This window comes from Pseudomonas sp. PS01301, from assembly GCF_029960215.1.
GTDB lineage: Bacteria > Pseudomonadota > Gammaproteobacteria > Pseudomonadales > Pseudomonadaceae > Aquipseudomonas > Aquipseudomonas coleopterorum.
In genome coordinates, this window is record NZ_JASCPM010000013.1 from 57,457 (window position 1) to 113,499 (window position 56,043).

55 protein-coding genes and 2 tRNA genes (1 of these 57 only partly in view) are annotated in these 56,043 nt (G+C 62.7%); 21 read left to right on the forward strand and 36 right to left on the reverse strand.

Translation table 11 applies throughout. The features are described 5' to 3' along the window. Positions 1-107 precede the first annotated feature (107 nt). The 3 genes from htpX (at position 108) to QMX89_RS09255 (ending at position 6,844) form a co-directional block, all read left to right on the forward strand. Positions 108-995 carry a protease HtpX gene (gene htpX, locus QMX89_RS09245; RefSeq protein WP_049861507.1) on the forward strand — a complete coding sequence of 296 codons (888 nt, stop codon included), beginning with the start codon at positions 108-110 and terminating at the stop codon, positions 993-995. A 126-nt stretch (positions 996-1,121) separates the two neighbouring features. Further along, a complete protein-coding gene (locus QMX89_RS09250; protein WP_282347901.1) occupies positions 1,122-5,414 on the forward strand; it encodes a DEAD/DEAH box helicase in 4,293 nt (1,430 codons plus the stop codon). A gap of 254 nt (positions 5,415-5,668) precedes the next feature. Next, positions 5,669-6,844 carry an OpgC domain-containing protein gene (locus QMX89_RS09255; protein ID WP_282347903.1) on the forward strand — a complete coding sequence of 392 codons (1,176 nt, stop codon included), beginning with the start codon at positions 5,669-5,671 and terminating at the stop codon, positions 6,842-6,844. Here QMX89_RS09255 and nadA read toward each other — a convergent pair whose 3' ends face one another. From nadA to QMX89_RS09350, 19 genes are all read right to left on the reverse strand, one after another. Beyond that, positions 6,845-7,903: a quinolinate synthase NadA gene (gene nadA / locus QMX89_RS09260; RefSeq protein ID WP_134721608.1), complete on the reverse strand. Its 1,059-nt coding sequence runs from the start codon at positions 7,901-7,903 to the stop codon at positions 6,845-6,847. A 214-nt stretch (positions 7,904-8,117) separates the two neighbouring features. Continuing rightward, a tRNA-Lys gene (locus tag QMX89_RS09265) sits at positions 8,118-8,193 on the reverse strand. Between the two features lie 60 nt (positions 8,194-8,253). Beyond that, complete coding sequence (gene queC, locus QMX89_RS09270; protein ID WP_049861511.1) at positions 8,254-8,943, reverse strand: 7-cyano-7-deazaguanine synthase QueC; 690 nt, start codon at positions 8,941-8,943, stop codon at positions 8,254-8,256. A 1-nt stretch (position 8,944) separates the two neighbouring features. Continuing rightward, complete coding sequence (queE, locus tag QMX89_RS09275) at positions 8,945-9,592, reverse strand: 7-carboxy-7-deazaguanine synthase QueE (RefSeq protein WP_282347907.1); 648 nt, start codon at positions 9,590-9,592, stop codon at positions 8,945-8,947. Between the two features lie 161 nt (positions 9,593-9,753). Then, complete coding sequence (gene ybgF / locus QMX89_RS09280) at positions 9,754-10,590, reverse strand: tol-pal system protein YbgF (protein WP_282347908.1); 837 nt, start codon at positions 10,588-10,590, stop codon at positions 9,754-9,756. 6 nt (positions 10,591-10,596) lie between these two features. Then, positions 10,597-11,100, reverse strand: coding sequence for a peptidoglycan-associated lipoprotein Pal (gene pal, locus QMX89_RS09285; RefSeq protein WP_043187198.1), 504 nt, complete (start codon positions 11,098-11,100; stop codon positions 10,597-10,599). Positions 11,101-11,152: 52 nt separating this feature from the next. Continuing rightward, the gene (gene tolB, locus QMX89_RS09290) at positions 11,153-12,406 is read right to left on the reverse strand and encodes a Tol-Pal system beta propeller repeat protein TolB (protein WP_197979106.1); all 1,254 of its coding nucleotides are present in this window, start codon (positions 12,404-12,406) and stop codon (positions 11,153-11,155) included. Between the two features lie 47 nt (positions 12,407-12,453). After that, positions 12,454-13,563 carry a cell envelope integrity protein TolA gene (tolA, locus tag QMX89_RS09295; protein WP_049861514.1) on the reverse strand — a complete coding sequence of 370 codons (1,110 nt, stop codon included), beginning with the start codon at positions 13,561-13,563 and terminating at the stop codon, positions 12,454-12,456. Further along, the gene (gene tolR, locus QMX89_RS09300) at positions 13,560-14,015 is read right to left on the reverse strand and encodes a protein TolR (protein WP_049861515.1); all 456 of its coding nucleotides are present in this window, start codon (positions 14,013-14,015) and stop codon (positions 13,560-13,562) included. Before tolR ends, tolA begins: the two co-directional genes overlap by 4 nt. A 14-nt stretch (positions 14,016-14,029) precedes the next feature. Then, positions 14,030-14,725 (reverse strand): protein TolQ, encoded by a 696-nt coding sequence (tolQ, locus tag QMX89_RS09305; protein WP_043187191.1) that lies wholly within the window; start codon positions 14,723-14,725, stop codon positions 14,030-14,032. Between the two features lie 20 nt (positions 14,726-14,745). Then, positions 14,746-15,183: a tol-pal system-associated acyl-CoA thioesterase gene (gene ybgC, locus QMX89_RS09310; RefSeq protein WP_049861516.1), complete on the reverse strand. Its 438-nt coding sequence runs from the start codon at positions 15,181-15,183 to the stop codon at positions 14,746-14,748. Positions 15,184-15,323: 140 nt separating this feature from the next. Next, entirely contained in the window at positions 15,324-16,379 is a 1,056-nt protein-coding gene (ruvB, locus tag QMX89_RS09315; RefSeq protein ID WP_049861517.1) for a Holliday junction branch migration DNA helicase RuvB, read from the reverse strand. Further along, on the reverse strand, positions 16,380-16,988 hold the full coding sequence (gene ruvA / locus QMX89_RS09320; protein WP_049861518.1) for a Holliday junction branch migration protein RuvA: 609 nt from the start codon (positions 16,986-16,988) through the stop codon (positions 16,380-16,382). Between the two features lie 125 nt (positions 16,989-17,113). Then, the gene (gene ruvC, locus QMX89_RS09325) at positions 17,114-17,638 is read right to left on the reverse strand and encodes a crossover junction endodeoxyribonuclease RuvC (protein ID WP_043193311.1); all 525 of its coding nucleotides are present in this window, start codon (positions 17,636-17,638) and stop codon (positions 17,114-17,116) included. Positions 17,639-17,742: 104 nt separating this feature from the next. Next, positions 17,743-18,489, reverse strand: a complete 747-nt coding sequence (locus QMX89_RS09330) for a YebC/PmpR family DNA-binding transcriptional regulator (protein ID WP_049861519.1) — start codon at positions 18,487-18,489, stop codon at positions 17,743-17,745. 102 nt (positions 18,490-18,591) lie between these two features. Next, entirely contained in the window at positions 18,592-20,367 is a 1,776-nt protein-coding gene (aspS, locus tag QMX89_RS09335) for an aspartate--tRNA ligase (protein WP_282347909.1), read from the reverse strand. A 101-nt stretch (positions 20,368-20,468) separates the two neighbouring features. After that, entirely contained in the window at positions 20,469-20,690 is a 222-nt protein-coding gene (locus QMX89_RS09340) for a zinc ribbon domain-containing protein (protein WP_049861560.1), read from the reverse strand. 60 nt (positions 20,691-20,750) lie between these two features. After that, complete coding sequence (locus QMX89_RS09345; RefSeq protein ID WP_056843361.1) at positions 20,751-21,122, reverse strand: ribbon-helix-helix domain-containing protein; 372 nt, start codon at positions 21,120-21,122, stop codon at positions 20,751-20,753. A 223-nt stretch (positions 21,123-21,345) separates the two neighbouring features. Then, positions 21,346-21,816, reverse strand: coding sequence for a Dps family protein (locus QMX89_RS09350; protein ID WP_090356750.1), 471 nt, complete (start codon positions 21,814-21,816; stop codon positions 21,346-21,348). A gap of 312 nt (positions 21,817-22,128) precedes the next feature. Here QMX89_RS09350 and QMX89_RS09355 point away from each other — a divergent pair, with 312 nt between their 5' ends. Beyond that, the gene (locus tag QMX89_RS09355; RefSeq protein ID WP_282347911.1) at positions 22,129-22,719 is read left to right on the forward strand and encodes a cold-shock protein; all 591 of its coding nucleotides are present in this window, start codon (positions 22,129-22,131) and stop codon (positions 22,717-22,719) included. Positions 22,720-22,780: 61 nt separating this feature from the next. On the opposite strand, the gene QMX89_RS09360 is transcribed toward QMX89_RS09355, so the two are convergent. After that, positions 22,781-22,987, reverse strand: coding sequence for a SlyX family protein (locus tag QMX89_RS09360; RefSeq protein WP_049861523.1), 207 nt, complete (start codon positions 22,985-22,987; stop codon positions 22,781-22,783). Beyond that, the gene (locus QMX89_RS09365; RefSeq protein ID WP_282347912.1) at positions 22,984-23,415 is read right to left on the reverse strand and encodes an HIT domain-containing protein; all 432 of its coding nucleotides are present in this window, start codon (positions 23,413-23,415) and stop codon (positions 22,984-22,986) included. Before QMX89_RS09365 ends, QMX89_RS09360 begins: the two co-directional genes overlap by 4 nt. Before the next feature lie 901 nt (positions 23,416-24,316). Between QMX89_RS09365 and QMX89_RS09370 the strand changes: the two genes are divergently transcribed. The 3 genes from QMX89_RS09370 (at position 24,317) to QMX89_RS09380 (ending at position 28,431) form a co-directional block, all read left to right on the forward strand. Next, on the forward strand, positions 24,317-25,588 hold the full coding sequence (locus QMX89_RS09370; RefSeq protein ID WP_049861525.1) for an OprD family porin: 1,272 nt from the start codon (positions 24,317-24,319) through the stop codon (positions 25,586-25,588). Between the two features lie 161 nt (positions 25,589-25,749). After that, a complete protein-coding gene (locus QMX89_RS09375; protein ID WP_282347913.1) occupies positions 25,750-27,465 on the forward strand; it encodes a proline--tRNA ligase in 1,716 nt (571 codons plus the stop codon). A 15-nt stretch (positions 27,466-27,480) separates the two neighbouring features. Beyond that, positions 27,481-28,431, forward strand: coding sequence for a hypothetical protein (locus QMX89_RS09380; protein ID WP_282347914.1), 951 nt, complete (start codon positions 27,481-27,483; stop codon positions 28,429-28,431). A 9-nt stretch (positions 28,432-28,440) separates the two neighbouring features. Here the strand turns inward: QMX89_RS09380 and dinB are convergent, their stop codons facing one another. Continuing rightward, on the reverse strand, positions 28,441-29,505 hold the full coding sequence (dinB, locus tag QMX89_RS09385) for a DNA polymerase IV (protein ID WP_049861528.1): 1,065 nt from the start codon (positions 29,503-29,505) through the stop codon (positions 28,441-28,443). A gap of 255 nt (positions 29,506-29,760) precedes the next feature. Here dinB and QMX89_RS09390 point away from each other — a divergent pair. Then, a tRNA-Met gene (locus tag QMX89_RS09390) sits at positions 29,761-29,837 on the forward strand. 65 nt (positions 29,838-29,902) lie between these two features. Here the strand turns inward: QMX89_RS09390 and QMX89_RS09395 are convergent. The 8 genes from QMX89_RS09395 to QMX89_RS09430 all read right to left on the reverse strand — a co-directional run bounded on the left by QMX89_RS09395 (position 29,903) and on the right by QMX89_RS09430 (position 36,907). Next, positions 29,903-30,496 (reverse strand): nucleotidyltransferase family protein, encoded by a 594-nt coding sequence (locus QMX89_RS09395; protein WP_282347916.1) that lies wholly within the window; start codon positions 30,494-30,496, stop codon positions 29,903-29,905. 53 nt (positions 30,497-30,549) lie between these two features. Further along, positions 30,550-31,572 carry a UDP-N-acetylmuramate dehydrogenase gene (murB, locus tag QMX89_RS09400; protein ID WP_282347917.1) on the reverse strand — a complete coding sequence of 341 codons (1,023 nt, stop codon included), beginning with the start codon at positions 31,570-31,572 and terminating at the stop codon, positions 30,550-30,552. Next, positions 31,569-32,333, reverse strand: a complete 765-nt coding sequence (kdsB, locus tag QMX89_RS09405) for a 3-deoxy-manno-octulosonate cytidylyltransferase (RefSeq protein WP_282347919.1) — start codon at positions 32,331-32,333, stop codon at positions 31,569-31,571. Before kdsB ends, murB begins: the two co-directional genes overlap by 4 nt. Further along, positions 32,330-32,515: a Trm112 family protein gene (locus tag QMX89_RS09410; protein ID WP_049861532.1), complete on the reverse strand. Its 186-nt coding sequence runs from the start codon at positions 32,513-32,515 to the stop codon at positions 32,330-32,332. Before QMX89_RS09410 ends, kdsB begins: the two co-directional genes overlap by 4 nt. Positions 32,516-32,539: 24 nt before the next feature. Next, positions 32,540-33,535, reverse strand: a complete 996-nt coding sequence (gene lpxK, locus QMX89_RS09415) for a tetraacyldisaccharide 4'-kinase (protein WP_282347920.1) — start codon at positions 33,533-33,535, stop codon at positions 32,540-32,542. After that, on the reverse strand, positions 33,535-33,963 hold the full coding sequence (locus QMX89_RS09420) for a biopolymer transporter ExbD (RefSeq protein WP_056843368.1): 429 nt from the start codon (positions 33,961-33,963) through the stop codon (positions 33,535-33,537). The genes lpxK and QMX89_RS09420 overlap by 1 nt, the downstream gene beginning before the upstream one ends. Beyond that, positions 33,960-34,595 (reverse strand): MotA/TolQ/ExbB proton channel family protein, encoded by a 636-nt coding sequence (locus QMX89_RS09425; protein ID WP_043193308.1) that lies wholly within the window; start codon positions 34,593-34,595, stop codon positions 33,960-33,962. The genes QMX89_RS09420 and QMX89_RS09425 overlap by 4 nt, the downstream gene beginning before the upstream one ends. Before the next feature lie 80 nt (positions 34,596-34,675). Then, positions 34,676-36,907 (reverse strand): DNA internalization-related competence protein ComEC/Rec2, encoded by a 2,232-nt coding sequence (locus tag QMX89_RS09430; RefSeq protein ID WP_282347921.1) that lies wholly within the window; start codon positions 36,905-36,907, stop codon positions 34,676-34,678. 147 nt (positions 36,908-37,054) lie between these two features. Between QMX89_RS09430 and QMX89_RS09435 the strand changes: the two genes are divergently transcribed. The 3 genes from QMX89_RS09435 to QMX89_RS09445 all read left to right on the forward strand — a co-directional run bounded on the left by QMX89_RS09435 (position 37,055) and on the right by QMX89_RS09445 (position 39,815). Beyond that, entirely contained in the window at positions 37,055-37,567 is a 513-nt protein-coding gene (locus QMX89_RS09435; protein ID WP_122741577.1) for a DUF2062 domain-containing protein, read from the forward strand. Between the two features lie 177 nt (positions 37,568-37,744). Then, complete coding sequence (locus QMX89_RS09440; protein ID WP_049861537.1) at positions 37,745-39,043, forward strand: serine/threonine protein kinase; 1,299 nt, start codon at positions 37,745-37,747, stop codon at positions 39,041-39,043. Then, positions 39,036-39,815, forward strand: a complete 780-nt coding sequence (locus QMX89_RS09445; protein WP_282347926.1) for a VacJ family lipoprotein — start codon at positions 39,036-39,038, stop codon at positions 39,813-39,815. The genes QMX89_RS09440 and QMX89_RS09445 overlap by 8 nt, the downstream gene beginning before the upstream one ends. Before the next feature lie 76 nt (positions 39,816-39,891). Here QMX89_RS09445 and QMX89_RS09450 read toward each other — a convergent pair whose 3' ends face one another. Next, entirely contained in the window at positions 39,892-40,824 is a 933-nt protein-coding gene (locus tag QMX89_RS09450) for a lipid A biosynthesis lauroyl acyltransferase (RefSeq protein WP_282347927.1), read from the reverse strand. Positions 40,825-40,962: 138 nt separating this feature from the next. On the opposite strand from QMX89_RS09450, the gene minC reads away from it, so the two are divergent. From minC to QMX89_RS09480, 6 genes are all read left to right on the forward strand, one after another. Then, positions 40,963-41,688 (forward strand): septum site-determining protein MinC, encoded by a 726-nt coding sequence (gene minC, locus QMX89_RS09455; RefSeq protein ID WP_049861540.1) that lies wholly within the window; start codon positions 40,963-40,965, stop codon positions 41,686-41,688. A 153-nt stretch (positions 41,689-41,841) separates the two neighbouring features. Further along, a complete protein-coding gene (gene minD, locus QMX89_RS09460; RefSeq protein WP_049861541.1) occupies positions 41,842-42,654 on the forward strand; it encodes a septum site-determining protein MinD in 813 nt (270 codons plus the stop codon). Further along, complete coding sequence (minE, locus tag QMX89_RS09465) at positions 42,654-42,908, forward strand: cell division topological specificity factor MinE (protein WP_049861542.1); 255 nt, start codon at positions 42,654-42,656, stop codon at positions 42,906-42,908. The genes minD and minE overlap by 1 nt, the downstream gene beginning before the upstream one ends. A gap of 89 nt (positions 42,909-42,997) precedes the next feature. Then, positions 42,998-43,633, forward strand: coding sequence for an RluA family pseudouridine synthase (locus QMX89_RS09470; protein ID WP_049861543.1), 636 nt, complete (start codon positions 42,998-43,000; stop codon positions 43,631-43,633). 194 nt (positions 43,634-43,827) lie between these two features. Continuing rightward, on the forward strand, positions 43,828-45,117 hold the full coding sequence (locus QMX89_RS09475) for a M18 family aminopeptidase (RefSeq protein ID WP_056843373.1): 1,290 nt from the start codon (positions 43,828-43,830) through the stop codon (positions 45,115-45,117). A 112-nt stretch (positions 45,118-45,229) separates the two neighbouring features. After that, positions 45,230-47,368, forward strand: a complete 2,139-nt coding sequence (locus QMX89_RS09480) for a mechanosensitive ion channel domain-containing protein (protein WP_049861545.1) — start codon at positions 45,230-45,232, stop codon at positions 47,366-47,368. Positions 47,369-47,547: 179 nt separating this feature from the next. On the opposite strand, the gene ttcA is transcribed toward QMX89_RS09480, so the two are convergent. After that, positions 47,548-48,372 carry a tRNA 2-thiocytidine(32) synthetase TtcA gene (ttcA, locus tag QMX89_RS09485; protein ID WP_049861546.1) on the reverse strand — a complete coding sequence of 275 codons (825 nt, stop codon included), beginning with the start codon at positions 48,370-48,372 and terminating at the stop codon, positions 47,548-47,550. A gap of 164 nt (positions 48,373-48,536) precedes the next feature. On the opposite strand from ttcA, the gene QMX89_RS09490 reads away from it, so the two are divergent. From QMX89_RS09490 to QMX89_RS09500, 3 genes are read left to right on the forward strand one after another with little or no spacing between them, the layout of a single operon-like run. Beyond that, entirely contained in the window at positions 48,537-49,031 is a 495-nt protein-coding gene (locus tag QMX89_RS09490) for a SprT family zinc-dependent metalloprotease (protein WP_049861547.1), read from the forward strand. A gap of 41 nt (positions 49,032-49,072) precedes the next feature. Further along, a complete protein-coding gene (locus QMX89_RS09495; protein WP_282347929.1) occupies positions 49,073-49,780 on the forward strand; it encodes a 4'-phosphopantetheinyl transferase superfamily protein in 708 nt (235 codons plus the stop codon). Positions 49,781-49,818: 38 nt separating this feature from the next. Beyond that, on the forward strand, positions 49,819-51,636 hold the full coding sequence (locus QMX89_RS09500; RefSeq protein ID WP_282347930.1) for a DUF4350 domain-containing protein: 1,818 nt from the start codon (positions 49,819-49,821) through the stop codon (positions 51,634-51,636). Between the two features lie 15 nt (positions 51,637-51,651). Here QMX89_RS09500 and QMX89_RS09505 read toward each other — a convergent pair whose 3' ends face one another. Together QMX89_RS09505 and QMX89_RS09510 are read right to left on the reverse strand one after the other, a co-directional pair. Continuing rightward, positions 51,652-52,014 carry a PilZ domain-containing protein gene (locus QMX89_RS09505; protein ID WP_049861562.1) on the reverse strand — a complete coding sequence of 121 codons (363 nt, stop codon included), beginning with the start codon at positions 52,012-52,014 and terminating at the stop codon, positions 51,652-51,654. Between the two features lie 120 nt (positions 52,015-52,134). Then, positions 52,135-52,509: a hypothetical protein gene (locus tag QMX89_RS09510; RefSeq protein ID WP_049861549.1), complete on the reverse strand. Its 375-nt coding sequence runs from the start codon at positions 52,507-52,509 to the stop codon at positions 52,135-52,137. 190 nt (positions 52,510-52,699) lie between these two features. Here QMX89_RS09510 and pyk point away from each other — a divergent pair, with 190 nt between their 5' ends. After that, on the forward strand, positions 52,700-54,154 hold the full coding sequence (pyk, locus tag QMX89_RS09515) for a pyruvate kinase (RefSeq protein WP_056843378.1): 1,455 nt from the start codon (positions 52,700-52,702) through the stop codon (positions 54,152-54,154). A 165-nt stretch (positions 54,155-54,319) separates the two neighbouring features. On the opposite strand, the gene QMX89_RS09520 is transcribed toward pyk, so the two are convergent. Together QMX89_RS09520 and QMX89_RS09525 are read right to left on the reverse strand one after the other, a co-directional pair. Next, positions 54,320-55,249 carry an iron-sulfur-binding ferredoxin reductase gene (locus QMX89_RS09520; protein WP_282347931.1) on the reverse strand — a complete coding sequence of 310 codons (930 nt, stop codon included), beginning with the start codon at positions 55,247-55,249 and terminating at the stop codon, positions 54,320-54,322. Further along, positions 55,242-56,043, reverse strand: partial view of a GGDEF domain-containing protein gene (locus tag QMX89_RS09525; RefSeq protein ID WP_282347932.1) — the 3' portion only. Its footprint extends 305 nt past the window's final position; 802 of the gene's 1,107 nt are visible here — the last part of the coding sequence; the start codon falls outside the window, past its right edge — the gene reads right to left on this strand; the stop codon is at positions 55,242-55,244. The genes QMX89_RS09520 and QMX89_RS09525 overlap by 8 nt, the downstream gene beginning before the upstream one ends.

A 56,043-nucleotide genomic window follows, 5' to 3' on the forward strand; every position in this document is an offset into this window, starting at 1 on the left:
CGTCTGCATATACACAGTTTGAAATAGTCCCCCGGTTGAATCGACCGGGCGCGCACCTTATATAGCGCATACGCAACACTTTTATCCGTCAGGAGAACGTTACAACCATGATGCGCATCTTGCTGTTTCTGGCCACTAACCTTGCGGTGGTGCTGATTGCCAGCATTACCCTGAGCCTGTTTGGCTTCAATGGGTTCATGGCGGCCAACGGGGTGGATCTGAACCTCAATCAGCTGCTGATCTTCTGCGCCGTGTTCGGCTTCGCCGGTTCGCTGTTTTCGCTGTTCATCTCCAAGTGGATGGCGAAGATGAGCACCGGTACGCAGATCATCACCCAACCGCGCACCCGTCACGAACAATGGTTGCTGCAGACCGTCGAGGAGCTGTCGCGCGAAGCGGGCATCAAGATGCCCGAGGTCGGCATCTTCCCGGCGTACGAGGCCAACGCCTTCGCCACCGGCTGGAACAAGAACGACGCGCTGGTGGCGGTCAGCCAGGGCCTGCTCGAGCGGTTCTCGCCCGATGAGGTCAAGGCGGTCCTGGCCCACGAGATCGGCCACGTAGCCAACGGCGACATGGTCACCCTTGCGCTGGTGCAGGGCGTGGTGAACACCTTCGTGATGTTCTTCGCGCGAATCATCGGCAACTTCGTCGACAAGGTCATCTTCAAGAACGAACAAGGTCAAGGGATCGCCTACTACATCGCGACCATCGTGGCCGAACTGGTGCTGGGTATCCTGGCCAGCATCATCGTCATGTGGTTCTCGCGTCGCCGCGAGTTCCGCGCCGACGAAGCCGGTGCACGCTTGGCCGGCACCAACGCGATGATCGGCGCGCTGCAACGCCTGCGCTCCGAGCAAGGCGTTCCGGTGCAGATGCCCGATTCGCTCAATGCGTTCGGCATCAACGGTGGTCTCAAGCACGGCCTGGCCGGCCTGCTCATGACTCACCCGCCTCTGGAAGACCGTATCGAGGCGCTGCGCCGTCGGGGTTGAAGCAACAGGCTGGACAGAGGGCGACGAAAGTCGCCCTTTTTCTTGGGCGTCGAAAATACGGGAGGGTTGTGCGCCGTTTGCATCGTTCAGCTTGCAACTTCGCCGCCCTCCCCCCATCAATAGATCATGAACCTACCTGAACAGCCTGATTCGCCACTGGCCCACTTCCACCCGGCAGTAAGCGCCTGGTTCAGCCAGCACTTTGCGGCCGTTACCCCTGCCCAGGCCCGGGCCTGGCCGTTGATCCAGCAGGGCCTCTCGACCTTGATTGCGGCACCCACCGGGTCGGGCAAGACACTGACGGCGTTCCTGGCCGTGCTCGACGAACTGGTAAAACGGGGACTGGAGCACCAGGGTCGGTTGCCGCAGCGCACGACCGTGCTGTACGTCTCGCCCCTCAAGGCGCTGTCCAACGACATCCAGCTGAATCTGCAACGCCCGCTGCGCGGCATCGCCGAGCACTTGACGACCATGAACCTGCCCGCGGTGACCATCGTCGCCGGTGTACGTACGGGCGACACGCCGCAGAAGGAGCGCGCCGCCATGCGTCGGCAGCCTCCGCACATTCTGGTGACCACACCCGAATCGCTCTACGTGCTGCTCGGTTCGGATTCGGGCCGAGGCATGCTGGCGGATGTGCACACGGTGATCGTCGATGAGATCCACGCGGTGGCCGGCAGCAAGCGCGGCAGTCATCTGGCCTTGAGCCTGGAGCGTCTTCAGGCGCTGTGCAGCCAACCTTTGCGACGCATCGGCCTGTCCGCCACGCAGAAGCCCATCGCCCAGGTGGCGCAATTCCTGGTGGGGACGCAACGCGCATGTTCGATCGTCGACATCGGTCACGCGCGGCCTCGGGACCTGGCGATCGAAGTGCCCGCGGTGCCGCTTGCCGCAGTCATGCCCAACGATGTCTGGGAGCTGCTCTACGACCGTCTGGCAGCCCTCGCGCAGTCCCATCGCACCACGCTGGTGTTCGTCAATACACGGCGCCTGGCCGAACGCGTGGCGCGGCATATGAGCGAGCGCCTGGGCCGTGAGCACGTCGCGGCCCACCATGGCAGCCTGGCCAAGGAACACCGGCTGGATGCGGAGCAGCGCCTCAAGCGCGGCGACTTGCAAGTATTGGTGGCCACCGCTTCGCTGGAGCTGGGCATCGATATCGGTGACGTCGACCTGGTGTGCCAGATCGCTTCGCCAGGCTCCATCTCCGCGTTCCTGCAACGGGTGGGGCGGTCCGGGCACCATGTCGGTGGCGTTCCCAAGGGTCGCCTGTTTCCCATTTCCCGAGATGATCTGATCGAATGCGTGGCTTTGCTGGACTGCGTGCGCCGCGGCGAACTGGACACCTTGCAGATTCCTCAGGCGCCGCTGGACGTGCTGGCCCAACAGATCATCGCCGAGGTCAGTTGCCAGGAATGGCCGGAGCAGGCGCTGCTGCAGATGTTCCGCCAGGCAACGCCTTACGCCGGGCTCGACGACACGCGCTTCGAGGGCTTGCTGCGCATGCTCGCCGAGGGCTACAGCGGACGTCAGGGCGTGCGCGCAGCCTATGTGCATCGCGATGCCATGACCCGCACTCTGCGCGGTCGACGCGGCAGCAAGTTGACCGCAGTCACCAGCGGTGGGGCGATTGCCGATAACGCCGACTACGCGGTGCTACTGGAACCCCAAGCGTTGAGCATCGGCAGCGTCAACGAGGATTTCGCCGTGGAAAGCCTCGCCGGCGACATCTTCCAACTGGGCAACCGGTCCTACCGCATCCTGCGCATCGAAGGCGGCAAAGTCAGGGTCGAAGACGCCCACGGCCAGGCGCCGAACATCCCCTTCTGGCTCGGCGAAATGCCGGGGCGCAGCGCCGAGCTGTCGGCCAGCGTGGCGCGATTGCAGGCATCGATCGACCAGCGCCTGGCGCTCAGCGAAGGTCAAGTCGAGTCGTTGCTGCCCTGGTTGCAGGACGAACTGGGCCTGGGCCGGGACAGCGCCGAGCAACTGCTCGATTATCTGGCGCGCACACGTCAGGCGCTGGGCGCCCTGCCCTCGCAGGACACTCTGATCATGGAGCGCTTCTTCGACGCCTCCGGCGCCACGCAACTGGTCATCCATACGCCCTTCGGCAGCCGTATCAACCGCGCCTGGGGTCTGGCCCTGCGCAAGCGCTTCTGCCGCACCTTCAATTTCGAGTTGCAAGCGGCCGCCAGCGAAGATGCAATTGTACTGTCGCTGTCGACCAGCCACAGCTTCGAGCTGGAGGAGGTGTGGCATTACCTGCACAGCAACAGCGCTGAACCGATACTGATCCAGGCGCTGCTCGATGCGCCGCTGTTCGGCGTGCGCTGGCGCTGGAACGCAGCGACGGCCCTGGCCCTGCCCCGCTACAGCGGCGGACGCAAGGTGGCCCCGCAACTGCAGCGCATGAAAGGCGAGGATTTGATCGCCACGGTATTCCCGGACCAGATCGCCTGCCTGGAAAATATCGTCGGCGAGCGGGAGATTCCTGATCACCCGCTGGTCCAGCAGACTCTCGACGATTGCCTGCACGAGGCCATGGACAGCGCGGGCTGGCTGACCCTGCTGCGGCGCATCGAGAGCGGTCAGATCACCCTCATCCAGCGCGACCTGCCCAGCCCTTCGCCATTGGCGGCGGCTATCCTCAATGCCCGGCCCTACGCGTTCCTCGACGACGCTCCGCTGGAAGAGCGACGCACCCAGGCAGTCCTCAACCGACGCTGGGACGAACCCCGCTCGGCAGACGACATGGGTGAACTGGACACGGATGCCATCGCTGCGGTGGCCGCCGAAGCATGGCCCGCCCCCATCAACGGCGACGAGATGCACGAAGCCTTGATGAGCCTGGGCGCCTTGGCCGAACACGAAGCCCAGCCCGGCGAGCTGGCGCTGTTGAAGACGCTGGCGCGCACCGGCCGTGCTGCGCGCCTGACGCTGGGCGATGGCAATCACCTGTGGCTGGCCCTGGAGCGCATGGCCTGCCTGCAAACCCTCTACCCCAACGCCCAGCTATCCCCCGCACTGCAGGTGCCGGCGCACCTGGCCCAGACGTGGACCCAGGAGAGTGCGACGCTGGAGCTGATCCGCGCCCGCTTGAGCGGATTCGGCCCGCAGCGACTGGGGGACATTGCCGCCCCGCTCAACCTGCATCCTGCCGTGGTTGAACTGGCGCTGCTGGAACTGGAATCCCAGGGTTATGTGATGCGCGGCCAGTTTCTCACCCACATCGAGGAAACCCAGTGGTGCGAGCGGCACCTGCTGGCGCGTATCCATCGCTATACGGTGAAGCGCCTGCGGCGGGAGATCGAACCGGTCAGCCTGCAAGTGTTCATGCGTTTTCTGCTCGACTGGCAGTGCCTGGCGCCCGGCACCCGCCTGCAAGGCGAGGAGGCTCTGCCCAAAATCCTGGAACAGTTCGAAGGGTACAGCGCCCCGGCTGGCGCCTGGGAGAGCGATCTGCTGCCCGTACGGCTGCGTGGCTACGACCCATCGTGGCTGGACCGCGCCTGCCGCAGCGGCAAGACGGTCTGGGCGCGGTTGGCCAGCAGCGGCAAAGGAACCACCCTGCGCGGTACGCCCATCGTGCTGCTGCCCCGCGCGCGCCTGCCCCTGTGGCGCAGCCAGGCTCCTACAGTCCAGCCGCAGGAATTGTCCATGCGCGCGCAGAAGGTCGAACAAACCCTGGCCGCGCAGGGCGCGATGTTCTTCGACGATCTCGTCCACGATGTGCGCCTGCTGCGCACCGAAGTGGAGAACGCGCTGCAGGAACTGGTCGCCGCAGGCCGCGTGAACGCCGACAGTTTCGCCGGATTGCGCGCGCTGATCACACCGGCCGGCAAACGTCAGGCGCGCAGCAGTCGCCGTGGTCGCGGTGCTTTCATTGGCGGCATGGACGATGCGGGGCGCTGGGCCTTGCTCCAGGCAAACGGCAGTGCCCCCGATGAAGCCGTCGAACAGATCGCACTGGTGCTGTTGCGTCGCTACGGGGTGGTGTTCTGGCGCCTGCTGCAACGCGAAGCCGACTGGCTGCCCAGCTGGCGCGACCTGCTGCGGGCATTGCAGCGACTGGAGGCGCGCGGACAGATTCGCGGGGGGCGTTTCATCGACGGCTTGTCCGGCGAGCAATTCGCCTTGCCAGAGGCCATTCCAGCCCTGCGCGAGGTACGCAAAAGACCTGTGGATGGCAGCCTGGTGTCCATTTCGGCCAGCGACCCATTGAACCTGGTGGGCACCCTGCTGCCATTGCCCGGCGCCGACCCCCAGCAGATCCACAAGACCGTGCCAGCACTGCCGAGCAACCGCGTGCTGTACCGCGACGGGCTGCCCGTGGCGGCCTTGATCGCTGGCAAGCCGGTGTACTGGAGCGAAGAAACCACGGAGCTACGCCAGCAGCTGATCCATCCCCCACTGTAGCAGCGGCGCAAGCCGCGTTGGGCCTCAACGCGTCTGTTCAGGCATACCGTATGCACCGATGACGCGGCTTGCGCCGCTGCTACAGGGCTGCGGTAACTTGGCGTTGTGACATTCCGTAATAGCCAAACTTTTGCAATTCGTTGCGAAACCCGCCACCCTCCGCGCCGCTGGTCGATAATGACCGCCGACGCGGAACCGCAATGCCCGCTGTCCCATCCCTACTACATCCTTCCTATTTGCAAGAGCCTGTCGCCATGACTAACGATCGAGACCATCGGATCGATTTCTATCGAGGTTTGGCGTTGATCTTCATTTTCTGGGATCACATACCGCAAAACCCGCTGGCCAGCTTCACGCTGCGCAACTTCGGCTTCAGCGATGCTGCAGAAGTGTTCGTGTTCCTCGCCGGCTATGCCGCCGTACTGGCCTACGGCAAGATCGCCTTGCGCGACGGCTATCTGGTGGCCGGCATGCGCATCCTGCGTCGCGCCTGGGTGCTTTACGTGGTCCACATCTTCCTGCTGGCGGTCCTGATGGGCATCATCTTCGTCGCCAACAATCACGTCGAAACCCGCGACATGATCCAGGAGATGAACCTCACCTATTTCGTGTCAAACCCGCAACAGGCGATGGTCGACGAACTGCTGCTGCGCTTCAAACCCAACCTGATGGACCCCTTGCCGTTGTACATCGTGTTGCTGCTCGGCCTGCCGATCGTCCTGCCGTTGCTGGTCAAGCGGCCGGCCCAGGCCATCGGCCTGTCGCTGGTGTTGTACCTGATGGTGCAATGGCTGGGCTGGAATATTCCTGCGCACGACAACGGCCTTTGGTATTTCAATCCTCTGGCCTGGCAGGTGCTGTTCGTACTGGGTGGCGCCACAGCGCTGCATTCGACGCGCAGGCAGGCCGTGCCGACCCGCCCCTTGAGCCGCCAACCCCTGTTCCTCGCGTGCGCCACGCTCGTGACCTTCAGCGCGCTGGTTGCCTTGGGATGGCGCTGGCCGATGCTGCACGAGGCACTGGTGCCCGGCTGGTTCAGCCAACTGCTCTACCCCATCGACAAGACCAACCTCTCGCCGTCACGCCTTCTACACTTCGTGGCTTTGGCCTACTGTGTGGCCAAGCTGATACCTCAAGGTGCCTGGGTGAATCATCTGTTGGCACGCAAAGTCGGGCTGATGGGGCGCTATTCGCTCGAGGTCTTCTGCCTCAGCGTGGTGCTGGCACCGTTGGCCGACATGGCCAATGCCCTGGCAGATGATCTATTCGCGATGCAGATCGCGAGCGCGCTGGTCGGCGCAGGCCTGATGCTGGCTTTGGCCGAATGGCTGGAACTGAACAAACGACTGGGCCGTCCGCGGTCTGAGTTGCCAAAGCTTGAACTGCCGAAGTCCGAAAGGCCCGTGGTCGTACTCGGCAAAGGCCTTTGATCAAGCGTTGCCAGCCACTTTCAGGCGCGCTGCCTGGGTAAAGTCCAGCATGCGCTTGAGCGGCCGAACAGCTTGGGGAATCAGCGCCGGATCCACAGTGATTTCGTTGCTGCCGGCGCGCAGGCATTCCAGCGTGCGCTCAAGTGTGTTCATGGCCATCCACGGGCAATGCGCACAGCTGCGACAGGCAGCACCGTTGCCCGCTGTGGGCGCCTCGATCAGCGTCTTTCCAGGCACGGCCTGCTGCATCTTGTAGAAGATACCGCGATCGGTTGCCACGATCAGCGTCTGCTGCGGCAACGTACGGGCAGCGGCAATCAATTGGCTGGTGGAGCCCACGGCGTCAGCCAGTGCGATGACCTCTGCCGGCGACTCGGGGTGCACCAGAATCGCGGCATCGGGATACAGCGCACGCATGTCGCTCAGTTGGCGCGACTTGAACTCCTCGTGCACGATGCAGGCACCGTCCCACATCAGCATGTCAGCGCCGGTGTGGGTCTGGATGTAGTTGCCCAGATGCTTGTCCGGCGCCCAGATGATCTTCTCGCCGTTGTCCATCAGGCTCTCGACGATTTCCAGCGCGCAGCTCGACGTCACTACCCAGTCGGCCCGCGCCTTGACCGCTGCCGAGGTGTTGGCATAGACCACCACCGTGCGCTCGGGATGCTGGTCGCAAAAAGCCGAGAATGCATCGACCGGGCAACCCAGGTCCAGCGAGCAGGTCGCTTCCAGGGTGGGCATGAGCACACGTTTTTCAGGGTTGAGGATCTTCGCCGTTTCGCCCATGAACCGAACACCCGCCACCACCACGGTGCGAGCTGAGTGCTGGTTGCCAAAACGTGCCATTTCCAGCGAGTCGGACACACAACCGCCGGTTTCCTCGGCCAGCGCCTGGATCACCGGATCGCAGTAGTAGTGAGCAACCAGAACCGCGTCCTGAGCCTTGAGCTCGGCAGCGATGGCTGAACGGTAGTCGGCTTCCTGCTCCGGTGTCAGGGGCTTGGGCTGCTTGGCATCCAGGTGAGCCTGAACCAGAAGGCGTTCGGATATCTGCGTCATGGGGCAAGACCTGCGAGCGCTGATGCGCGAGAGTCGAGTATAGACCGGGCCGACAAGGGCCTGGGAGTATATGCCCTGGCTTTCGTGAGGCTTTTGAGGGCTGGCGCAGGCTACAGAGAAACGAGGTGTTAGCAAAGCCCTATCGCTGCAAGGATAGCCACCGAATTCCGAGCATAAAAAAACCCGCAGCTTTTGCAAGCTGCGGGTTTCGAAATGGTGGGTCGTGTGGGATTCGAACCTACGACCAATTGGTTAAAAGCCAACTGCTCTACCAACTGAGCTAACGACCCGTTTCGTGGGGCGTATAATACCGAATTCTTTTGGTAATTCAACACCCTACAGAAAAAAAATCAAAAATAACGTGTAGGGTCACTCACACCGGCCGCAGTGAAGCCTTCCGCGCGCAAGCGGCAACTGTCGCATTTGCCACAGGCCTGGCCTTCGTCGTTAGCCTGATAGCAGGACACCGTCAGGCCGTAGTCCACACCCAGTGCCACGCCCGCCTTGACGATTTCGGCCTTGCTCATGTTCTGCAACGGCGCCTGAATGGTGAAGCCATTGCCTTCCACTCCAGCCTTGGTAGCCAGATTGGCCAGGCGCTCGAAGGCCTCGATGAACTCGGGTCGGCAGTCCGGGTAGCCGGAGTAGTCGACCGCATTGACGCCAATGAAGATGTCCCGCGCCTCCAGCACCTCGGCCCAGCCCAGGGCCAGCGACAGAAAGACCGTGTTGCGCGCCGGCACGTAAGTCACCGGAATGCCCTCGCCCAAGGTTTCGGGAACGTCGATCGACGTATCGGTCAGCGCCGAACCGCCCATGCCGTCCAGATTCAGTCCAATGACCTTGTGCTGGACCACGCCCAGATCGCGAGCCACCCGCGCCGCCGCATTAAGCTCGGCGCGATGGCGCTGACCATAGTCGAAACTCATGGTGTAGCAGGCGTAGCCCTGGTCTTTGGCCATCGCCACTACGGTCGCGGAATCCAGGCCGCCGGAGAGCAGGATGACCGCTTTTTTCTGGTGCTCGGTTGTGTCGTTCATGTCAGCGCCCCGGCTCGTCGTTCCAAAGAAGTTTGTGCAATTGCATCTGCAGGCGCACCGGCAGGTTGTCGGCCACGATCCAGTCGGCCAGATCGGTTGCCCGCAATTGATCCTTGCTCGGCGAGAACAGTACTTCGCCAGCGCGCTGGTCCAGACCGTACTGAATCAGCTTGGAGACGGCCCAGTCGTAGTCTTCGCGCGAGCACAGGACGAATTTGACCTGGTCGTTGCGGGTCAGCAGCTCGATGTTCTCGTAGCGATTGCGATGGACCTCGAGGGAACCCGGGGTCTTCAAATCAAGCACCCGGCTGACTCGCGTGTCCACTGCGCTGATGTCGAGCGCACCGCTGGTTTCCACGGAAACCTCATAGCCCGCATCGCACAGGCGCTGCATCAATGGGATGGCATTGGGCTGGGCCAACGGCTCGCCCCCGGTCACGCACACATAGCGGGGCTTGTAGCTAGCCACCTGCTCCATGAGCGACTCGAGGGTGCGCTGGGTACCCCCGCTGAATGCATAGGCGCTGTCGCAGTATTGGCAGCGCAGAGGGCAACCGGTCAGGCGCACGAAAACCGTGGGCAGGCCAGCGGTCCGCGTCTCACCCTGCAAGGAGTAGAAGACTTCGGTAATGCGTAGTGTGTCTTGCATAGGGTCCACGGGCGTGACAGCGAAACAGGCTGACCGCCTCCGTTGGGCACTTCAGGCGGCCCGCGCTCGCGTGGCTTCAGGAAGCGTGTTCATAAAATGGCGGCAAATTCTAACAAAAAACCCGCGCCAGGCGCGGGTTTCTTCGAATCACTCGGCAAGCTTCATAATCTTTGCAGGTCTTTCTGCGCCAATTGCGCCGCGGAAGTACCCGGATACTGGGTCACAACCTGCTGCAGAATACCTTTGACTCGATCGGTATGACCGAGGCGACGTTCGACGTCGGCCAATTTGTACAGCGAATCCGGCACCTTATTGTGCTTGGGATACAGCTGGCTAACCTTGGCGAAGGCTTGACCTGCGCCTTGCAGATCACCTTTGGCAAGGTTGACCTCGCCCAGCCAGTACTGGGCATTGCCCGCATACTGGCTGTTCGGGTATTTGCGCAGGAATGCGGCAAATGCCTGGCTGGCCTTGTCGAAATCCTTGGCTTTGATCAGGTCGAAGGCTGCATCGTAATACAGCTTCTCCTTGGCCGGATCGCCAGGCTCTGAACTGGCTGTCGATTGACCGCCAGCCGATGAAGCACCAGCGCCGCCGGAGGCGCCGCTGGCTGAAGAATTATCCGGTTGGGCAGCGGGTGCAGGTGCAACCCCAGCGCCAATCCGACGATCGAGATCCTGATACCGCTCGAGCCCTTCCTGTTTCAGGCGCTGGATATCGTTTTGCTGGACTTCGACCTGACCTCGCAGACGCGCGATGTCTTCCTGCATTTGCTGCAGTTGCATGAACAGCTCGCCCTGAGCCGAGACAGGCGCTTGCGCACCTGACCCGGCCGAGGCGCCGTTCGTACCGTAACCTGCAGGCGGATAGCTGCCACTAACGGCGCCACTGTTACCGTAGCCTCCATTGTTGTTGCTATCGACCACAGGCACCGCGCCCCAAGCCATTACAGGCAGGGCGAAAGCCAGAACAGTTACAGCACGACGGCACGTTCGCATGACGAATTACTTACGCAGTTCGACGCGACGGTTTTGAGCCCACGACTGCTCGTCGTTGCCGGTAGCTACTGGACGCTCTTCGCCGTAGGAAACCAGTTCCAGCTGAGCTGGCGAGACGCCTTGCAGTACCAGGTAACGCTGAACGGCCTTGGCGCGACGCTCGCCCAGTGCCAGGTTGTACTCGCGAGTACCGCGCTCGTCGGTGTTACCTTCCAGGACGACGCGAGCGCCGTTGGCTTTCAGGTCCTTGGCGTGAACGTCCAGAGCGCGCATGGCTTCTGGCTTCAGGTCCGAGCTGTCGTATTCGAAGTAGAAGGTGGTGATTGCGCGCAGAGCAGCTTCTTCGCTCAGGGAACCGTCAACGGCACCGGTGTTTGCGCCGTAACCAGCGTTAGGGTCGACAGCAGCGCCGCCTTGACCAGCATCTTCGCCGCCTTTGGACGAGCAACCTACAGCTACGGACAAGGCCAGGGCCAGCGCAGCAAACTTACCAAACTTCAGCATTTCCATCGTGAAACTCCTAATGAACCCCAGTGTGTTAAGTACAACGTATTACGCCGCGTCAGTTCAGGTAAGGGGACCAGGACGGTTCTCTGACTTCGCCTTGAGCGGTAGGAAGCGGGAGCCTCACGCGGCCGTTTAGCGACACGAGCATCAAGACTCCCCGGCCCTGCTGGCGGGTGGCGTAGATTACCATGGTGCCGTTGGGCGCAACAGTAGGCGACTCATCAAGAGTTGAATCTGTGAGGATCTTTACGCTTCCGCGTTCCAGGTCCTGCGCCGCCACCTTGAAATTGGTGAAACCATCTTGCCGGTGAATCATTACAAGCGTCTTTTCGTCAGCCGAAAGTTTCGGGTTGGCGTTGTAGTTGCCCACGAACGTCACACGCTCGGCATTGGCGCCACCGGAAGTGCTGGTCTTGTAGATCTGCGGCTTGCCGCCACGGTCCGACGTGAAATAAAGCGTCGAGCCGTCCTTGCCCCAGAAGGGTTCGGTATCGATCGCCGGGCTGTTGGTCACGCGGGTCAATGCACGCGAAGACAGGTTCATCACGTAGATTTCCGGGTTGCCATCCTTGGACAGCACCAACGCCAGGCGGTTGCCGTCAGGTGAAAACGCCGGTGCGCCGTTCAGGCCTTCGAAGTTGGTCAGCTGCTCGCGGCGACCGGTGTCGACGTTCTGCAGGAAGATCCGCGGACGACGCTGCTCGAACGATACGTAGGCAATGTTGCGGCCATTGGGCGAGTAGCGTGGCGACAGGATCGGCTCGCGCGACTGCAGCAGGGTCACGGCACGTGCCCCGTCATAGTCCGAACGCTGCAGGGTGTAGCGAGTGGCGTTGGTACCGGCGCGCTCGGCGGTGACATAGAGCATGCGCGTGGAAAACGCACCCTTGATCCCGGTCAGCTTCTCGAACGACTGGTCGGAGATGAAGTGGGCCATGTCACGCAACTGATCGGTCGTGCCCGACACGCTGCCGGTTAACACAGGTTGCTGAGTGTTGACGTTGAGCAGTGCGTACTGCACCTGCAGGCGACCACCGGCCGGCGTGATGCTGCCGACCATGACGTACTGGGCGCCCAGCGCCTGCCAGTCGCGGTAGATGACTTCGCTGGCCTGGGACGGCTGGCTGATCATGTTCTGCGGTGGAATGGGTGAGTAGTAGCCCGAGTTGCGCAGGTCGTTTCCGACGATTTCGGCAATGTTGTCAGGCAACACGCTGCCACCCTGGAAGCCGAACGGGACGACCGCGATCGGCGTCGCCCGGTCGGCACCGCTGGTGACCAGAATGTTCTTTTCGTCCGCAGAGGCCATGCCGGCTGCGCAGCACAGGACGACGAGCAGTCCTCGAAGAAGGGTAATCACAAGGCAAGATCCTCAGGTGTAAATGTCATCTTGAAGGAACGATAGGGGTTGAAGTCAGCTGGTTTCAAACCCTGCATTTCCGTTAAACGGCCAATGTTCTTGACCGCAGCAACCGCCGAACTGTCGAAAGGTCCATCGCCACTGGAGCGCGAAACGCTGACGTTGGTGACGGTACCATCGGGCAACATGTTGATCTGCAATACCACAGTCATGTTCTTGCGTGCAGAAGGCGGACGTGCCCAACCTTCGGCTGCTCGCGAGCGAATGAGATCGTCGAAGTTGCCCGCGACTTCATCACCCTGCTCATCGGCGAGCGCCTGCTGGCGTTCGGGCTTGTCGGAAAGCAGATCGGCCAGTGCCTGCGCCTTCTTGTCTTCCGCAGCCTTGCGTGCCGCATCCTGGGCCTTCTTCTTCGCAGCGTCGGCCGCAGCCTTCTTCTTCGCGTCCTCGGCAGCCTTTTTCTTGGCATCTTCGGCAGCGGCGGCGGCAGCAGCTTTCTTGGCGTCGTCTTCGGCTTTCTTCTTCGCGTCTTCGGCGGCCTTCTTCTTGGCGTCTTCGGCAGCCTTCTTCTTGGCTTCCTCGGCCGCCTCCTTCTTGGCCTCCTCTTGCTCGGCTTTCTTCTTGGCGATATCGGCCAACTCACTCTTCTTGGCTTCGGCAGCTTTTTCAGCCGCTTCGGCCTTGGCCGCTTCAGCCTTGGCTGCGGCCGCCTCTGCCGCTTCCGCCTTGGCGGCGGCATCGGCTTTCTTGGCTTCGTCGGCCTTCTTCGCTGCTTCGGCCTTTTGAGCAGTTTCCTCTTTCTTTTGTTCCGCCGCCTTTATGGCTTCCTGTTCAAGCTTCTTGGTCTCCATCTGCTCGACTTCGGTCTGTCGCGCGGCAGACTTCTTCGCCTCGCCCGCCAGCTTCTGATTGGTCTGAGTGGTGGCCTGGCTCTTGGACTTGAGCTGATAGAGCGTAGCCTGCACGATGGGGCGCGCTTCGGGCAGTTCGGGCGTCATGGCGAAACTGACGAACAACATCCCGAAAATCAGCACGTGCAGGGCTACCGCCCAGACCGTGGGCCAGAAGAAGCTTTCCGAGGCTGAATGCTCTCGCTTTTGCATCACGGGGCCTCGGTAATCAAGCCAACGTTACCGACACCTGCCTGCTGCAAACCACCCATGGCGCCCATGACAGCGCCATAATCCACGGTCTTGTCACCGCGAATGAAGACTTGGGTCTTCTTCCCGTTGGCATTGCCCTGGTTGATGATCGCGGTCGCGGCCTGGGTCATCTGCGCCAGGGTCATGGCCTTGTCCTGCTGCTTTTCAGTGTCTACTTCCTTGCCGACGTTCCAGTAGTAGGTCTTGTCGGCCTTGATGGAAATGGTGAGCACCTGAGTGTTGTTGTCCTGCGGCAACGCTTCGCTGGAAACCTTGGGCAGATCGACCTTCACACCTTGGTTGATCATCGGAGCGGTGACCATGAAGATGACCAGCAGTACCAACATCACGTCGATGTAGGGCACCACGTTCATCTCGGCGACCGGCTTGCGTTTTGGGCGACGACCTCGAGTCATTGGGTTATCCCTGCTCACTCTTCGCTGGTGTGCACTTTACGGTGCAGGATGGCCTGGAACTCGTCAGCGAACGTGTAGTAACGGTTGATCAGGGTCTCGCTGCGGGCAGCGAAACGGTTGTAGGCAATAACGGCCGGAATGGCAGCGAACAGGCCGATGGCCGTGGCGATCAGCGCTTCGGCAATACCCGGTGCAACGGTCGCAAGCGTCGCCTGCTGGGCCGAAGCCAGACCGCGGAACGAGTTCATGATGCCCCATACGGTACCGAACAGACCGACATACGGGCTGGTGGAACCGACCGTGGCCAGGAACGGCAGGCCCTGCTCGAGCTTCTCTTCCTCGCGGGAGATCGCGACGCGCATGGCACGGCCGACGCCTTCCATCACGGCATCGGGGTCGACGCCCTGCTGCTGGCGCAGACGGGAGAACTCCTTGAAGCCGGCACGGAAGATCTGCTCGACGCCCGAATCCGGATCCGGATTGCTACCGGCCTGGCGATACAGCTTGGAGAGGTCGATGCCCGACCAGAAGCGCTCCTCGAAGCTGTCCAGAGCACGACGCCCGGCGCGCAGCATCGAGCTGCGCTGAAAGATCATGATCCACGAAGTGACCGAGGCGGCCACCAGAATCAGCATGACCAACTGCACCACGACACTGGCATTGCTGACCAAACTCCACATGGAGGTATGGTCGACGACGTTAGCTTCCACGCTTAATCTCCTGCATTGGATTATTTGCCCAGGTCGCCCGCGTCGGCGAGGGCCGCGCGCAAGGCTGGGGGAATGGCCTGGGGTTTGAAATTATCGGCGCGCACACAGGCCACCATGAACTGCCCTTCGCAGAGCAGCGTTGCGTCCTTCATCCGCCATACCTGCTGCTTGAAACGCAGGCTGGCGCGATTCAATTCGATTATTTCGGCGGTCACCTTCAGTTCGTCGTCCAACCGCGCTGGCGCATGGTAGCGCGCCTCTGCCGAATGGACGACGAACAGCAGGTTCTCTCCTGCCAACTGCGACTGGACGAACCCCAGCGCACGCAGGCGCTCGGTACGAGCCCGCTCCATGAATTTGAGGTAGTTGACGTAGTAGACGACGCCGCCGGCATCGGTGTCTTCGTAATAGACCCGACACTGATGAGCGAACACCTGAACCCCGTTTTGCGCGCGCATACTCTAGTGCTTACTCCTCAGGTTGCCAATCCGCCCAGGCAACTGTTTTTTCGTTGCGTGTGCAGGCAAAGCGCAGGCGAAAGCTGCGTCAGCCCCTAGGACCACGCAAACCCGAATTAGATCGCTGCGCAATGGGCCTTTCATGCGTCGATTTCGTCGGGTTGGGCATCACCGGCAGGCATGTCGCCCAACCGGTTGGGAATGTTAAGGCCGAAATGCAGGTAGGCGTGGCGAGTGACGACGCGCCCGCGTGGGGTCCGCATGATGTAGCCCTGTTGAATGAGGTAGGGCTCAAGAACATCTTCGATGGTGTGCCGCTCCTCGCTGATGGCCGCCGCCAGGCTGTCGACGCCCACCGGACCGCCGTCGAATTTCTCGATCATGGTCAGCAGCAGGCGCCGGTCCTGATGGTCGAAGCCGCGCTCGTCGACGTCCAGCATGTTCAAAGCCAGGTCGGCGATGGGCTTGGTGATGTGGCCCTTGCCCCGTACCTGGGCGAAGTCCCGGACCCGGCGCAACAGCCGATTGGCAATTCGCGGCGTACCGCGGGCGCGCCGGGCGATCTCGAAGGCGCCTTCATCTTCGATCGCCAGCCCCAGAATGTTGCCCGAGCGGCTGACGATGGTTGCAAGGTCCGCCGTGCTGTAGAACTCCAGACGCTGGACGATGCCGAAGCGGTCGCGCAACGGGTTGGTCAGCATGCCGGCACGGGTAGTGGCACCGACCAGGGTGAACGGTGGCAGATCGAGCTTGATGGAGCGTGCCGCCGGCCCCTCGCCGATCATGATGTCGAGCTGGAAATCCTCCATGGCGGGATACAGGACTTCTTCGACGATGGGCGACAGCCGGTGGATCTCGTCGATGAACAGCACATCGTGGGGTTCCAGATTGGTCAGCAGGGCCGCCAGATCTCCCGGCCGCTCCAGCACCGGGCCCGAGGTGCTCTTGATCGACACGCCCATTTCCTGGGCAATGATGTTGGCCAGGGTCGTCTTGCCCAGACCTGGCGGGCCGAAGATCAAGGTGTGATCCAGGGATTCGCTGCGCCCGCGTGCGGCCTGGATGAACAACTCCATCTGCTCGCGCACGGTGGGCTGGCCGATGTACTCGGCCAGGCTGAGCGGGCGGATGGCCCGGTCCTGTACTTCTTCGCGATCGCGGCCAGTGGCGGCGATCAGGCGGTCGGCTTCGATCACTTAGATCATTCCCTTCAACGAGCGGCGGATCAATTCTTCGCTGCTCAGCCCCTTGGCGTCGATGGCTGCCACGGCGCGGCTGGCTTCCTGGGGCTTGTACCCCAGGGAGATGAGCGCACTGACGGCATCGGCCTCGGCGCTGCTGACCGGCGCCGGGCCCTGCGGCCCGCTGGGCACCAGTTCGAACATGCTCGGCGTGGTTTGCCAGGCCTTGAAGCGATCCTTGAGCTCGACCAGCAGGCGCTCGGCTGTCTTCTTGCCCACGCCAGGTACCTTCACCAGCGCCGAGGTGTCCTGAGCCTGCACGCAACGTACCAGCTCATCGACATCCAGCCCCGACATCAGTGCCAGAGCCAGTTTGGGACCGACGCCGTTCAGGCGGATCAGCTCGCGGAACAGCTCACGCTCGCGCTTTTCATAGAAGCCATAGAGTAACTGAGCGTCTTCGCGCACCACCAGATGGGTGTGCAAGGTCACGGTTTCGCCGACCGGCGGCAGGCGATAGAGCGTGGTCATCGGCACTTCGAGCTCATAGCCCAGCCCGTTGACGTCGAGAATCAGGTGCGGAGGCTGCTTTTCAGCCAAGGTACCGCGCAGGCGTCCAATCACGTTTGAATCCTTTGTCGGAAGGCGCAGTCACGCCCTGCTCATGCTGGCCGGATCTTCGAATCCGTGGCCATCATTGCAGGACTTGGGTGAGCTGCAAGCAAAAAAGTTTGAAACGATGTAAGCCGCTATAGACGCAGGCGTCCACCGCGGCTGCGGGCGGTGCTCAGGCCATGGGGCATCAGGCTCGAACGGGTGTGCGCGTGGGTCAGTGCGATCGCCAGGGCGTCGGAAGCATCGATCTGGGGTTTCTGAGTCAGCTTGAGCAGGTGCATGACCATCATCTGTACCTGTTCCTTGTTGGCTGCACCGGTACCGACGATGGCCTGCTTGACCTGGGTGGCGCTGTACTCGGCAATCTCCAGCCCCTCCTCGGCCGCCGCAACGATGGCCGCACCCCGTGCCTGACCCAGCTTCAGGGCCGAGTCGGCATTGCGAGCCATGAACACCCGCTCGATGCCCATGGTCACCGGACCGTAGGTCTGGATCACTTCGCGCACACCGCGAAAAACGATCTGCAGACGATCGTGCAGCAGCCCCCCGCCGGTACGGATGCAGCCTGAAGCTACGTACTCGCAGCCTCGTCCGGTTTCACGCACGACGCCAAACCCGGTGATGCGCGAGCCTGGGTCGATTCCAAGAATTAAAGTCATAAAGCCTGCAGTAGTGAGAAACACGGCTGACGCCTTCGCGGGTCATCTACCCGCGAAGAGGCCAGCCCTGTTGAAGCATGGCTTCGATAAAACAAACAGGCCGATCAGCCGAGCTGTTCCATCACGGCATCGGATATTTCGGCATTGGAGTAGACGTTTTGCACGTCGTCCAGGTCTTCGAGCATGTCGATCAGTTTGAGCACTTTCTCGGCACCTTCCGCGTCCAGTTCGGCGCTGGTGGTCGGGGCCATGACGATTTCTGCCTCGTCGGCCTTGAAACCCGCCGCCTGCAGCGCATTGCCCACCGCGTAGAAGCTGGCGAACGAGGTGAACACGTCCATCGAGCCATCAGCGTGGGTGACGATGTCGTCGGCATCGGCCTCCATGGCTGCCTCCATCAAGGCATCTTCATCGACGCCCGGAGCGAAGGACAACTGCCCCTTGCGCTCGAACAGATAGGCCACCGAGCCATCGGTGCCCAGGTTGCCCCCGCATTTGCTGAACGCGTGGCGCACGGCGGCGGCGGTACGGTTGCGGTTGTCGGTCATGCACTCGACCAGCACCGCGACACCACCGGGACCATAACCCTCGTAGCTCAACTCGACCACGTCATCGCTGCCCGCCGCTCCGGTACCCCGGGCGATCGCACGATCGATGATATCGCGGCTCATGTTGGCGCTCAGCGCCTTGTCCAGCGCCAGCCGCAGACGCGGGTTGGACCCTGGCTCGCCGCCGCCCTGACGGGCTGCGACAGTCAGCTCACGAATCCACTTGGTGAAGATCTTGCCCCTCTTGGCATCCTGGCGCTCTTTGCGGTGCTTGATGTTCGCCCACTTGGAATGACCAGCCATAACGCAACTCCGATTTCTGTGTGTTACCCATACGACCCTGCCTCGGCAAGGTTTTCCACTGCCCAACGCAAGGGCGCATCCGAAGATGCGCCCTGTCAGCCGTCACTCAGCCTTGGGCTGTTCGCGCAGACGAATGTGCAGCTCACGCAGTGCCTTGGCATCGACGACACCAGGTGCCTGGGTCATGACATCGGCGGCACTTTGTGTTTTCGGGAACGCAATGACTTCACGAATCGACTGCGCGCCAGTCATCAGCATGACCAGGCGATCCAGGCCGAAGGCCAGGCCGCCGTGTGGTGGCGCGCCGTATTTCAGGGCATCGAGCAGGAAGCCGAACTTCTCTTCCTGTTCCGCCGCTTCGATGCCGAGCAGACGGAACACAGCCTGCTGCATGTCCTTGCGGTGGATACGGATCGAACCGCCGCCCAACTCGGTGCCGTTGAGCACCATGTCGTAGGCACGCGACAGCGCTGTAGCCGGGTTGGCCTCCAGCTCGGCCGGGGTGCACTTGGGGGCGGTGAACGGGTGGTGCAGCGCGCTGAAGCTGCCGTCTTCGTTCTCCTCGAACATCGGGAAGTCGACGACCCACATCGGCGCCCATTCGCAGGTCAGCAGGTTAAGATCGTTACCCAGCTTGATGCGCAGCGCGCCCAATGCCTCGCTGACGATCTTGGCCTTGTCGGCACCGAAGAACACGATGTCGCCATCGACCGCACCGACGCGATCCAGGATCACGTTGAGGTTGGCTTCCGGGATGTTCTTGACGATCGGCGACTGCAGGCCTTCGACGCCCTTGGCGCGCTCGTTGACCTTGATGTAGGCCAGGCCCTTGGCGCCGTAGATGCCAACGAACTTGGTGTAGTCGTCGATCTGCTTGCGCGGCATGCTCGCCCCGCCTGGAACGCGCAGTGCGGCAACGCGGCACTTGGCATCGTTGGCCGGACCGCTGAAGACCTTGAATTCGACGTCCTTGAGCTGGTCGGCAACGTCGACCAGTTCCATGGGGTTGCGCAGGTCCGGCTTGTCCGAACCGTAGCGGCGCATGGCTTCTTCGAAGGTCATGTGCGGGAACTCGCCGAATTCGACGTCCAGCACTTCCTTGAACAGCTGGCGCACCATGGTTTCGGTGAGGCCGATGATTTCCTTCTCGTTGAGGAAGCTGGTCTCGATGTCGATCTGGGTGAACTCAGGCTGACGATCGGCACGCAGGTCTTCGTCGCGGAAGCATTTGGCGATCTGGTAGTAACGGTCGAAACCGGCCACCATCAGCAACTGCTTGAACAGCTGGGGCGACTGCGGCAGGGCGAAGAAACTGCCGGGGTGGGTACGGCTGGGAACCAGGTAGTCACGCGCGCCCTCGGGTGTGGCCCGGGTCAGGATCGGCGTTTCGACATCGAGGAAGCCGTTCTCGTCGAGGTAGCGACGGATGCTGGTGGTGATGCGCGAGCGCAGGCGCAGCTTCTCGGCCATCTCGGGACGGCGCAGGTCGATGAAGCGGTAGCGCAGGCGGGTTTCCTCGCCAACGTCGGAGTATTCGTTGAGCGGGAACGGCGGGGTTTCCGCTTCGTTCAACACTTCGAGCTCGTAACCCAGGACTTCGATGGCACCGGACGCCATGTTCGGGTTGACCGCACCGGCCGGGCGCGCGCGGACCTTGCCAGTGACCTTGACCACGTACTCGCTGCGCACGCGATCAGCGGCGGCGAAGCTGTCGGCGCGATCGGGGTCGAAGACCACCTGGGCCATACCTTCACGGTCCCGAATGTCGAGGAAGATCACCCCGCCATGGTCGCGACGGCGATGGACCCAGCCGCACAGGGTTATTTCCTGACCTTCCAGGGTCTCGTTCAGTTGGCCGCAATAGTGGCTGCGCATCATAGTAGTGGTTTCACTTCTCGTAATTCATGATTCGATGACGGCGTGTAGCTGGACACGCGGCACCCTGGACATCGTGCAGGAGCGGGCGGGAGCCTGACAACTCACTCGGCCTTGTCGCCACCCGCCAGATTCTTCTTGTTGCCGGTCTTGAAGTCGGTCTCGTACCAGCCGGTACCGCTCAGGCGGAAACCTGGCATGGAAAGCATCTTCTTCAATTCCGGCGCCTGGCAGGCAGGGCAATCGGTCAAAGGCTCGGCGCTGATCTTTTGAATGACTTCCATCTGGTGACCACAGGAAGCACATTGATAGTCGTACATCGGCATGGGTAGTGTCTCGGCAACCAAATAACCGCGGCGCGAGCGGCGCCAGGGTGAAACGCGGGATTATATCCGGTTAATCGGCGCCGCGCAGCCGTCCAAGGTAACAGACGACGCACGATCGCGCCCCATCAGGTGAGTGACACAGACCACGCGCACCAGCCCGCTGAAATTCTTCACGCCGCCATGGCGCAGGTGGACTTCGCGGTCGACATAGGAAAGCAGTGCGTTCACGGTGCACTCATTGGCCAGGGCGATGCGTTCGAGGATCTCCCAGTAGATCCGTTCCAGACGCAGGCAGGTGGCGAACCCGTTCAGGCGAACCGAGCGGGAGACGGGTCGAGCCATGCCCATGTCGAAGTTTTCTGCGTAGGGATCGACGGCAAGCCTGCTCGACCGGTCGAGCTGTCGTGCTCGGGTGATGATGTTTCCTTCCATGGATCCGTGCCTCCTTGATGATCGCCACCTCCAACCCTGGAGATGTGCTGACGGATCTATGGAAGCGTATCGAGGCGCGATGCCGACAGAGGAATAAAGAGTTGCAGTCGTGCGAAGAGCGGCGTCGTTGTGTAGGAGTGAACCGTGCTTCGACCAGCCGCGAAGGCCTGGATCGGCACGGCGGGTCCCCTGCTCACGCGGGGTGCCGCCGCGTCGAAAAGAATCAGCCTTCGAGCAGCGAACGCAGCATCCAGGCAGTCTTCTCATGCACTTGCATGCGCTGGGTCAGCAAGTCGGCCGTCGGCTCGTCACTGACCTTGTCCAGCAGCGGGAAGATGCCACGGGCAGTGCGGGTGACGGCTTCCTGGCCTTCGACCAGTTGCTTGATCATGTCCTGAGCCGAAGGCACCCCCTCTTCTTCCTTGATCGAAGACAGACGGGCATACACCGAATAGGCGCCCGGTGCCGGGAAGCCCAGGGCACGAATACGCTCGGCAATGGAGTCCACTGCCAGCGCCAGCTCGGTGTACTGCTCTTCGAACATCAGATGGAGGGTACGGAAAGCCGGGCCGGTGACGTTCCAGTGGAAGTTGTGGGTCTTGAGGTAAAGCACGTAGGTGTCGGAGAGCAGACGGGACAAGCCGTCCACGATCGATTTGCGATCTTCTTCGCTGATGCCGATATCGATTGCCATGTAATGTCCTTGTAGACGATGAATATACACCCCACTGGTGGATGCCCACTTTACCAAGACCCATCGACCCGCGCAGCCTTTGCCTTGCGTGTGTTGCGCCGACTATCCGCCCGACGGCGGTGGACGGCGCTGCGGTCGATTTGAGAAGGATCCGGGTTTGCTGTTAAATAGGCGGCGTGTCGCCCGGCGATTCATCAAGCCGCGGCGCATAGGCTGATCCCTGCAGATGCCCGGCAATTCTTTTCATCCCAACGCTGTGCGTGGTGCGGTATCAGCTCTTCCTGATGCCTGATCTTAGAGTGAGCCAATCAAATGTTGAAAATCGTCCACCTTCTGACGGGCGCAGCGGCCGTGCTGCTGTCCTTCATACCAAGCCTGCGGGCCGATGTAGCGCCTTATCTGCAACAACCCGACGCAATCTATCTGGCGCTGTTCGGTCTGCTCAATCTGCTTTTGGCTCCAGTGATACCGCGCTGGAACAGGGGCCCACGTCATCTGTTGCAAAACCTGGTCAGTGTATTGCTGGTCGCCTCGGTGATCACCCAGACCCTGACATTGCTGGTACCGCTGCCGGCCATCGGCATTCTGCCGGGTCTGCTGTGCGCGCTGCTCGCGTGCCTGGCGCACCTGTCGATCAGCTTCTATCGTGCGTCTCCGGCGCCCAGCGCCGTGCAGTACGACATGACCAACCGCGATACGGGCACCGTGAAGTGGTTCAACACGTCCAAGGGCTTCGGCTTCATTTCGCGTGACTCGGGCGACGACATCTTTGTGCATTTTCGTGCCATTCGTGGCGAAGGTCATCGCGTATTGGTCGAAGGCCAGCGCGTCGAGTTTTCGGTGATGAACCGTGACAAGGGGCTGCAGGCCGAAGACGTGATCGCGGCATCGCCACGTCGCTGAATCCAGCAGGCAATAAAAAACGCGGGCTTTGCCCGCGTTTTTTATTGCCTCGAAAAAGACCTCAATAATGAGGCGGCGGCGCTTCCTGAGTGGCCGTCTCGAACTGGCCAACCATCTCTTCCTGACGCTTGAGCAAGGCTGCGAGCTGCATCTGCAGGCGCTCGATGGCCCGCTGCTGCAAGATCAGTTCGTCGCTGAGCGAGGACAAGGTGTCATCCTGGAACGCCAGGCGGGTCTCCAGCTCCATCACGCGATCTTCCAAGCTCATGCCCTGCCCTCCGCGAAAACGAATTCGTCGCCCAGCAGGCTGGCCAGCTTTTCACGAACCGACGCCAGCTGCTCAGCGGTATAGGGTACGGCTGGCAACTTGCCCCAGACCGGCGCAGGCCATGCGACATCGGCGCGATACCGGACGATTACATGCATGTGCAACTGGCTGACTACATTGCCCAGGGTGGCAATATTGATCTTATCGGCGTCATAGCCTTGGTGAAGCAATTTCGCCAAGGCATGGGTTTCATTCCACAGCATTTGATGGTCCGCCTCGTCCAACTGGAAGACTTCGCTGATATCGGGACGACGTGGCACCAGAATGAACCAGGGATAGTTGGCATCATTGCTGAGCAGCAGACGACACAGTGGGAAGTCACCCAGGACATGAGTGTCTTGGGCAAGTCGGGCATCCAGGCTGAACACGGGCGTTCTCCAGAAAGCGGGATGGGGGACCGGGCCGTGGCCACGAATCATCGGGCACCAAGGATACCGTGCCCGGTCGGCTTTGTTCGAGGTCGTCGCGCATCCAGCTGATCAACTGCGCTACGCAAGTCCGTCAGTATGCCCGGAACGGGGCACAGTGCTGGTGCCCCTCGCCCCAGGATCGCTCGCCTTGTCGGACCTCGAACGACACGCGCTGTCAGGACCTCACGCATTCCATTCAGTACTACACGTAACTACCTGACCAGCGGTACTTCTTTGGGCCAGCACCACATTCCCAATTTCACGAGCTGGGCTAGCCTTCCGATTCACGACGTCACTTTTCGCACCAAAAAGATCCACCGGGAGCGCTGTCGGTGCACGGAGACTTCGGAATCTACCCACTCATGTCACCCTTCGGTAACGTTTGCGCAGCGAAATGGGAGGCGATCGCACTCACGACACGGTGACCGAAAAAACAGGCAATGGCTCGACAGGCAGGAATCCCGTGGGCTTCGCCAAGGCGAAGGAAGAAAAGTGAAAAATATGTGAACTGCTGGCACGTTTGTGCACGCTTGTTGCATTCACCATCGCAAGGTCCGGCGGGGACGTGGGAAGACGATAACCGTGGACAAAGAGTAAACCGTCGCAGAGTGTGTTCGTGCATTCGCAACTTGGCAGTGTCAACGGTTCAATCCACGGCAGTGCGTAAAGGCAACACGGATGAAACAGCGTTAGTGCACACGAGCAAGCGAAGTGCAGTTGCAAGCGCGAACTTGAAAGTATCGCCAACATGGCTGGCGTGGTATACGTTCCGCGCCGTCATAAAAAGAAAGAACTGCCTCAGATAAAAAAACAGGTGAGGCAGTGGTTACTCTTCTTAAAACCAAAGGAGCAAATCACGATGCGCGTGATGAAGTGGAGCATGATCGCACTGGCTGTAACAGCCGGCACCTCGCAGTTGGCTTTGGCGTCCGCCCAGGACGATTCCAAGGGTTTCGTGGAAGACAGCACCCTGAACCTCAAGCTGCGCGCCCTGTACATGAACCGTGACTACAAGCACGGCGCGGGCAACCCTACCGCTGGCAGCGACAAGGGCTATCGCGAAGACACCGGTCTTGGCGCCCAGATGTTCTACGAGTCGGGCTTCACCCAGGGCACCATCGGTGCAGGTGTGGATGCAATGGGCTTTGGTTCGGTACGTCTGGACGGCGGTACCGGTCGCCGCAGCAACGGCCTGTTCGCAGCCGATGACGAAGGCAACCTGGAGCACAGCCAGACCAAGGGTGGCGCGGCCGTCAAGTTCCGCTTCTCCAATACCGTGCTCAAATACGGCCAACAGATCGTCGCCAGCCCGGTCTTCGCGACCGATGACGGTCGTCTGTTGCCTGAAGTCGCCACCGGCACCTCGATCACCAGCAACGAAATTCAGGACCTGACCCTGAACATCGGCCGCTTCACCTCGATGAGCGCACAGACCGGCATGGGTCGCGACTCTCTGGGCCTGAAGTCCGCCGACATCGCCGGCGCCACCTACGCCTTCACCAAGAACTTCACCGGTACGGTTGCAGCGTCCGACGTGGAAGACTACTGGAAGCGTCAGTACGTCAACCTGAACTACACCCTGCCGATCGACGATCTGCAGTCGCTGAACTTCGACTTCAACGCCTATCGCACCAAAAGCCAGGGCGAAGACCTGGGCGGCGACGTCGACAACAAGATCTGGAGCACCGCGGTTGCCTATAGCCTGGGCGCGCACAAGTTCACCCTGGGCTACCAGCGCAGCTCCGGTGACACCGGTTACGCCTATGGCGTGGACGGTGGTGGCACCGTGTTCCTGAACAACTCCGTACAGTACTCCGACTTCGTCGGCGCCGAAGAGAAGTCGTGGCAGGTTCGCTATGACCTCAACATGGCTACCTACGGCGTACCGGGCCTGAGCTTCATGACTCGCTACATCACTGGCGACAACATCGAAGCCAGCAACGGCGAAGAAGGCAAAGAGCACGAGTGGGACTTCGAGACCAAGTACGTGGTTCAGCAGGGCCCGATCAAGGACATGTCCTTTCGCCTGCGTAGCGCCGTGTACCGCGCCAACAATGCCTACGACGCCGACTACGGTCCGTCGAACAACGATCTGCGCTTCATCGTCGAGTATCCGCTCAGCATCATGTAATTCCTGCGGATAGCTGCACCCTTGAAAAGCCCGGCCCCGCCGGGCTTTTCTGCGTCTGGGTTCCCATGCTCCGCAAAGCGCGGCCCTATGCCTGTACGTCGTCCAATCACGCCCGTACAATGCCAGGCCTCGATAAAATTTCGCCAAGACAACGGTCAACCATGCGCACCAGTCAATATCTGCTCGCCACACAGAAAGAAACCCCTTCCGATGCCGTCGTGATCAGCCACCAGCTGATGCTGCGTGCTGGCATGATCCGCAAGCTCGCCTCGGGCCTGTACACGTGGCTGCCGATGGGTCTTCGGGTGATGCGCAAGGTTGAGCGGATTGTGCGCGAGGAAATGGACGCCGCCGGTGCCCTCGAGGTGCTGATGCCGGGTATCCAGCCGGCAGAACTGTGGCAGGAATCGGGTCGCTGGGAGCAGTACGGCCCTGAACTGCTGCGCCTGAAGGACCGCCACGACCGTGAGTTCTGTGCAGGCCCCACCCACGAAGAAGTCATCACCGACCTGATGCGCAACGAGCTGAACAGCTACAAACAGCTGCCCATCAATCTGTACCAGATCCAGACCAAATTCCGTGACGAGATCCGTCCGCGCTTCGGCCTGATGCGTGGCCGCGAATTCATCATGAAAGATGCTTACTCCTTCCATGCCGACCAACCGTCGCTGCAGGTCACCTACGACCGCATGCACCAGGCCTACAGCAACATCTTCACTCGCCTGGGCCTGAAGTTCCGCGCTGTGGAAGCCGACAACGGCTCTATCGGCGGCGCCGGCTCCCACGAGTTCCATGTGCTGGCAGAGTCTGGCGAAGACGACATCGTGTTCAGCGATACGTCCGACTATGCGGCCAACATCGAGAAGGCCGAAGCGATTCCACGCGAGACCGAGCGTGGTGCTGCGCAGGAGGAACTGCGCCTGGTCGACACGCCCAATGCCAAGACCATCGCGCAACTGGTGGAAAACTTCGGCCTGCCGATCGAGAAAACCGTCAAGACGCTGGTGGTCCATGCCGCCGAAGAAGGCAAGTTGATTGCCTTGGTCATCCGTGGGGATCATGAGCTGAACGAGATCAAGGCGGCCAATCAGCCTCAGGTCGCCAGCCCGCTGGTCATGGCCAGCGAAGCCGAACTGCGTTCGGCCATCGGTGCAGGTGCAGGTTCCCTGGGCCCGCTGAACCTGCCGCTGCCGTGCATCATCGATCGCTCCGTCGCCTTCATGAGCGATTTCGGCGTAGGCGCCAACATCGACGACAAGCATTACTTCGGCGTCAACTGGGAACGTGATCTCCCGCTGCCTGAGGTGGCCGATCTGCGCAACGTGGTTGACGGCGACGCCAGCCCGGATGGCCAGGGCACCCTGACCATCAAACGTGGTATCGAGGTAGGTCATATCTTCCAGCTGGGCACCAAGTACAGCGAAGCCATGAAGTGCCAGGTACTGGGCGAGAACGGCAAGCCGGTGACTCTGGCCATGGGCTGCTACGGGATTGGCGTATCGCGCGTGGTCGCAGCGGCCATCGAGCAGAACAACGATGCCGGGGGCATCATCTGGAGCGACACCCTGGCGCCCTTCCAGGTGGCACTGGTACCGCTGCGCTACGAAACCGAACAGGTCCGCGAGGCCACCGATCGGTTGTACGCGCAACTGACCGAAGCGGGTTTCGAAGTGCTGCTGGACGACCGCGACAAGAAGACCAGCCCCGGCATCAAGTTCGCCGACATGGAGCTGATCGGCATTCCTCACCGGATCGTCATCAGCGACCGCGGCCTGGCCGAAGGCAACCTGGAATACAAGAGCCGTACCGAGGACGCAGCCCAGGCTTTGCCTGTCGACGAAGTCCTGTCTTTCATCCAGGCTCGCGTGCGCCGCTGACAGACTCGAGAAACCATGTTCAAGCGAACTACCATGGCCCTCGGGGGTGCTGCCCTGTGCAGCACCCTGCTGGTCAGTGGCTGTGCCAACCAGATGTCGCAACGCAACGAACACGAGGAGCGGATCGAGCGCAAGCTGCTCGAACACAGCCTGCAGATCGACCTGGGCAAGCCCGAGGTCCTGCAGACACCGCAACGCCGCGTGCGCATTCGCGAACTCAAGGACTTCGAAGTCACGGCGTTCGAGACCACCCGTCACTACGATCGCTACACCCCCTACCAACCCTGGCGCGAGGTCTACGAGATCCCGCTGGGCGCGGTTGCCGTGGTGGCGGGCGTGGGCGCCAATGTGATGAACGTGGCGACATTCGGCAGTCTGCCCGATAGCGTTACCAAGGATTGGGTCAGCTATGGATTTGCCGGTCTCAATCCGTTCATGAACGTGCAATCCAACGGCCGCGCCGAGCAGAACCTGGCCAGCATCGACGAGGTGCAGACCGACAAGCGCGTGGAGCACAACAGCACGCCCTGGAGCGAGCGGCCCGTTCAGGTCGGCACCGGTCGCAAGACCTTCGACCTGGAGACCGATGCCAACGGCGTGTTGCGCATCAATCTGCTTGACAGCCCGTTCGCCGAACAGGATCTGACCCGTGTCACGCGCTTGCAGCTGAGCGTGGTGGACGAGGACAGCCAGACCCGCGCCAGCGCCCTGCTGCCGGTCAGCCCGGATCTGCGCGGCAAGCTTGCCGAAGCGCACAGGCTGATTTTCGATGACCTGGAAGGCGACGAGGTCGGTCAGTGGGTGTTTCGGGTCAAGCGACTGGCTGAACTGGGTCTGGAAGATGAAGCCAGTGAGCTGGAACAGAGCCTGATCGAATTGACCCGCAACGATCCTGAATTGCAGCAGGATTTCCTCAAGTCGCTGCGCAGGGAAACCGGGCGACTGGTTGCCGATCCTGGAACCTGAGCCCGCCGATCAGCGCTCGCTGAACAGCTCCAGCTGCTCGTGAGCGCCACGCAGGTCCAGCAGACGCACGCCGATGCCCAACAGCCGCACCGGCTTGCCACCTCGGGCGAACGCCTGACCCAATAGCTGCTGGTAGCTTTCCAGGTCCCTGCCCGCCCCGGCCTGCTCCAGGGTGGTCTGGGTGAAATCGTGGAACTTCACTTTGACGAACGGCTTGCCGGGGCGATAGCTGCTGTCGATCCGCCCGATACGTTCGGCCAGGGTCTGCATCAGCTCCGGAAGCTTGCCAAGGCAGCTGGCCAAGTCCGGCAGGTCTGCCTCATACGTGTTTTCCACGCTGATGGACTGCCGCCGGCTATCGTTCTGCACCACACGATCGTCGATACCGCGGGCCAGGCTGTAGAGGCGCTCGCCGAAGCTGCCGAATTCGCGCACCAGCGCCAATTTGCTCCACTCACGCAACTCCAGGCAGCTGTCGATGCCCAGGCGCGCCAGTTTGTCCGCAGTGACCTTGCCCACGCCGTGCAGCTTGGTAACCGGCAAGGCTGCAACGAAGTCCTCGACCTGTGGCGGGGTGATGACGAACAGCCCATCGGGCTTGCGCCAGTCGCTGGCAATCTTGGCCAGAAACTTGTTCGGCGCCACGCCGGCCGAAACGGTGATGTGCAGACGCTTGGAAACCTTGCGCCGAATGTCCTGAGCGATACGCGTGGCGCTGCCGGAAAAATGCGGGCAGTCGGAGACGTCGAGGTAAGCCTCGTCCAGTGACAGCGGCTCGATCAGGTCGGTGTACTCGCGAAAGATGCCCTGAATCTCCCGCGATGCTTCTTTATAGGCATCCATGCGGGGCTTGACGATGGTCAGGTCGGGACAGAGTTTGACTGCATGACGTGAACTCATGGCCGAGCGCACGCCATAGGCGCGCGCCTCGTAGTTGCAGGTGGCGATCACGCCGCGACGCTCCGCAGAGCCACCGACGGCCAGAGGCTTGCCGGCCAGCCGCGGGTCGTCACGCATTTCGATGGCGGCGTAGAAGCAGTCACAGTCGACATGGATGATCTTGCGCTGCGTCATGGTCTGGGCGGGGTACCGGGCGGGTAATGGATCGTACACATACCACGGTATTATCCCACTCGCAGCGCCAAGCGCCATCACCAAAGCCTGACGGTGCTGTTTCGGCTCATCGAAAAAATATCGGAAATACCGCTGAAAGCCCCGCCCCGCCTGCCTCTTCCGGCCACTGGCAAAGCTAAGCGATTGATGGAAAAGAGTTTTCTTGAAATCAGGGTTTGACAAGCGCGCGCTGCGCTGTAGAATAGCCCACACAGACGCGGGATGGAGCAGTCTGGTAGCTCGTCGGGCTCATAACCCGAAGGTCGTCGGTTCAAATCCGGCTCCCGCAACCAAACAACGAAAAAGGCCACTTGAAAAAGTGGCCTTTTTTGTTGCCTGCGTTTTGCCCGACCGCTGATTATTCAATCAGGTCGTCAGGCCGATCCACATCGCGGTAGATACCCAGGTCATCACACGCCACACGATGCAGGTGTTCTTCGGCAAACAGTCGTCGTGCACCTTGATCGCCACGCAACACCAGCAGCTGTTCGCGGAAAGCGCGGCCAAAGCCCACCGGGTGCCCCTGCCCTCGCGGGCCATGGGCGATGCTGATGCGCTCCAGCGCCATGGACCGGCGCACCTTGGCGAAGGTGCCAGCAGTCACGAACGGCATGTCGCCCAGGCACACCAACCAGCCATCGGCGTTGGCACTGGCTTCGACGCCGGTGCGCAGGCTGTCGCCCATGCCTGCGGAGTCGAGAAGCACCACTTCGCAGCCGTAAGCCTGGGCGACCTCTATCACTTGTGTCTTGTGCGTACGGGTGACCAGCACACGACGCTCGACTGCCTCGCCGAGATTGCGCAGCACCTGCTGAATGACACTGCGCTCGATACCATCCAACCCTCGACACCGAGCGAGCAGTTTATCGCTGCCCTGCCCTGCCGCTTCCTGAAAACGCCGACCCTCTCCCGCAGCGAGGATCAGGGCGCAAGGTGCAATGATGGCTGACATGTCGTTGAGCTCCGGTGATCACATGGCGCACTGCAGATGGAATGGCGTCGCGATCAATACAGGTTGGGTTCCATTTCCAGCGCTACGCCAAAGCGCGACTGGATATCGTCCTGGATCCGCTGAGCCAGCGCATACAGCTGCTTGCCTGAGGCGCCGCCGTAGTTGACCAGCACCAGCGACTGCAAGCGGTGCACGCCAGCGTCGCCGTCGCGATAGCCTTTCCAGCCTGCGCGCTCGATCAACCAGCCGGCCGCCAGCTTGAAGAGCCCATCGGCCTGGGGATAGGCCACTGCATCGGGATGCTCGCGGCGAATGGCGTCCAGCACCGGCGCGGTCACTACCGGATTCTTGAAGAAGCTGCCGGCGTTGCCCAGTTCGGCAGGATCGGGAAGCTTTTCGCGACGAATGCTGCAGATGGCGGCACTGACGTCCTTGGGCGTGGGGTGCTGGATACCCTGGTCGGCCAATCGTTGACGCACAGGGCCGTAGTCCAGATGCACCGGCGCCGAGCGCGACAGCTTGAAACGCACACGCAGGATCACCCAGCGTCCGGGCTGGCGCTTGAACACGCTGTCGCGATAGCCGAAGGCGCAGTCGGTGACACTGAAGTCGCGGACCTGCAGCGTGTCCCGGTCCAGCGCGGTCAGGCCGGCGAACACGTCCTTGATCTCGACACCGTAGGCCCCGATGTTCTGCATCGGTGCCGCGCCCACGGTGCCGGGGATCAGGCTGAGGTTTTCCAGCCCCGCCAGACCCAGCTCGAGCGTCTGCAACACGAAAGGATGCCACGGCTCGCCGGCTTCGGCTTCCAGCAATACCTGATCGCCATTTTCTTCGAGCACACGGACACCACGGCTGTCCATGCGCACCACCAGCAGCTCGCTCAGGTCAGTGGTCAGCAGCAGGTTGCTGCCGCCACCGATGACCAGCACGCGCAGATTCCTCGTCGCCGCCCACGCCAGTGCCTGCTCGAGTTCGCCATCGCTGTGCACGGAGACGAAGAACGCCGCTCGAACGTCGATGCCGAACGTGTTGTAGGGCTTGAGCGACTGGTTGGCGCGGATGTCCAGGCTCATGACGCCAGCAGGCGCCGCACGCGCTCAAGATCTTCGGCGGTGTCGACACCGGCGGGTGGCGCCTGGACGGCGTCGGCGACATGGATGCGCACACCGTGCCAGAGCGCGCGCAGCTGCTCCAGGCGCTCGGTGCTTTCCAGCCAGCAAGGGCCCCACTGCACGAAATCCTGCAGGAAGCCGGCACGGTAGGCATAGATGCCGATGTGACGACGATAGGGCACCTGGGCTGGCAGGACGTCGCGATCGTTGGCGAAGTCATCGCGCGCCCAGGGCAGCGGTGCGCGACTGAAAGTCAGCGCCAGGCCGTTAAGGTCCGTGACGACCTTGACCACGTTGGGGTTGAACAGTGCCTCCACGTCTACGATCGGCTCGGCCAAGGTCGCCATGGCGGCCTCGCGACTGGCGGCGAGATTGGCCGCCACCTGGTCGATCACCACCGGTGGAATCAACGGCTCGTCGCCCTGCACATTGACTACGATCGCGTCGGCATCCAGGCCCAGCGCCTGGCAGACCTCGGCCAGGCGGTCGGTGCCGGACTCGTGGTCAGGACGGGTCATCACCACTTCGGCGCCGAAGGCACGGCAGGCGGACTCGATACGACCGTCGTCGGTGGCGACCACCACCCGCGCAGCGGTGCTCTTGCAGGCCTGCTCCCAGACATGCTGGATCATCGGCTTGCCAGCGATCATCTGCAGCGGCTTGCCCGGCAGGCGCGTCGACTGGTAGCGGGCGGGGATCACGACAGTGAAGGCCGTGCTCATTTATCCAGGCGCTCGTCGTCGGTGAGGGTGCGGGCTTCGGTTTCCAGCATCACCGGAATGCCGTCGCGAATGGGATACGCCAGGCCTGCGCCCTTGCTGATCAGTTCGGTCTTGTCGGCGCTGAGCTTGAGCGGACCCTTGGTGATCGGGCAGGCGAGAATGTCGAGCAGTTTGGTGTCCATGGAAAATCCTTCAAGGCAAGAGAATCAGGGCAAAAGGCCGGTCAGGCGCTGGTCGAGCCAACCGATGAAGCGTGGCGAGGGCTGGGCGTCGACGGCCAGGTACCACCAATCCGCGGCGGCGAACTCGCGGCACTTCACAGCATCCTTCTCGGTCATGACCACCGGCAGCGGCGGCTCGAAACTCAGGGCCTGAGGCGTGAACCGGGCATGGTCGGCGAAAGGGTGCGCGACAGGCTGCCAGTGTAGCGCCTGCAGGGTGTCGAAGAAACGTTGCGGATTGCCGATCCCGGCCACGGCGTGAAGGGCCTGTCCGGGGGGGAAATGGCTCAAGGGTCGGCGTTCGCCGCTGCGCACGTTGATCAGCGCCTGGGCTTGCAGGGTCAGGCCGTAGCCTTGCGGGGAATCGTCGGCGGCACCGTTGCACAGCACGGCATCCACCGTCTGCAGGCGTTCGGCGGGTTCGCGCAACGGGCCTGCAGGCAGGCAGCGGCCATTGCCCAGTCCGCGCGCGGCGTCGATCAGGACCAGTTCGATGTCACGAGCCAGGCGGTAATGCTGCAGACCATCGTCACTGAGGACGAGGTCCACGGGTTCGGCATCGAGCAGCGCACGCACAGCGCGGCCCCGATCGGGGTCGATCACCAGCGGTACGCCACTGCGCTGCACGATCAGCAGCGGTTCATCGCCCGCCTGGGCTGCGTCCTGATCGGCGCTGACCCGCCACGGCAGGCTCGGCGGCTGGGCGCCGTAGCCGCGACTGACCACGCCGACGCGCAGGCCGCGGGCGCGGCAATGCTCGATCAGCCAGAGGATCATCGGTGTCTTGCCGGTGCCACCGACGGTAATGTTGCCGACCACCAGCACCGGTACCGGTGCTCGGTAGATCTCGCCCTGCCCGGCCTCGAAGCGCCGCCGCTTGCGCAGCACAACGTGGCGGTACAGGCATTCCAGCGGACGCAACAGCCACAGCGCACGATGGCCGGTGTACCAGGCGGCGGACAAGCGGTCGGCGAGGCTCATCAGGGATTTGCCTGCGCCTCGACAGTGATCATGCTGATCTGGCTGAAGCCGAGCTTGCCGGCAGCATCCATGGCACTGATCACTGCCTGATGGGGCGTCTTGCCATCGGCACTGATCGACAGGGGCAACGTGCTGTCACCCGCCGATGCGGTGCGCAGGGCCTCGATCAGGGTCGGCAGGTCGCTCTTGGGCAGCAGCTGATTGTTGACCGCGTAGACGCCCTCGGCGCTGATGGCGATGTCGATGCGCTTGAGGTCGCTGGCCTGCTCCGGCGCGCCATTCACCGCTTCGGGAAGCTCGACACGCAACTGGGTCTCGCGAGTGAACGTAGTGGTGATCACGAAGAACAGCAGCAGCACGAAGACGACGTCTATCAGCGAGATCAGGTTGAGCTCGATGTTCTCCCGACTGCGACGACGAAACTTCACGCTTTTTCCTCGGCCAGGTCGACCTCGCGATCACCCTGCACGACTTCCACCAGCTTGATGGCTTCCTGTTCCATGCCCACTACCAACTCATCGATGCGGCGCTGCAGCAGGCGATGGAAGAACAGCGCCGGGATCGCGACGATCAGGCCGGACGCGGTGGTAACCAGCGCCTTGGAGATACCGCCAGCCATGACGCTGGGATTGCCGCTCACGGCGCCGCCGGTGAACGAGCCGAAGATCTCGATCATGCCGATCACCGTGCCCAGCAGGCCGAGCAGTGGGGCCATCGCAGCAATGGTGCCCAGGGTGCTGATATAGCGTTCCAGCTCGTGGATGACGCGGCTGGCGGCTTCCTCGATGCTTTCCTTCATGATTTCGCGGCCGTGGCGCGAGTTGGCCAGGCCAGCGGCGAGAATTTCACCGAGGGGCGAGTCGGCGCGCAGCTCCTTGAGCTTTTCCTTGCTCAACTGCTTGTCTTTCTTCCAGCGCCAGACCTGGCCGACCAGATGGGCGGGCGAGACGCGGCTGGCACGCAAGGTCCACAAGCGCTCGGCGATGATGGCCAGCGCAACGATGGAGCTCACTATGATTGGCAACATCATCCAGCCGCCAGACTTAACCAATTCCCACACAGGTGCGATCCCCTCGAAAAAGTTCGCCACTCTACCATAGGGGTGCGGCGGGTCGAAGTGCGTGATGACCGCTGGAAAGCTCACGGCGCGATGGCCGCGTCACGCCAGAGACGTCGCTGGTCGCGCTGCCGCTGCACGGGACCATAGGTCCCCAATTGGACGCGCAATGCGCCCGCCTCGGCTGTGTCGTGAGGAGTGATGCCCAAGGCTTGGTAACGCGCCAGTACGTCGGCGTGTGGATGACCAAAGGTGTTGTCGTGTCCACGCGATATCAGCGCGGCGTGAGGCTGCACCGCTTCAAGGAACGGCTTGCTCGATGAGGTCTTGCTGCCATGATGCGGCGCCTGCAACCAATGCGCCTGAGGCGCCAGACCACTGGCGAGCAGGGCCCTTTCGGCCGACGCGTCGATGTCGCCTGCGAGCAACAGCCGTTCGCCGTTGGCTTCGACCCAGAGCACGCAGGAAGCGGGATTGCCGGGTACCGCCGACGGCCAGCGCCACAGCACGAACCTGACCTCATCCCATTCCCAACTACGACCCGGCTTGCAGGGCTGCGCCTGCCATGCGGCCGGCAGTGCGCCGGGTTCTCCGGCCAACGTCTGGGTGACTGGCAGGCGTCGCCGCACGGAGCCTGCACCGCCAGAGTGATCGAGGTGGGCATGACTGATGATCATCGCATCCAGGCGCCGTACGCCCAGCGCGACCAGGCTGGGCACGACGACACTGGTGCCGGCATCGACTTCGCCCAGCCCAGGACCGGTGTCATAGAGCAATTGGTGGTGGGCGGTGCGTACCAGCACAGCCAGGCCCTGGCCAACGTCCAGCACCCAGATATCGGCCTGGCCCACGGGCGGCGCCTGACGCGGGCCGAACAGCAGCAGCCCGAGCATCGGCACGCCCAGCCAGCGCAACGGCACGCCCGCTGGCAGCAACAGCAGCAGGATGCCGATCGCGAGCACCAGCCACACTTCTGGCGACACGCCGGGAGGCAACCAGGGAGGACTCCATTCGGCGGTCCAGGTCAGCCATTGAAACAGGCCGCGCAATGCGCCCCCGGCCAGCCACAACAGGCTTTCGCCGATCCAGGGCACTGGCAGCAGCACAGCCCCGGCCATGGCCACAGGCAGTACCACAAGGCTGATCCAGGGTACGGCGAGCAGATTGACCAGCGGCCCGCTGACACTGACCGGCAGGGCCAGGGCCACCATCACCGGCAGCAGACCGACAGCCACGCAGCACTGCGCACGGGTCCAGGCCTGCCACCAGCGCCACCCCCCGAGGCGCCCTGAGAACGTCAGCAGCAACACCCCCACGGCAGTGAACGATAGCCAGAAGCCGGGCTGCAGGCTCACCAGTGGGTCGACCAGCAACACCAGGGTGAACGCCAGCAGCAGCGGCCACCAGACGCCCAGGTGGCGAAAGCGCAGCCGCCACATCAGCACCAGGCCGATCATGATGCAGGCGCGACGTACCGGCACCTGGAAGCCGGCCAGCAATCCGTATGACACCGCGGCGGCGAACGCCAAGGCGCAGGCGCAGGGCAACCACGGCCACCGCGCCGGCCACAGGCCGACTTTGGCCAACAAAGCCACCAATCCATACACCAGCCCCGCCAGCAGGCCGACATGCTGGCCGGAAATGACCAACAGATGCACGGTGCCGGTGGCCTGGAGCACTTCCCACTGCTGGCGCGAGACCGCGGAACCGTCACCCAGCAGCAACGCGGCCAGGGTACCGCCCTGTTGTTGGCTGTCGACCGCCAGCAGACGCTGGCGCAGTCCATCGCGCCAGGCCAGGCGGGCTGCACGCACCCGCTCGCCGGCCTTGACGCTGCCCGTGGCGCCGAACCCCTTGGCCAGGGCCCAGGCCTGGGCGTCGAAACCGCCGGGGTTGATCAACGCACGCGGGCGTTTGAGTTTCACCGCCAGGCGCCAGCGTTCGCCGCTGGCCACCGGTGGGCCGCCGTACCAGGCCAGACGCAGCCGTGACGGCAACTGCGCGCGGCGCGACCAGGCATCCGTCAGCTCGAAGCGCACGGTGCTGCCGTTCACCGCCGGCAAGCCGACCACTTCGCCTTCGAGCCACAGGGTCTGCCCGTCGAGCGCCCGCGCCAACTGATCGTTCGTCGCCCAGTGGGCATGCAGACACGCCCAGCATAGCCCTAGCAAAAACAGCCCGCAGTGCCAGCGGCGCGACATCAGCAATAGCGATGCAACCGCCGCCATCCCCATCAACCAGCCCAGCGACGGCAAGGCTGGCAGCCCGCGCAGACACACCATCCCGGTCGCCAGCGCCAACATCGCCGTGCGCATACCTTCCTCCCTGGAAAAACCGCCGGCCAAGGCTAAGGGGAATCGCAGCGCGGCGCGCCTTATCAAATGTCACAAAGTCTGAGCTCCGACGTCGGGGAACTTGTGCATACTGCCGGACACATCCAGACAGATATGTGCGAGACCGCTATGCCGCGTCGCCTGTTCAAGCGCTACATGCCGGACCCAGAGACGATTCGCGAACACAAGTCGCTGCGATTTCTGGGTCGCCTCCTGCATGACGCCAACCTCTGGCACCTGAACCGTCATTCGGTGGCCCGGGCCATGGCGGTCGGGTTGTTTGCCGCCTTCATGCCGATTCCCTTGCAGATGCTGCTGGCTGCGGCGCTGGCGATCGTGGTGCGTGGCAACATGCCGATCGCGGTCAGCCTGGTGTGGCTGACCAACCCGATCACCATGCCGCCGGTATTCTATTGCACGTACAAGGTGGGCTCGTGGCTGTTGGGCCAGCCGCCCCGGCAACTGCCCGATTCCTATAGCTGGGACTGGGTCATGAGCCAGATGTCCACGCTGTGGCAGCCGTTTCTGCTCGGCTCGGTGGTGACAGGCGTGGTCCTGGGTGCCCTGGCCTACCTGTTGACCATGCTGTACTGGCGCTGGTGGGTGAGCCGCCAGTGGCGCCGACGCAAGCAACGGCGCTAGCGGTTCCCTGGCTGGCAGGGAAATCGGCACCCGCGCATCGCGGGGCCATTTCGGTGTATCGTGCGGCCGGTCAGGACGAGTGGTCGCGTTAAAAGTTCAGCGGTTTGGCAACTTGCCACCAGTGCGCTTGTCCTAGCCTCGAACGTCAACACAGCATTCTCCTCTAGGGACTCCGTCATGCTCCGATCATTGCGCTTCGCTGCCCTGCTTGGCGGCCTCATCATGAGTGCGTCCGCGTTGGCGAAGGATATCGACCCCGCCACCTATGGCTATCCGCTCACCAACCCGTTCGAGGCCACCATCGCGTCGACGCCGCCGGAGTTGCGCCCCAAGCTGCCTCTGGACGAAGACATCGATCAGGCCGACTACAGCCTGAACCTGCGCCCGGAGCGCGAGTTCATCCTGCCGGACAATTTCTGGGCGGTGAAGAAACTGCGTTATCGCCTGGCCCAGCAGGACCACGCAGCGCCGCTGATCTTCCTCATCGCCGGCACCGGCGCGCCCTATAGCAGCTCGCTCAACGAATACCTGAAGAAGCTGTATTACCAGGCCGGCTACCACGTTGTTCAGCTGTCCTCGCCGACCAGCTTCGACTTCATCAGCGCTGCCTCGCGCTTCGCCACACCGGGCGTGACCCGCGAAGATGCCGAAGACCTGTATCGAGTCATGCAGGCCGTGCGTGCACAGCATCCCAAGTTGCCGATCACTGAGTTCTATCTGACCGGCTACAGCCTTGGTGCGCTGGACGCGGCATTCGTCAGCCAACTGGATGAAACGCGCCGCAGTTTCAATTTCAAGAAAGTGCTGCTGCTCAACCCGCCGGTCAATCTGTACACGTCGATCACCAACCTCGACAAACTGGTGCAGACCCAGGTCAAGGGCATCAACAACAGCACCACGTTCTATGAACTGGTCCTGAACAAGCTGACGCGCTACTTCCAGCAGAAGGGCTACATCGACCTCAACGATGCCCTGCTCTACGATTTCCAGCAGTCCAAGCAGCACCTGTCCAATGAACAGATGGCCATGTTGATCGGCACCTCGTTCCGCTTTTCGGCCGCCGACATTGCCTTTACGTCCGACCTGATCAACCGCCGCGGGCTGATCACGCCGCCCAAGTATCCGATCAGTGAAGGCACCAGTCTCACGCCGTTCCTGCGCCGGGCGCTGCAGTGCGACTTCGACTGCTACCTGACCGAGCAGGTGATTCCGATGTGGCGCGCCCGCACCGATGGCGGCAGCCTGCTGCAGCTGGTGGATCAGGTGAGCCTGTATGGCATCAAGGACTACCTGCAGAACAGCCCCAAGATCAGCGTCATGCACAATGCCGACGACGTGATCCTGGGCCCTGGCGACCTGGGCTTCCTGCGCAAGACCTTTGGCGATCGCCTGACCGTTTACCCTTATGGCGGCCATTGCGGCAACCTCAATTACCGCGTCAACAGCGACGCTATGCTGGAGTTCTTCCGTGGCTAGAAAATTCCTGTTGATGGCAACGCTGCTCTGCGCAGGCTTTGCCCAGGCCGACGACAGCACCGTACAGAAGGTCGACAGCGACGGCTTCAAACAACCGTTGCAGGTACTCAAGTTCAACCCGGGCCTGGATCAGCGTGAGTTCGAGCGCTCCACCCTGACGGCGTTGAACGTGTACGACCCGCTGGAAAACCTGAACCGACGCCTCTACCACTTCAACTACCGCTTCGACGAGTGGGTGTTCCTGCCGGTGGTGAATGGCTACACCTATATCACGCCGTCGTTCCTGCGCACCGGCGTGAGCAACTTCTTCAGCAACCTGGGGGAAGTGCCGAGCCTGGTCAACAGTCTGCTGCAGTTCAAAGGCAAGCGTGCTCTGGACACGTCTGGACGGCTGTTGGTGAACACCACCCTAGGTGTGGCGGGGCTGTGGGATCCGGCGACCTGGTTCGGCCTGCAGAAACAGTCCGAGGATTTTGGCCAGACCCTGGGCTTCTACGGTGTACCCAACGGTGCCTACCTGGTGCTGCCGATTCTGGGTCCGTCCAACCTGCGTGACACCACTGGCCTGGTGTTCGACTTTGCCGTCGAGAACCAGATCAACTTCCTCAATGTGTCCGAGGTGAGCAGCAACCATCCGGAGCTGTGGGCACTGCGGGCCGTGGATCGGCGCTACAGCAACAGCTTTCGCTACGGCCAGATGAACTCGCCGTTCGAGTACGAGAAGGTGCGCTACGTGTATACCGAGGCGCGCAAGCTGCAGATCGCCGAGTAGGTGCATCTGCGACGGGTCTCTTCGCGGGTAGAACCTGCTCCCACAGGAACCGCGCGAAGAGGCCGTCAGGGCTGGCTCATCGACGCTTGTCGTAGAGTTTGGGGGCACCGGCCGGTCGTGACTTGAAGCGCCGGTGGGCCCACAGATACTGCTCAGGGCATTCGGTCACGGCCTGCTCCACCCACTGGTTGATGCGCAATGCATCAGCCGCTTCGCTTTCGCCGGGGAACCCTTCCAACGGCGGATGCAGAACCAACCGATAGCCACTGCCATCTTCCAGCCGTCGTTGTGTGAACGGGATGACCCGTGCCTTGCCCAGACGGGCGAAGTGGGTGGTCGCCGTCACCGTCGCGGCTTCGATGCCGAACAACGGTACGAAAATACTCTGCTTGGCGCCGTAGTCCTGATCGGGGGCATACCAGATCGCGCGGCCCTTGCGCAGCAGCTTGATCATGCCGCGCACGTCCTCGCGCTCCACCGCCAGCGAATCGAGATTGTGTCGCTCGCGGCCCTGGCGCTGCACGAAGTCGAACAACGCATTGCGATGCTCGCGGTACATGCCGTCGATGGTATGACGCTGGCCCAGCAGCGCCGCGCCAATCTCCAGGGTGGTGAAATGCAGGGCCATCAGAATCGCCCCCTCGCCGTCACGCTGGGCCGCTTGCAGGTGTTCAAGCCCCTCGATGTGCGCGAGCTTGGCCAGGCGTGCCCTTGGCCACCACCAACTCATGGCCATTTCGAAAAAGGCGATGCCGGTCGAGGCGAAGTTTTCCTTGAGCAGGCGTTTTCTTTCGACGGGCGGCATCTGCGGGAAGCACAGCTCCAGGTTGCGCGCCGCTACGCGGCGGCGTTCGCTGGCCACGCGGTACATGCCCAGACCCAGCCAGCGCCCCAGGCGCAGCAACGCGCCGTAGGGCAGTTGCACGACCAGCCACAACCCGCCCAGCCCCAGCCACAGGGGCCAGAAGCGCGGATGAAGAAAATATCGGCGAAAGCGCGGGCGTTCCATTGACGATTCCGTACAGGCAACAAGGCCGCGCATTCTACATGGGTTGACCTTCCATCGCTGCGTCGCGGCTTGCAGGGGAAGGTGGTTCTCGCTATAAGTCTCGGCACTTTTTTAGTTACAAGGCGCGTTTTGCCGACCATGAGCCAGACCGATCAGCTAGACCAGGAACCTGTGTTCCAACTCAAGGGCAGCATGCTCGCCATCACCGTGCTTGAGTTGGCGCAGAACAACCTTGCCGCCCTGGACCGCCAATTGGCAGCCAAGGTGGCCCAGGCACCGAACTTCTTCAGCAACACGCCGCTGGTGCTGGCGCTGGACAAGCTGCCCGCCAACCAGGGCAGCATCGACCTGCCCGGCCTGATGCGCATCTGCCGTCATCATGGCCTGCGGACCCTGGCAGTGCGCGCCAGCCGTATCGAAGACATCGCCGCAGCGATCGCCATCGACCTGCCCGTGCTGCCGCCGTCGGGCGCGCGCGAGCGGCCTCTGGAAGTTGAAGAAAAGAAGCCGGAAAAGCCGCCCGAGCCTTTGATCCAGCCCACTCGCGTGATCACCACGCCGATCCGCGGTGGCCAGCAGATCTATGCCCAAGGCTGCGATCTGGTGGTGATCAGCTCGGTCAGTTCGGGTGCGGAACTTCTCGCCGATGGCAACATCCATGTCTACGGCCCAATGCGCGGACGCGCCCTGGCCGGCATCAAGGGCGACCGCAAGGCGCGCATCTTCTGTCAGCAACTGGGCGCCGAGCTGCTGTCCATCGCCGGGCAATACAAGGTCTCCGAGGACCTGCGACGCGACCCGTTGTGGGGTTCGCCCGTTCAGGTCAGCTTATCCGGGGATGTGTTGAACATCACCCGTCTTTAACGGATACTGCCGCCATTTTCAGCGCAACTTTCAAATAGCGCGGTTGTCGCGCGGTACCGCTTCCAGTACCGCCGGCTCATGCAGTCCGCCGATGTTTTGAAGTCATGTTTTTTCGGGGATTAACCGTCCCTTTTTCAGTAGAGGTGATACACCTTGGCCAAGATTCTCGTGGTTACATCCGGCAAGGGTGGTGTGGGCAAGACCACCACCAGCGCCGCCATCGGCACCGGCCTCGCATTGCGCGGCCACAAAACCGTCATCATCGACTTCGACGTCGGCCTGCGTAACCTTGACTTGATCATGGGCTGCGAACGCCGCGTGGTGTACGACTTCGTCAACGTCGTGAACGGCGAAGCGACCTTGCAACAGGCCCTGATCAAGGACAAGCGCGTCGAGAACCTCTTCATCCTGGCTGCCAGCCAGACGCGCGACAAGGACGCCCTGACCAAGGAAGGCGTCGAGAAGATCATCAACGAGCTGTCCAAGACCCACGACTACATTCTGTGCGACTCCCCGGCGGGCATCGAGAAAGGTGCTCACCTGGCCATGTACTTCGCCGACGAGGCGATCGTGGTGACCAACCCGGAAGTCTCTTCGGTGCGAGATTCGGACCGCATGCTGGGCTTGCTGGCGAGCAAATCGCGCCGCGCCGAACAGGGCGAGGATCCGATCAAGGAACACCTGCTGATCACCCGCTACAGCCCCGAGCGCGTCAGCAAGGGCGAAATGCTGGGCGTCGAGGACGTCGAGGAAATCCTTTCGGTCCGTCTGCTGGGCGTGATCCCGGAATCCGAGGCCGTGCTCAAGGCATCCAACTCGGGTACGCCGGTGATCTTCGACGACCAGAGCGACGCCGGCCAGGCGTACAGCGATGCCGTCGACCGTTTGTTGGGCAAGGAAAAGCCGCACCGTTTCCTTGATTTCAAGAAAAAGGGCTGGATCGAGCGCCTGTTTGGAGGTCGCTAATGAATATTTTCGACTTCTTTCGCGATCGCAAGAAAGGCAGCACCGCGTCGGTTGCGAAAGAGCGTCTACAGATCATCGTGGCGCATGAACGCGGCCAACGCACGACCCCTGATTACTTGCCCGCCCTGCAGAAAGAGCTGGTGGAAGTGATTCGCAAGTATGTGAACATCGAGAGCGACCAGGTACAGGTTGCACTCGAGAATCAGGGTAGCTGCTCGATTCTGGAATTGAACATTACCTTGCCTGACCGCTGAGCCTCGCGCTCGGCTCCACGGCGGCCCGCCGGCCCTTTGTTGAAAAGGGTCGACGCGCCGCCGTTGGCGTTTCTGAGAGATAGACTTTCATGCCGTTGTCGAACATTCGCATCATTCACCAGGACGCTGCCGTGCTGGTCATCGACAAGCCGACCCTGTTGCTGTCGGTGCCGGGCCGCGCCGAAGACAACAAGGACTGCCTGATCACCCGCCTGCAGGAGAACGGGTTTCCCGAGGCGCGTATCGTGCACCGCCTGGACTGGGAAACCAGCGGGATCATTCTGCTGGCGCGGGATGCCGACAGCCATCGCGAGTTGTCCCGTCAGTTTCACGATCGCGAAACGGAAAAGGCCTACACCGCACTGGCTTGGGGGCAACCGGCGCTGGACAGCGGCAGTGTCGACCTGCCGCTGCGCTACGACCCGCCGACCAAGCCCCGGCATGTGGTGGACCACGAGCAGGGCAAGCATGCGCTGACCTTCTGGAAGGTGCTGGAGCGCTGCGGGGAGTGGTGCCGCGTCGAGCTGACGCCGATCACCGGGCGTTCGCACCAATTGCGCGTGCACATGTTGTCGATCGGTCATCCGTTGCTGGGTGACCGGCTGTATGCCCATCCGCAGGCGCTGGAGGCCCATGAGCGGCTGTGCCTGCACGCGAGCATGCTGGCATTCACCCATCCGGTGACAGGTGAGCGGATGAAATTCGAGTGTGCTGCGCCGTTTTGAATTGTGGTGGGGTCTTCACGGGTACGCCGGATACACTGCGGCGGGGCTTTCGCGGGCAAAGGGCTCGCCGCCCGCCCCGATCCCACAAGTACCGCGGTGGGGTCATCGTGGGCAGGGGGTTCGCCACCAAGGATTGAGCAGCCCTATCCGTGGGCAATCGGGTAAACTGGCTGCATTGCTGTCTGGAGTTTTCTATGCGCGAAGCTTTGAACCAGGGCCTGATCGATTTCCTCAAGGCCTCCCCTACCCCCTTCCACGCCACTGCCACCTTGGCGCGACGCCTCGAAGCAGCCGGTTTTCAGCGGCTGGACGAGCGCGAGAGCTGGAACACGGTGCCCGGCGGGCGCTACTACGTGACCCGCAACGATTCCTCGATCATCGCCGTCAAGCTGGGCAAGCACTCACCGCTGCTCAACGGGCTGCGCATGGTCGGCGCCCACACCGACAGCCCCTGCCTGCGCGTGAAGCCGCAACCCGAGTTGCAGCGCCAAGGCTTTTTCCAACTGGGTGTCGAGGTGTATGGCGGTGCCCTGCTAGCACCCTGGTTCGACCGCGACCTGTCGCTGGCCGGCCGGGTAACGTTTCGCCGCGACGGCAAGGTCGAAAGCCAGCTGATCGATTTCCGCCTACCGATCGCCGTGATACCCAACCTGGCCATCCACCTCAACCGCGAGGCCAATCAGGGCTGGGCGATCAATGCCCAGACCGAACTGCCGCCCGTGCTGGCCCAGGTAGCAGGGGATGAGCGCGTGGATTTCCGCGCTCTGCTGACCGAACAGCTGGCTCGCGAACACGGGCTGAACGCCGATGTGGTGCTCGATTACGAGCTCAGTTTCTACGACACGCAAAGTGCTGCGGTCATCGGCCTGAACGGCGACTTCATCGCCGGCGCGCGGCTCGACAACCTGTTGTCCTGCTATGCGGGCCTGCAGGCCCTGCTCGATACGCAAGGCGACGAAAGCTGCGTGCTTGTGTGTACCGACCATGAAGAGATCGGTTCCAGCTCCGCCTGTGGCGCTGATGGGCCGATGCTCGAACAGGTGCTGCAACGCCTGATCCCTGAGGGCGACGAGTACGTGCGCAGCATCCAGCGTTCGCTGCTGGTGTCGGCGGACAACGCCCACGGCGTGCACCCCAACTATGCCGAGAAGCACGATGCCAATCACGGACCCAAGCTCAACGCCGGGCCGGTGATCAAGGTCAACAGCAACCAGCGCTATGCGACCAACAGCGAGACGGCCGGGTTTTTCCGGCACCTGTGCATGGCGGTGGAAGTGCCGGTGCAGAGCTTCGTGGTGCGCAGCGACATGGGTTGCGGCTCGACCATCGGCCCGATCACCGCCAGTCACCTGGGGGTGAGGACCGTCGACATTGGCCTGCCGACCTTCGCCATGCATTCGATTCGCGAGCTGGCTGGCAGCCATGACCTGGCGCATCTGGTCAAAGTGCTGGGTGCCTTCTACGCCAGCAACGAGCTGCCCTAGTCACGCCCCTGCCGCGACGTGGCCCGACCTGAACACCCGTACGCGGGCAGAGGTCGTTCTCTGTCCGCGCAGGGCGCACCACCCAAACACCGATCTACAGGTGACTCCACTGATGGTCCTTTTCCTGCGCCTGGCGCTTGCCGTCCTGCTTTTGCTGCCCATTACCGCTCAGGCAGTCGGCCTGCCCGGCCTGTTGGGGGGCAGCTCGGAGAAGCCGGCCGAACAGCCCGCCCAGCCGTTGGGCCAGTCATTGGATCAGGTGATCCAGACCCTGGAAAACGACCAGCAACGCACCAAGCTGTTGAGCGACCTGAAAAAGCTGAGGGACAGTACCCGGCAGGCCCAGCCGGCCGCCGAGCAAGGCGTGCTGGGCATGATCGGCAGTGCCCTGGCCCACGTCGACCAGCAGTTTTCCGGGGACAACAGCCCGTTCCGGCGCTGGGGTGAGGAAGTCGCCCTGGCCCACGATGAATTGCTGGCGCTGGCCCTGCCCATGGCGGAATGGCCGCCAATCATCGGCGCTTTTTTGTTGATCATGCTGGTGTGGAGCCTGCTCGCCTACAGTCTGATCTGGATCGGCCATCGCGTGCGCCTGCGCTTCGGCCTGTCGGAAGAACTGCCGCAGCATCCACGCACCCTCGACCTGCTGCGCTTTGCCTTGCGCAAGCTCGGGCCGTGGCTGGTGGCGCTGGTGATTACCGTGTACGTGGGCTACGCGTTGCCTTCGTCGCTGGGCAAGAGCCTGGCCATGGTCATGGCCTATGCACTGGTGGTGGGCACGCTGTTCTCCGCGATCTGCGTGATCGCGTTTTCCCTGCTGGACGGTCCGCATCGGCACCGTGCCCTGAACATCCTGCGGCACCGGGCCTTTCGGCCGCTGTGGCTGATCGGCAGTTTCGCGGCCTTCGGCGAGGCGCTCAGTGACCCGCGCATGGTCGCCGCGCTCGGTCAGCACTTGGCCCACAGCGCGGCAACCCTGGCCAACGTTCTGGCCGCCCTGTCGACCGGCCTGTTCATCCTGCGCTTCCGTCGGCCCATCGCCCACCTGATCCGCAACCAGCCCTTGTCGCGGCGGCTGACGCGTCGGGCGTTGAGCGACACCATCGAGATTCTCGGCAGCTTCTGGTACCTGCCGGCCCTGGTGCTGGTGGGCATCTCGCTGTTCGCCACGTTCTTCTCGGCCGGCGACACCAGCACGGCGCTGCGTCAGTCGCTGATGTGCGCGGTGCTGCTGATCCTGTGCATGGTCATCAATGGCCTGATCCGTCGCCATGCCCTGCGCCCGCCCAAGGGTCCAAGGCGCCATGCCTTGTATTCAGAGCGCCTGAGTCACTTCGCCTACACCCTGATGCACCTGCTGATCTGGGTGGTGTTCATCGACCTGGGCCTGCGTGTGTGGGGCATGTCGCTGATCGGTTTCACCGAGGGCGATGGTCACGAAATCTCGGTGCGCCTGGCCAGCCTGGTGGGCACTCTGATTTTCGCTTGGCTGGTGTGGATTCTGGCCGATACCGGCATCCATCACGCCCTCACCCGTTCGCGCAAGGGCATGGCCAACGCGCGCGCGCAGACCATGATGCCGCTGATCCGCAACGTGCTGTTCGTGACCATTTTCATCATTGCCGCGATCATCGCCCTGGCTAACATGGGCATGAACGTGACGCCGCTGCTGGCGGGTGCGGGGGTGATCGGCCTGGCCATCGGTTTCGGTGCACAGTCGCTGGTGGCAGACCTGATCACCGGGTTGTTCATCATCATCGAGGACTCGCTGGCCATCGATGACTACGTGGATGTGGGCGGCCACCTGGGCACTGTCGAAGGCCTGACCATCCGCACGGTTCGCCTGCGCGACATCGACGGTATCGTGCACACCATTCCCTTCAGCGAAATCAAGAGCATCAAGAACTACTCGCGGGAATTCGGCTACGCCATCTTTCGTGTGGCGGTGCCCTACAGCATGGGGATAGACGACGCCATCAAGATGATGCGCGAAGTGGGCCAGAAGATGCGCAGCGATCCGTTGCATCGGCGCGATATCTGGTCTCCGCTGGAGTTTCAGGGGGTGGAAAGCTTCGAGTCGGGCACGGCGATCCTGCGCGCGCGGTTCAAGACCGGGCCGATCAAGCAGTGGGAAGTGTCGCGGGCCTTCAACCTGGCACTCAAGCGCCAGTTGGATGAGGCCGGGCTGGACCTGGCGACACCGCGCCTGAGCGTGCAGGTGGTCACGGCGGGGGCGGTTGGCGAGAAATAGCGGGGTAGCCTTTGCGGGCGGCTTGTTCGTCCACTTTTTTGTCACAGGAATTGAGGTGTGGCTCAGGCCCCATTCGCGGGCAGAGCCCGCTCCCACAGTGATCGCTGCGGGCTGAATTGTTTTCTCTGGGAGCCGGGCGGGCGGCTGAGGCCTCTGCCCGCGAAAGCGGCGCCGCGGTGTTACAGGTTCACCACATTGGCGATCCGCACCGGGGCGTTCTCGTCGATGCGCAGGTTGTGGAAATCGAACAGGTCGCGGTCGGCCAGCTGCGACGGCATCACGTTCTGCAGGCTGCGGAAGATACTGTCGGTGCGGCCGGGCGTTTTGCGTTCCCAGTCCAGCAGCATGTCCTTGACCACCTGGCGCTGCAGGTTCTCCTGGGAGCCGCACAGGTTGCAAGGGATGATCGGAAAGCCTTTGAAGTCCGAGTACGCCTGGATGTCTTTCTCATGGCAGTAAGCCAACGGCCGAATGACCACGTTGCGCCCGTCGTCGGCGCGCAGCTTGGGTGGCATGGCCTTGAGCGAGCCGTTGAAGAACATGTTGAGGAAGAACGTCTCGACGATATCGTCACGATGGTGACCCAGGGCCATCTTGGTCGCGCCGATCTGGTCGGCGAAGGTATACAGCGTGCCGCGGCGCAGGCGCGAGCACAGCGAGCAGGTGGTCTTGCCTTCCGGGATCAGCTCCTTGACCACCGAATAGGTGTCTTTCTCGACGATGTGGTATTCGACGCCCAGTTGTTCCAGGTAGGCCGGCAGCACATGCTCGGGGAAGCCCGGCTGCTTCTGGTCCATGTTCACCGCCACGATGCTGAACTGGATGGGTGCGACCTTTTGCAGGTGCAGCAGCACATCGAGCAGGGTGTAGCTGTCCTTGCCACCCGAGAGGCAGACCATGACCTTGTCGCCGTTCTCGATCATGTTGTAGTCGGCGACGGCTTCACCGGCCAGGCGACGAAGGCGTTTCTGCAGTTTGTTCTGGTTGACTGAAAGAGTGCCCATGGCGACAGGATCCCGCGAGGTGGGTGACAAAGGCCGGGCATTTTACGCACTTTGACGCGTGCCGTGTACCGTCTGCGAAGCGTGAGGGCCGCACGGCACCGACGGATGGCTCGGCACTGCACGGAGGTTGCGGCATAATCGCTGCACCTGGAGTGTGTCGAAGAATGCCCGAGCAACTCAATCAACGCGTCGAAGCCTGCTTTCGCCAGGCCGAGCTGTTTTTCAAGCGCCCTTTCCGGCGCCCGGTGGTCAGCACCCAGCTGCGCGGGCAGAAGGCCGGTGTGGCGCACTTGCACGAAAACCTGCTGCGCTTCAATCCGCAGCTCTACCGCGAGAATGCCGAAGACTTCCTCAAACAGACCGTGCCCCACGAGGTCGCGCACCTGGTGGCGCACCAGCTGTTCGGCGATCGCATCGCGCCTCACGGCGAGGAATGGCAACTGATCATGCGCGGTGTCTATGAACTGACCCCGCACCGCTGCCACAGCTACGCCGTGAAGCGTCGCCAGGTCATGCGCTACCTGTACAAATGCCCCTGCCCCGACAGCGAGTTCGCCTTCTCGGCGCAACGCCATGGCCTGGTCGGCAGAGGTCGCCGCTACCTGTGCCGGCGCTGCCGCCAGACCCTGGTGTTCAGCGGTGAAACGCGCGTGCAATGATCGCCATTCCCTTGCACGACCAGGCTGGGCAGAATGCGCACATGAATACAGCCCTCCCCGCTTGCCTGAGCGATCTGCGCCAACACTGGCCCTTGCCCGAGAACGTGCCCGGCGCACACTTGTTCAGCAGCCGTTTCGACCACGGCGCACTGACCGCCGAAGACTTCGCGCAGTGCGGCATTGCCCCGCCTGCGTCGATTCAGCGTTCGGTGGCCAAGCGTCAGGCCGAGTACCTGGCAGGACGGGTCTGCGCACGTGACGCGCTGCAGGCGTTGACCGGCGAGGCGCAGGTGCCGGCCATCGGCGCCGACCGCGCCCCGGTCTGGCCTGAGCAAATCGTCGGGTCGATCACCCACGGCAGCGGTCGGGCTGCAGCCGTGGTCGCCCATCGGGACCACTGCCTGGGGCTGGGTCTGGATATCGAAAGCCTGCTGCCAGCGGCGCGCGCCGAACGGCTGTGCGCGGAAATCCTCACCCCGGCGGAAATGACGCGGATGGATCCGGCGCAGGTGGATACGCTGGTCACCCTGACCTTCTCGCTCAAGGAAAGCCTGTTCAAGGCGTTGTACCCGTTGGTCGGGCAGCGTTTCTATTTCGAGCATGCCGAAGTGCTGCAGTGGTCGGCCGAAGGGCATGCGCGGCTGCGCCTGTTGACCGACCTGTCACCAGAGTTTGGCGAAGGATTCGAAATCGACGGGCAGTTTGCCTGGTTCGACGGACACCTGTTGAGCCTGGTAGCGGTCCGTTGAGGCCAGCCCAGGGGCAGCGTATCCGGCGTTCTGCGGCCTTGCTCGTCACGCTGGCCTTGTGGGTCAGCCTGACCGGCGCTACCGGTCCCGACAGCCCGCGCCTGCTGGACCAGACGCTAAATAGCCAGAGCGCCCGGCACTCCATCGCGCGCATCGTCGCTTCGCTTGCGCCAGGGGATACGCCCTATCAAAGCGCCCGCGACTTTCTGCAGGCTCAGGGGCTGGCCAACCACACGACAACCACTTGGGCCACCCTCGACACCCTGCCTGCAGCGGGAAACAGCCTGATGTTGCTGGACCGACAAACCCCGCTGTCCACCCAGCAGGTCGACCGACTGCTGGGCTGGGTACAGCGCGGCGGACGTCTGCTGACGGTGGCCGACGCCCTGTGGGACGAAGCCAGCGCCACCAGCGGCGATGCGTTGCTCGATCGCCTGCAGATCCGCGTTCAGTTGAGCGCGCAGCTGCCGCAGCTTCCCCCTGCTCCGGACGATGAGTACCCGAGCCTGACCAAGCTCTATCTGGAAGACGAAGAAGCACCGGCGTATTTCAGCTTCGATACGCAACGCCATCTGGATGATCCGACCGGCAAGGTTCAGGCATGGGCCAACAGCAATGGCGCCACCCATCTGATGCAGATGACCTATGGCGATGGCCTCATCACCCTGGTCAGCGATGCGCAACTGTGGAAGCGCGAGCAGATCCCGCGCTACGACAATGCCTGGCTGCTGTGGTACCTGAATCAGGGCAGTGACGTGACCTGGCTGTTCGAACCGGCGGCCGATCGGCCTGGACGATACGTGCGGTGGGCGCTGGTCGTGCTGTTGCTGGCGGCCGGGTCGGGGCTCTGGTGGATGAGGACGCGGCGGCGTCCCTACCAGGGCTTGAACGGGCTGGACCGACATCAGCTGCGCCGGCTACGTGGATACGGACGTCAGTGTCTGCGCGAGCAGGGTCCACAGGCGTTGCTCGGCCATCTGCGCCAAGACGTGCTGCAGCGCGCGTGTCTGCATCATCCCGGCTTCGACAAGCTCGCCGTTGCCGACCAGTGGCAGGTGCTGGCGCAACTGTCGCAGCATTCGACCCGCAGCGTTGGCGCCGCGTTGATGCCAGCCGGCCACCGACGTCTGTCGAGTCGAGCATTCACCCGCGCGGTGGCGCAACTGCAAAGCCTGCGGGACAGCCTGGGACCGATGTCGGTCGGCGCGAGGATCAACCGTCCTTTGAGTATGGCCGCAAGAGAGGCCGACCCAGTGGTAATGATGCTGCTGGACGGCGGCGCCTGGGCCGGCCACTGCGAAACCGACCTGAGGCATGCCGTGCACGCGTGTCTGCAAGTAGGCGAAGCAGCGCTGACGGACGGGTATGCCGTGGGCCTGCAGGTGTCATCCTGCGTGACGCCGGTGAGCCTGGCGGCGCAATCCGGGGCCGAGCAGCTGCAGCGAATGGCCGAAGCGCTTGCGCATCTGCAACCCTCCTCGACGGCGGGTGACTCGACCGCGACCCTGGATGCCTTGCTTGTCGAAGACGAGGCCATTGTGCTGGTGGTCATGGTCACCGGCTTCCAGGAGATTGACGAGCCGGACAGGGTTTCTGCGTTGGCCAAGGTAGCGGTGCGCCATCCGGTGCTGCTGGCCAGCTTGCGCGACGAAGCCCTCGAGCGCCTGCGTCAGCAGCCGGTCAAGACTCGGCGCGATGCCCTGCTCTATTGCGGGGTGATGCAGCGGCTGCTCTGGCGTCAGGGGCTGCACGATAGGCTGGTCGCGGCAGGTGTTACTGTCGTGGATGCATGGCCGGGAGAGATCGCCACCGAAGCGCTGCTGCGCTATCGAAGCCTGCGCCAGCCGCGCGCCTGAGTTTCAGGTTCTACGTCAGGCCGACGTGCCATGAGGATGGAACGTGAAATAGTGGCGCAACGCGTCTACCAGCTTGAGAAACTCCGTCGGCGCCGGGCCCTGCAGTTCGAAGCCTGAATCGTAGTGACCAGGGGTCGCGTCTTCCTTGCACCACAGGCAATGCGCCGACAGGTCGATCAGCTTGGGCTCGCCCTCGACCGAGGGGATTTTCACCTGCAGTTCGAACACCGGACCGACCAGCAGCGGCAGTTCGCTGATCAGCATCAGGCCGACGTCCGAAATGTTGCCCATGTAGCCCATGGCGCGGCCGGTGTAGCGGTTGTAGACCTTCAGGTAGTACGGCAACTGGTGCCGTTCGATCCGACGCTCGGTGTACATGATGGGTCTGCTGTAGATATCCGGCATAAGTGTCGCGTTCATCCTCTGTCGTTTCACAGGTCCACCCGTGCAGGTGCCCCAGGCGTTTTCCAGACCGCTTCAGGGTACAGGAAATTCACCTCAGAATGCCGCCGGACGTGGCTGTGCAGGCACACCAGGGTGCACGTGGCCAAGCTGATCCAGGGTTTGCAGACGTGCCTGGGCGCGGTAGGCGTACTCGCTGGAGGGATAGCGATTGATGATGTACTGGTAGGTCTGTGCCGCATCGACGTAGAGCTTCTGGCGCTCCAGGCACTGGCCTCGCAGCATCGAGACTTCCGGTTGCACGTACGGCCGCGAACGGCTCTTGCGGTCGACCTGGGACAGCTCCAGCACGACCTTTTCGCAGTTGCCGTCGTCATAGGCGCGGTAGGCGCTGTTCAGGTGCTGGTCCATCGACCAGCGGGTGCAGCCTGACACGGCAATGGCCAGGGCAATCAATACAAGCGCGCGCATGGGACTCTCCTGCCGCAGGGGGTATCAGGCTTTATCGACCTGTTGCCCGGAATCTTCAATACCCGGGCGTCCGATGCCGGCGCGCGCCAATCTTCTGCGTCCAAATCCTCTGCATCGAGTGCAGAGGAACGATGACGCCAGCGCAATTGAGGAGTAGCCTTTGCCAGCGCTTCAATAAAGGAGTCAGTGCATGACCGTTCGCCGTACCAAAATCGTTGCCACCCTGGGCCCCGCCTCCAACTCGCCGGAAGTGATCGAACAACTGATCAAGGCCGGCCTGGATGTCGCTCGCCTGAACTTTTCCCACGGTACACCGGATGAGCACAAGGCTCGCGCCCGTCTGATCCGCGAGATCGCTGCACGGCTGGGGCGTCACGTCGCCCTGCTGGGCGATCTGCAAGGTCCGAAGATCCGCATCGCCAAGTTCGCCAACAAACGCATCGAACTGAAGGTCGGCGACCGCTTCACCTTCTCCACCAGCCATCCGCTCACCGAGGGCAACCAGGACGTCGTGGGTATCGACTACCCTGACCTGGTCAAGGACTGCGGTGTCGGCGACGAGCTGTTGCTCGACGACGGCCGTGTGGTCATGCGCGTGGAAACCGCCACCGCCGACTCGCTGCATTGCTCGGTGCTGATCGGCGGCCCGCTGTCCGACCACAAGGGCATCAACCGTCGCGGTGGCGGCCTGACCGCCCCGGCCCTGACCGAGAAAGACAAGGCCGACATCAAGCTGGCCGCGGAAATGGACCTGGACTACCTGGCCGTGTCCTTCCCGCGCGATGCCTCGGACATGGAATACGCGCGCCAGCTGCGTGACGAGTCGGGCGGTACCGCCTGGCTGGTGGCCAAGATCGAACGCGCCGAAGCGGTGGCCGACGACGAGACCCTCGACGGCCTGATCCGCGCCAGCGACGCCGTCATGGTGGCGCGTGGCGACCTTGGTGTTGAAATCGGCGACGCCGAGCTGATCGGTATCCAGAAGAAGATCATCCAGCACGCCCGCCGCAACAACAAGGCGGTGATCGTGGCGACCCAGATGATGGAGTCGATGATCCAGAACCCGATGCCGACCCGCGCCGAAGTGTCCGACGTGGCCAACGCCGTGCTCGACTACACCGACGCCGTGATGCTTTCGGCCGAAAGTGCTGCCGGTTCCTATCCGATCGAAGCCGTGCAAGCCATGGCACGCATCATCGTCGGCGCGGAAAAGCACCCGACCAGCAAGAAGTCCAGCCATCGTCTGTACACCCAGTTCGAGCGCTGCGACGAAAGCATCGCGCTGGCCGCCATGTACACGGCGAACCACTTCCCGGGCGTGAAGGCGATCATCGCCCTGACCGAAACCGGGTACACCTCGCTGATCATGTCGCGCCTGCGCTCGTCGGTCCCGATCTTCGCCTTCTCGCCGCAGCGCGCCACCCAGGCCCGCGCCGCCATGTTCCGCGGGGTCTACCCGGTCGACTTCGATCCGGCCGTGTTGCCGCCGAGCGAAGTGAGCAAGGCCGCCATCGACAAGCTGCTGGAAATGGGCATCGTGCAACAGGGCGACTGGGTCATCCTGACCAAGGGCGACAGCTATGCACAGACTGGTGGCACGAACGGGATGAAGATCCTGCACGTGGGTGATCCGCTGGTCGATTGATGATTGCTCGCTGAAAGACCAAAGGCCCCGGGGTTGAAACCTCGGGGCCTTTTGCATTTCTGTAGGAGCGGTCTGTGGCCGCCAAGGGTGGGCTGCGGTGTGTCAGGTATAGCCTGAAACTCTTTTCGCGGCCGATGACCGCTCCTGGAGGGGACGGTCATCGCCTCAGCCGCGGCCGACGAACACGTCGCTGTACAGCTGGCTTCTGGGCAGCCCGGCCAGGAACAGCCGTCGGGAGAACTCTTCCACGCTGATTGGCGAGCCGCACACCAGCGCAATGGTCTGACGCGAGGAAAGCCGCAAGGGCGGTGGCTCGCCGGCCGGGAACTGCTCGACCATCAGGTTGGGATGCGCCTGGGCAAGCGCCCGCAAGGGTTCATCCAGATAGTGCTCATCGGCCATGTGCAGCACGCGGATCGGTCCCAGATGCCCTTGCCGCAACGCCTCGCGCAGCACACCCCACAAGGGAGCCAGACCGGTACCGGCGGCGAACAGCCACAGTGGCCGGGACTGCCATTCGGGATCGTAATGCAAGGCGCCGCCGCGGACTTCGCCTACCTGCACAACATCGCCCACCTTGAACTGACGGGCCTGATCGATGAAAGCGCCGGGGCGTCGACAACTCAGATGAAACTCCAGAAACTCGTCGGCCTGGGCGAGGCTGGCGATGGAATAAGGCCGCGCGACTCGCACTCCTGCGGCCGTCGCGGTCCAGAGCACCATGTGCTGCCCGGCGTGATAGCGCAGTTCACGTTCCGCCTGCAGCCGCAGGCGCAGCACGTTGGCCGACAGCCAGTCATGGCCGATCACTCGCGCAGCCGTACCGTCACCTTGAGGATCGAACACCGCCACCTGCAAGTCCTCGACAATTTGACACTGGCAGGCCAGGCGCCAGCCCTGCTTGCGCTTGCCGACACTCAGGGCGTCAGGTTTGCGGTCGTGGGGCTCGCCAGCCAGGCAGCGCACCAGACACGCATGGCAACTGCCTGCGCGACAACTGAAAGGCACCTGCAGGCCGGCCTCGTTGAGGGCATCGAGCAGGTTGCTGCCGGCCGCGACCGTCCAGCGCTGCCGGCCTGTTTCCAGTTCAGGCATCGGCCATGTCCCAAGCTGCCGCGCAGCGGTTGCGACCCTCGCGCTTGGCCCGATACAGCGCCTGGTCGGCACGCTGCAGCGCGTCATCCAGATCGTCGCCCGGCGCCAGCAAGGTCATGCCCACCGACAGACTCAGATTGGCCGCGCCCAGGCCCTGCGGGTCGGCGTCGGCAAACGCGCGACGCAGCCGCTCGCAGCTGCGCACCAGATGATCCGCATCGACTTGCGGCATCAACAGCACGAATTCTTCGCCGCCATAGCGGGCCAGTACATCGGTATCGCGCAGGCAGTCCTGGGTCACGGCGGCAAAGGCCTGCAGCACCTGATCACCGGCTGCGTGGCCGTGGATGTCGTTGATGCGCTTGAAGTGATCGAGGTCGATCAAAGCCAAGCCATGCTCGACACCCGGCTTGAGCGTGGCCAGCTCGCGCGACGCCAGGCGCAGGAAATGCCGACGATTGAACAGGCCCGTGAGTTCGTCGGTGGCCACCAGGTCTTCGAGCTGGCGCATCATGCCGCGCAGGGTGTCCTGGTGCGCCTGCAGGGCGTAGCGACGCTGGCGCATGCGCTGGCGCGAGCTCTGCACGTAGCTGGCGTACATGCATAACCACAGCAGCACCACCAGCATGGCGCAGATCTGCAGCGTGGCCAGCCCCGGATCCGGCAGCGCCATGCGATAGGCTTCCCACAGATTGACCCCGACGAAGGCGACGAACACCACCAGCGCACAGCGCACGAACGCCAGGCGCGGCAGGTGGAACACGCCGAACAGCAGGATCAATACGTACACCACC

What these genes read in the sequence shown, in the direction of transcription:
- htpX (WP_049861507.1), top strand. Translation starts at nt 108, where the DNA reads ATGATGCGCATCTTGCTGTTTCTGGCCACTAACCTTGCGGTGGTGCTG.
- QMX89_RS09250 (WP_282347901.1), top strand. Translation starts at nt 1,122, where the DNA reads ATGAACCTACCTGAACAGCCTGATTCGCCACTGGCCCACTTCCACCCG.
- QMX89_RS09255 (WP_282347903.1), top strand. Translation starts at nt 5,669, where the DNA reads ATGACTAACGATCGAGACCATCGGATCGATTTCTATCGAGGTTTGGCG.
- nadA (WP_134721608.1), bottom strand. Translation starts at nt 7,903, where the DNA reads ATGACGCAGATATCCGAACGCCTTCTGGTTCAGGCTCACCTGGATGCC.
- queC (WP_049861511.1), bottom strand. Translation starts at nt 8,943, where the DNA reads ATGAACGACACAACCGAGCACCAGAAAAAAGCGGTCATCCTGCTCTCC.
- queE (WP_282347907.1), bottom strand. Translation starts at nt 9,592, where the DNA reads ATGCAAGACACACTACGCATTACCGAAGTCTTCTACTCCTTGCAGGGT.
- ybgF (WP_282347908.1), bottom strand. Translation starts at nt 10,590, where the DNA reads ATGCGAACGTGCCGTCGTGCTGTAACTGTTCTGGCTTTCGCCCTGCCT.
- pal (WP_043187198.1), bottom strand. Translation starts at nt 11,100, where the DNA reads ATGGAAATGCTGAAGTTTGGTAAGTTTGCTGCGCTGGCCCTGGCCTTG.
- tolB (WP_197979106.1), bottom strand. Translation starts at nt 12,406, where the DNA reads ATGGCCTCTGCGGACGAAAAGAACATTCTGGTCACCAGCGGTGCCGAC.
- tolR (WP_049861515.1), bottom strand. Translation starts at nt 14,015, where the DNA reads ATGACTCGAGGTCGTCGCCCAAAACGCAAGCCGGTCGCCGAGATGAAC.
- ybgC (WP_049861516.1), bottom strand. Translation starts at nt 15,183, where the DNA reads ATGCGCGCGCAAAACGGGGTTCAGGTGTTCGCTCATCAGTGTCGGGTC.
- ruvC (WP_043193311.1), bottom strand. Translation starts at nt 17,638, where the DNA reads ATGACTTTAATTCTTGGAATCGACCCAGGCTCGCGCATCACCGGGTTT.
- QMX89_RS09330 (WP_049861519.1), bottom strand. Translation starts at nt 18,489, where the DNA reads ATGGCTGGTCATTCCAAGTGGGCGAACATCAAGCACCGCAAAGAGCGC.
- aspS (WP_282347909.1), bottom strand. Translation starts at nt 20,367, where the DNA reads ATGATGCGCAGCCACTATTGCGGCCAACTGAACGAGACCCTGGAAGGT.
- QMX89_RS09340 (WP_049861560.1), bottom strand. Translation starts at nt 20,690, where the DNA reads ATGCCGATGTACGACTATCAATGTGCTTCCTGTGGTCACCAGATGGAA.
- QMX89_RS09345 (WP_056843361.1), bottom strand. Translation starts at nt 21,122, where the DNA reads ATGGAAGGAAACATCATCACCCGAGCACGACAGCTCGACCGGTCGAGC.
- QMX89_RS09350 (WP_090356750.1), bottom strand. Translation starts at nt 21,816, where the DNA reads ATGGCAATCGATATCGGCATCAGCGAAGAAGATCGCAAATCGATCGTG.
- QMX89_RS09355 (WP_282347911.1), top strand. Translation starts at nt 22,129, where the DNA reads ATGTTGAAAATCGTCCACCTTCTGACGGGCGCAGCGGCCGTGCTGCTG.
- QMX89_RS09360 (WP_049861523.1), bottom strand. Translation starts at nt 22,987, where the DNA reads ATGAGCTTGGAAGATCGCGTGATGGAGCTGGAGACCCGCCTGGCGTTC.
- QMX89_RS09370 (WP_049861525.1), top strand. Translation starts at nt 24,317, where the DNA reads ATGCGCGTGATGAAGTGGAGCATGATCGCACTGGCTGTAACAGCCGGC.
- QMX89_RS09375 (WP_282347913.1), top strand. Translation starts at nt 25,750, where the DNA reads ATGCGCACCAGTCAATATCTGCTCGCCACACAGAAAGAAACCCCTTCC.
- QMX89_RS09380 (WP_282347914.1), top strand. Translation starts at nt 27,481, where the DNA reads ATGTTCAAGCGAACTACCATGGCCCTCGGGGGTGCTGCCCTGTGCAGC.
- dinB (WP_049861528.1), bottom strand. Translation starts at nt 29,505, where the DNA reads ATGACGCAGCGCAAGATCATCCATGTCGACTGTGACTGCTTCTACGCC.
- QMX89_RS09395 (WP_282347916.1), bottom strand. Translation starts at nt 30,496, where the DNA reads ATGTCAGCCATCATTGCACCTTGCGCCCTGATCCTCGCTGCGGGAGAG.
- murB (WP_282347917.1), bottom strand. Translation starts at nt 31,572, where the DNA reads ATGAGCCTGGACATCCGCGCCAACCAGTCGCTCAAGCCCTACAACACG.
- kdsB (WP_282347919.1), bottom strand. Translation starts at nt 32,333, where the DNA reads ATGAGCACGGCCTTCACTGTCGTGATCCCCGCCCGCTACCAGTCGACG.
- QMX89_RS09410 (WP_049861532.1), bottom strand. Translation starts at nt 32,515, where the DNA reads ATGGACACCAAACTGCTCGACATTCTCGCCTGCCCGATCACCAAGGGT.
- lpxK (WP_282347920.1), bottom strand. Translation starts at nt 33,535, where the DNA reads ATGAGCCTCGCCGACCGCTTGTCCGCCGCCTGGTACACCGGCCATCGT.
- QMX89_RS09430 (WP_282347921.1), bottom strand. Translation starts at nt 36,907, where the DNA reads ATGCGCACGGCGATGTTGGCGCTGGCGACCGGGATGGTGTGTCTGCGC.
- QMX89_RS09435 (WP_122741577.1), top strand. Translation starts at nt 37,055, where the DNA reads ATGCCGCGTCGCCTGTTCAAGCGCTACATGCCGGACCCAGAGACGATT.
- QMX89_RS09440 (WP_049861537.1), top strand. Translation starts at nt 37,745, where the DNA reads ATGCTCCGATCATTGCGCTTCGCTGCCCTGCTTGGCGGCCTCATCATG.
- QMX89_RS09450 (WP_282347927.1), bottom strand. Translation starts at nt 40,824, where the DNA reads ATGGAACGCCCGCGCTTTCGCCGATATTTTCTTCATCCGCGCTTCTGG.
- minC (WP_049861540.1), top strand. Translation starts at nt 40,963, where the DNA reads ATGAGCCAGACCGATCAGCTAGACCAGGAACCTGTGTTCCAACTCAAG.
- minE (WP_049861542.1), top strand. Translation starts at nt 42,654, where the DNA reads ATGAATATTTTCGACTTCTTTCGCGATCGCAAGAAAGGCAGCACCGCG.
- QMX89_RS09470 (WP_049861543.1), top strand. Translation starts at nt 42,998, where the DNA reads ATGCCGTTGTCGAACATTCGCATCATTCACCAGGACGCTGCCGTGCTG.
- QMX89_RS09475 (WP_056843373.1), top strand. Translation starts at nt 43,828, where the DNA reads ATGCGCGAAGCTTTGAACCAGGGCCTGATCGATTTCCTCAAGGCCTCC.
- QMX89_RS09480 (WP_049861545.1), top strand. Translation starts at nt 45,230, where the DNA reads ATGGTCCTTTTCCTGCGCCTGGCGCTTGCCGTCCTGCTTTTGCTGCCC.
- ttcA (WP_049861546.1), bottom strand. Translation starts at nt 48,372, where the DNA reads ATGGGCACTCTTTCAGTCAACCAGAACAAACTGCAGAAACGCCTTCGT.
- QMX89_RS09490 (WP_049861547.1), top strand. Translation starts at nt 48,537, where the DNA reads ATGCCCGAGCAACTCAATCAACGCGTCGAAGCCTGCTTTCGCCAGGCC.
- QMX89_RS09495 (WP_282347929.1), top strand. Translation starts at nt 49,073, where the DNA reads ATGAATACAGCCCTCCCCGCTTGCCTGAGCGATCTGCGCCAACACTGG.
- QMX89_RS09505 (WP_049861562.1), bottom strand. Translation starts at nt 52,014, where the DNA reads ATGTACACCGAGCGTCGGATCGAACGGCACCAGTTGCCGTACTACCTG.
- QMX89_RS09510 (WP_049861549.1), bottom strand. Translation starts at nt 52,509, where the DNA reads ATGCGCGCGCTTGTATTGATTGCCCTGGCCATTGCCGTGTCAGGCTGC.
- pyk (WP_056843378.1), top strand. Translation starts at nt 52,700, where the DNA reads ATGACCGTTCGCCGTACCAAAATCGTTGCCACCCTGGGCCCCGCCTCC.
- QMX89_RS09520 (WP_282347931.1), bottom strand. Translation starts at nt 55,249, where the DNA reads ATGCCTGAACTGGAAACAGGCCGGCAGCGCTGGACGGTCGCGGCCGGC.